The sequence below is a fragment of the Nguyenibacter vanlangensis genome, from assembly GCF_013376155.1.
GTDB lineage: Bacteria > Pseudomonadota > Alphaproteobacteria > Acetobacterales > Acetobacteraceae > Gluconacetobacter > Gluconacetobacter vanlangensis.
In genome coordinates this window covers 1-56737 of the sequence record NZ_JABXXP010000001.1, presented here as the reverse complement: position 1 = coordinate 56737, position 56737 = coordinate 1, and the positions used below count along the sequence as shown (strand labels likewise).

55 protein-coding genes and 1 pseudogene (1 of these 56 cut by a window edge) are annotated in these 56737 nt (G+C 62.5%); 32 read left to right on the top strand and 24 right to left on the bottom strand.

Features of this window, described 5'->3' with window-relative positions:
* Positions 1–115: the final stretch of a response regulator gene (locus HUK84_RS00285; protein WP_176638403.1), read on the top strand. The gene continues 233 nt to the left of window position 1, outside the view; only the last 115 of its 348 coding nucleotides appear in the window; its start codon lies off the left edge, out of view; it ends in the stop codon at positions 113–115.
* Between the two features lie 92 nt (positions 116–207).
* Here HUK84_RS00285 and HUK84_RS00280 read toward each other — a convergent pair whose 3' ends face one another.
* The gene (locus HUK84_RS00280) at positions 208–1893 is read right to left on the bottom strand and encodes a PAS domain-containing sensor histidine kinase (protein WP_176638402.1); all 1686 of its coding nucleotides are present in this window, start codon (positions 1891–1893) and stop codon (positions 208–210) included.
* A gap of 451 nt (positions 1894–2344) precedes the next feature.
* Here HUK84_RS00280 and HUK84_RS00275 point away from each other — a divergent pair, with 451 nt between their 5' ends.
* The 12 genes and pseudogenes from HUK84_RS00275 (at position 2345) to HUK84_RS00220 (ending at position 14550) form a co-directional block, all read left to right on the top strand.
* Positions 2345–2998 carry a hydrolase gene (locus tag HUK84_RS00275; RefSeq protein ID WP_176638401.1) on the top strand — a complete coding sequence of 218 codons (654 nt, stop codon included), beginning with the start codon at positions 2345–2347 and terminating at the stop codon, positions 2996–2998.
* Between the two features lie 38 nt (positions 2999–3036).
* The gene (locus HUK84_RS00270) at positions 3037–3321 is read left to right on the top strand and encodes a DUF1427 family protein (protein ID WP_176638400.1); all 285 of its coding nucleotides are present in this window, start codon (positions 3037–3039) and stop codon (positions 3319–3321) included.
* A gap of 31 nt (positions 3322–3352) precedes the next feature.
* Positions 3353–5221: an amidohydrolase gene (locus HUK84_RS00265; RefSeq protein WP_176638399.1), complete on the top strand. Its 1869-nt coding sequence runs from the start codon at positions 3353–3355 to the stop codon at positions 5219–5221.
* Positions 5222–5223: 2 nt separating this feature from the next.
* Positions 5224–5667 (top strand): DoxX family protein, encoded by a 444-nt coding sequence (locus HUK84_RS00260; protein ID WP_246285238.1) that lies wholly within the window; start codon positions 5224–5226, stop codon positions 5665–5667.
* Positions 5664–6554: a glyoxalase gene (locus HUK84_RS00255; protein ID WP_176638398.1), complete on the top strand. Its 891-nt coding sequence runs from the start codon at positions 5664–5666 to the stop codon at positions 6552–6554. The genes HUK84_RS00260 and HUK84_RS00255 overlap by 4 nt, the downstream gene beginning before the upstream one ends.
* Position 6555: 1 nt before the next feature.
* On the top strand, positions 6556–8061 hold the full coding sequence (locus tag HUK84_RS00250; RefSeq protein WP_317135184.1) for an alginate export family protein: 1506 nt from the start codon (positions 6556–6558) through the stop codon (positions 8059–8061).
* 419 nt (positions 8062–8480) lie between these two features.
* Complete coding sequence (locus HUK84_RS00245) at positions 8481–8912, top strand: DoxX family protein (RefSeq protein WP_176638397.1); 432 nt, start codon at positions 8481–8483, stop codon at positions 8910–8912.
* Positions 8913–8960: 48 nt separating this feature from the next.
* A complete protein-coding gene (locus HUK84_RS23710; RefSeq protein WP_218064098.1) occupies positions 8961–9257 on the top strand; it encodes an alpha/beta fold hydrolase in 297 nt (98 codons plus the stop codon).
* A gap of 59 nt (positions 9258–9316) precedes the next feature.
* Positions 9317–10438 carry an alkene reductase gene (locus tag HUK84_RS00235; RefSeq protein ID WP_176638396.1) on the top strand — a complete coding sequence of 374 codons (1122 nt, stop codon included), beginning with the start codon at positions 9317–9319 and terminating at the stop codon, positions 10436–10438.
* 73 nt (positions 10439–10511) lie between these two features.
* Positions 10512–11801 carry a c-type cytochrome gene (locus HUK84_RS00230; protein WP_176638395.1) on the top strand — a complete coding sequence of 430 codons (1290 nt, stop codon included), beginning with the start codon at positions 10512–10514 and terminating at the stop codon, positions 11799–11801.
* Positions 11798–12292: pseudogene (locus tag HUK84_RS00225) on the top strand ((2Fe-2S)-binding protein). Before HUK84_RS00230 ends, HUK84_RS00225 begins: the two are co-directional and overlap by 4 nt.
* Entirely contained in the window at positions 12289–14550 is a 2262-nt protein-coding gene (locus HUK84_RS00220) for a molybdopterin cofactor-binding domain-containing protein (protein ID WP_176638394.1), read from the top strand. Before HUK84_RS00225 ends, HUK84_RS00220 begins: the two are co-directional and overlap by 4 nt.
* A 71-nt stretch (positions 14551–14621) precedes the next feature.
* Here HUK84_RS00220 and HUK84_RS00215 read toward each other — a convergent pair whose 3' ends face one another.
* The 3 genes from HUK84_RS00215 to HUK84_RS00200 all read right to left on the bottom strand — a co-directional run bounded on the left by HUK84_RS00215 (position 14622) and on the right by HUK84_RS00200 (position 17367).
* Entirely contained in the window at positions 14622–15053 is a 432-nt protein-coding gene (locus HUK84_RS00215) for a hypothetical protein (RefSeq protein ID WP_176638393.1), read from the bottom strand.
* 124 nt (positions 15054–15177) lie between these two features.
* A complete protein-coding gene (locus tag HUK84_RS00205; RefSeq protein WP_176638391.1) occupies positions 15178–16572 on the bottom strand; it encodes an MFS transporter in 1395 nt (464 codons plus the stop codon).
* A gap of 135 nt (positions 16573–16707) precedes the next feature.
* Positions 16708–17367, bottom strand: a complete 660-nt coding sequence (locus tag HUK84_RS00200) for a hydrolase (protein WP_176638390.1) — start codon at positions 17365–17367, stop codon at positions 16708–16710.
* 764 nt (positions 17368–18131) lie between these two features.
* Between HUK84_RS00200 and HUK84_RS00195 the strand changes: the two genes are divergently transcribed.
* Positions 18132–18362 carry a hypothetical protein gene (locus HUK84_RS00195; RefSeq protein WP_176638389.1) on the top strand — a complete coding sequence of 77 codons (231 nt, stop codon included), beginning with the start codon at positions 18132–18134 and terminating at the stop codon, positions 18360–18362.
* Positions 18363–18460: 98 nt separating this feature from the next.
* Here the strand turns inward: HUK84_RS00195 and HUK84_RS00190 are convergent, their stop codons facing one another.
* Positions 18461–18742 (bottom strand): helix-turn-helix domain-containing protein, encoded by a 282-nt coding sequence (locus HUK84_RS00190; protein WP_176638388.1) that lies wholly within the window; start codon positions 18740–18742, stop codon positions 18461–18463.
* Positions 18743–18761: 19 nt separating this feature from the next.
* On the bottom strand, positions 18762–20168 hold the full coding sequence (locus HUK84_RS00185; RefSeq protein WP_246285236.1) for an efflux transporter outer membrane subunit: 1407 nt from the start codon (positions 20166–20168) through the stop codon (positions 18762–18764).
* Positions 20169–20385: 217 nt separating this feature from the next.
* Here HUK84_RS00185 and HUK84_RS00180 point away from each other — a divergent pair, with 217 nt between their 5' ends.
* The 4 genes from HUK84_RS00180 to HUK84_RS00165 all read left to right on the top strand — a co-directional run bounded on the left by HUK84_RS00180 (position 20386) and on the right by HUK84_RS00165 (position 25675).
* Positions 20386–20994 (top strand): TetR/AcrR family transcriptional regulator, encoded by a 609-nt coding sequence (locus tag HUK84_RS00180; RefSeq protein WP_176638386.1) that lies wholly within the window; start codon positions 20386–20388, stop codon positions 20992–20994.
* Between the two features lie 84 nt (positions 20995–21078).
* Complete coding sequence (locus HUK84_RS00175) at positions 21079–22179, top strand: efflux RND transporter periplasmic adaptor subunit (protein WP_176638385.1); 1101 nt, start codon at positions 21079–21081, stop codon at positions 22177–22179.
* Positions 22176–25286, top strand: a complete 3111-nt coding sequence (locus tag HUK84_RS00170) for an efflux RND transporter permease subunit (RefSeq protein WP_176638384.1) — start codon at positions 22176–22178, stop codon at positions 25284–25286. The genes HUK84_RS00175 and HUK84_RS00170 overlap by 4 nt, the downstream gene beginning before the upstream one ends.
* A gap of 119 nt (positions 25287–25405) precedes the next feature.
* Complete coding sequence (locus tag HUK84_RS00165; protein WP_176638383.1) at positions 25406–25675, top strand: hypothetical protein; 270 nt, start codon at positions 25406–25408, stop codon at positions 25673–25675.
* 84 nt (positions 25676–25759) lie between these two features.
* On the opposite strand, the gene HUK84_RS00160 is transcribed toward HUK84_RS00165, so the two are convergent.
* Together HUK84_RS00160 and HUK84_RS00155 are read right to left on the bottom strand one after the other, a co-directional pair.
* On the bottom strand, positions 25760–27199 hold the full coding sequence (locus HUK84_RS00160) for an MATE family efflux transporter (protein WP_176638382.1): 1440 nt from the start codon (positions 27197–27199) through the stop codon (positions 25760–25762).
* 10 nt (positions 27200–27209) lie between these two features.
* Positions 27210–27989 (bottom strand): SDR family NAD(P)-dependent oxidoreductase, encoded by a 780-nt coding sequence (locus HUK84_RS00155; RefSeq protein ID WP_176638381.1) that lies wholly within the window; start codon positions 27987–27989, stop codon positions 27210–27212.
* A gap of 99 nt (positions 27990–28088) precedes the next feature.
* Here HUK84_RS00155 and HUK84_RS00150 point away from each other — a divergent pair, with 99 nt between their 5' ends.
* On the top strand, positions 28089–28664 hold the full coding sequence (locus HUK84_RS00150; RefSeq protein WP_176638380.1) for a TetR/AcrR family transcriptional regulator: 576 nt from the start codon (positions 28089–28091) through the stop codon (positions 28662–28664).
* Positions 28665–28679: 15 nt separating this feature from the next.
* Here the strand turns inward: HUK84_RS00150 and HUK84_RS00145 are convergent, their stop codons facing one another.
* Positions 28680–29615, bottom strand: a complete 936-nt coding sequence (locus HUK84_RS00145) for a GlxA family transcriptional regulator (protein ID WP_176638379.1) — start codon at positions 29613–29615, stop codon at positions 28680–28682.
* 119 nt (positions 29616–29734) lie between these two features.
* On the opposite strand from HUK84_RS00145, the gene HUK84_RS00140 reads away from it, so the two are divergent.
* Together HUK84_RS00140 and HUK84_RS00135 are read left to right on the top strand one after the other, a co-directional pair.
* On the top strand, positions 29735–30541 hold the full coding sequence (locus tag HUK84_RS00140; RefSeq protein ID WP_176638378.1) for an SDR family NAD(P)-dependent oxidoreductase: 807 nt from the start codon (positions 29735–29737) through the stop codon (positions 30539–30541).
* 48 nt (positions 30542–30589) lie between these two features.
* A complete protein-coding gene (locus HUK84_RS00135) occupies positions 30590–31267 on the top strand; it encodes a transcriptional regulator, SarA/Rot family (protein WP_281362703.1) in 678 nt (225 codons plus the stop codon).
* Positions 31268–31356: 89 nt separating this feature from the next.
* Here the strand turns inward: HUK84_RS00135 and HUK84_RS00130 are convergent, their stop codons facing one another.
* On the bottom strand, positions 31357–32016 hold the full coding sequence (locus tag HUK84_RS00130) for an HD domain-containing protein (RefSeq protein WP_176638376.1): 660 nt from the start codon (positions 32014–32016) through the stop codon (positions 31357–31359).
* Between the two features lie 169 nt (positions 32017–32185).
* On the opposite strand from HUK84_RS00130, the gene HUK84_RS00125 reads away from it, so the two are divergent.
* From HUK84_RS00125 to HUK84_RS00115, 3 genes are all read left to right on the top strand, one after another.
* Entirely contained in the window at positions 32186–33154 is a 969-nt protein-coding gene (locus HUK84_RS00125; RefSeq protein ID WP_246285233.1) for a GlxA family transcriptional regulator, read from the top strand.
* Positions 33155–33264: 110 nt separating this feature from the next.
* Positions 33265–33486, top strand: coding sequence for a hypothetical protein (locus HUK84_RS00120; protein ID WP_176638375.1), 222 nt, complete (start codon positions 33265–33267; stop codon positions 33484–33486).
* 176 nt (positions 33487–33662) lie between these two features.
* Positions 33663–33965: a DUF6496 domain-containing protein gene (locus tag HUK84_RS00115; RefSeq protein ID WP_176638374.1), complete on the top strand. Its 303-nt coding sequence runs from the start codon at positions 33663–33665 to the stop codon at positions 33963–33965.
* Positions 33966–34183: 218 nt separating this feature from the next.
* Here HUK84_RS00115 and HUK84_RS00110 read toward each other — a convergent pair whose 3' ends face one another.
* Positions 34184–34651, bottom strand: a complete 468-nt coding sequence (locus tag HUK84_RS00110; protein ID WP_246285231.1) for a con-10 family general stress protein — start codon at positions 34649–34651, stop codon at positions 34184–34186.
* 120 nt (positions 34652–34771) lie between these two features.
* On the opposite strand from HUK84_RS00110, the gene HUK84_RS00105 reads away from it, so the two are divergent.
* The gene (locus HUK84_RS00105; protein ID WP_218064097.1) at positions 34772–35335 is read left to right on the top strand and encodes a hypothetical protein; all 564 of its coding nucleotides are present in this window, start codon (positions 34772–34774) and stop codon (positions 35333–35335) included.
* Positions 35336–35456: 121 nt separating this feature from the next.
* Here HUK84_RS00105 and HUK84_RS00100 read toward each other — a convergent pair whose 3' ends face one another.
* Positions 35457–35834, bottom strand: coding sequence for a PRC-barrel domain-containing protein (locus HUK84_RS00100; protein WP_176638372.1), 378 nt, complete (start codon positions 35832–35834; stop codon positions 35457–35459).
* 212 nt (positions 35835–36046) lie between these two features.
* On the opposite strand from HUK84_RS00100, the gene HUK84_RS00095 reads away from it, so the two are divergent.
* Positions 36047–36748 carry an extensin-like domain-containing protein gene (locus HUK84_RS00095; protein WP_176638371.1) on the top strand — a complete coding sequence of 234 codons (702 nt, stop codon included), beginning with the start codon at positions 36047–36049 and terminating at the stop codon, positions 36746–36748.
* 64 nt (positions 36749–36812) lie between these two features.
* Here the strand turns inward: HUK84_RS00095 and HUK84_RS00090 are convergent, their stop codons facing one another.
* Together HUK84_RS00090 and HUK84_RS00085 are read right to left on the bottom strand one after the other, a co-directional pair.
* Entirely contained in the window at positions 36813–37406 is a 594-nt protein-coding gene (locus HUK84_RS00090) for a hypothetical protein (RefSeq protein ID WP_176638370.1), read from the bottom strand.
* Positions 37407–37498: 92 nt separating this feature from the next.
* A complete protein-coding gene (locus HUK84_RS00085) occupies positions 37499–38416 on the bottom strand; it encodes a DUF6328 family protein (RefSeq protein WP_246285229.1) in 918 nt (305 codons plus the stop codon).
* 325 nt (positions 38417–38741) lie between these two features.
* Between HUK84_RS00085 and HUK84_RS00080 the strand changes: the two genes are divergently transcribed.
* Positions 38742–38990, top strand: coding sequence for a hypothetical protein (locus tag HUK84_RS00080; protein ID WP_176638369.1), 249 nt, complete (start codon positions 38742–38744; stop codon positions 38988–38990).
* Positions 38991–39093: 103 nt separating this feature from the next.
* On the top strand, positions 39094–40302 hold the full coding sequence (locus tag HUK84_RS00075; RefSeq protein ID WP_176638368.1) for an MFS transporter: 1209 nt from the start codon (positions 39094–39096) through the stop codon (positions 40300–40302).
* A 209-nt stretch (positions 40303–40511) separates the two neighbouring features.
* On the opposite strand, the gene HUK84_RS00070 is transcribed toward HUK84_RS00075, so the two are convergent.
* On the bottom strand, positions 40512–41093 hold the full coding sequence (locus tag HUK84_RS00070) for a TetR/AcrR family transcriptional regulator (RefSeq protein ID WP_176638367.1): 582 nt from the start codon (positions 41091–41093) through the stop codon (positions 40512–40514).
* A gap of 121 nt (positions 41094–41214) precedes the next feature.
* Here HUK84_RS00070 and HUK84_RS00065 point away from each other — a divergent pair, with 121 nt between their 5' ends.
* Positions 41215–42195 (top strand): SDR family NAD(P)-dependent oxidoreductase, encoded by a 981-nt coding sequence (locus HUK84_RS00065; protein WP_176638366.1) that lies wholly within the window; start codon positions 41215–41217, stop codon positions 42193–42195.
* Between the two features lie 112 nt (positions 42196–42307).
* Positions 42308–43423: a metallophosphoesterase gene (locus HUK84_RS00060; RefSeq protein WP_176638365.1), complete on the top strand. Its 1116-nt coding sequence runs from the start codon at positions 42308–42310 to the stop codon at positions 43421–43423.
* Between the two features lie 69 nt (positions 43424–43492).
* On the opposite strand, the gene HUK84_RS00055 is transcribed toward HUK84_RS00060, so the two are convergent.
* Positions 43493–44650, bottom strand: a complete 1158-nt coding sequence (locus HUK84_RS00055) for an NAD(P)/FAD-dependent oxidoreductase (RefSeq protein WP_176638364.1) — start codon at positions 44648–44650, stop codon at positions 43493–43495.
* Positions 44651–45125: 475 nt separating this feature from the next.
* Here HUK84_RS00055 and HUK84_RS00050 point away from each other — a divergent pair, with 475 nt between their 5' ends.
* Positions 45126–47618 (top strand): TonB-dependent receptor plug domain-containing protein, encoded by a 2493-nt coding sequence (locus tag HUK84_RS00050; protein ID WP_176638363.1) that lies wholly within the window; start codon positions 45126–45128, stop codon positions 47616–47618.
* Between the two features lie 20 nt (positions 47619–47638).
* The gene (locus tag HUK84_RS00045) at positions 47639–48763 is read left to right on the top strand and encodes an AbrB family transcriptional regulator (RefSeq protein WP_176638362.1); all 1125 of its coding nucleotides are present in this window, start codon (positions 47639–47641) and stop codon (positions 48761–48763) included.
* A gap of 133 nt (positions 48764–48896) precedes the next feature.
* Here the strand turns inward: HUK84_RS00045 and HUK84_RS00040 are convergent, their stop codons facing one another.
* The 8 genes from HUK84_RS00040 to HUK84_RS00005 all read right to left on the bottom strand — a co-directional run.
* A complete protein-coding gene (locus tag HUK84_RS00040; protein WP_176638361.1) occupies positions 48897–49859 on the bottom strand; it encodes a LysR substrate-binding domain-containing protein in 963 nt (320 codons plus the stop codon).
* On the bottom strand, positions 49838–51235 hold the full coding sequence (locus tag HUK84_RS00035) for an MFS transporter (RefSeq protein ID WP_176638360.1): 1398 nt from the start codon (positions 51233–51235) through the stop codon (positions 49838–49840). The genes HUK84_RS00040 and HUK84_RS00035 overlap by 22 nt, the downstream gene beginning before the upstream one ends.
* A gap of 7 nt (positions 51236–51242) precedes the next feature.
* Positions 51243–52529: an NAD(P)/FAD-dependent oxidoreductase gene (locus HUK84_RS00030; RefSeq protein ID WP_176638359.1), complete on the bottom strand. Its 1287-nt coding sequence runs from the start codon at positions 52527–52529 to the stop codon at positions 51243–51245.
* Positions 52530–52537: 8 nt separating this feature from the next.
* Positions 52538–53311 (bottom strand): amino acid ABC transporter ATP-binding protein, encoded by a 774-nt coding sequence (locus HUK84_RS00025; protein WP_281362702.1) that lies wholly within the window; start codon positions 53309–53311, stop codon positions 52538–52540.
* On the bottom strand, positions 53304–53963 hold the full coding sequence (locus tag HUK84_RS00020) for an amino acid ABC transporter permease (protein WP_176638357.1): 660 nt from the start codon (positions 53961–53963) through the stop codon (positions 53304–53306). Before HUK84_RS00020 ends, HUK84_RS00025 begins: the two co-directional genes overlap by 8 nt.
* A gap of 19 nt (positions 53964–53982) precedes the next feature.
* Positions 53983–54828, bottom strand: coding sequence for a transporter substrate-binding domain-containing protein (locus HUK84_RS00015; protein WP_176638356.1), 846 nt, complete (start codon positions 54826–54828; stop codon positions 53983–53985).
* 101 nt (positions 54829–54929) lie between these two features.
* Entirely contained in the window at positions 54930–55901 is a 972-nt protein-coding gene (locus tag HUK84_RS00010; protein ID WP_176638355.1) for a D-2-hydroxyacid dehydrogenase, read from the bottom strand.
* A gap of 154 nt (positions 55902–56055) precedes the next feature.
* Positions 56056–56737 (bottom strand): SDR family oxidoreductase (locus HUK84_RS00005; protein WP_176638354.1); only part of this gene is annotated, 682 nt, incomplete at its 5' end.

Below are 56737 nucleotides of genomic sequence, written 5' to 3'. Positions count from 1 at the left end.
CAGCCTCATGAAACAGGCCGCGGCAGCCGGTGCGGCATTCTTTGTCGAGAAGCCACTAAGTCCTGGCATATTGCTGGATATTCTTTCGACGCTATCCATCAAAAAAGGCGCCTGATCGCTTTTCGTGAAGAAAGCGCCTGCATCGCGGTTGCGTCACCGCGTTGATGGCAATGAAAGCATGCAGGTCACCGTTCGCCTATTCCTCCTTCAGATGATCCCAGTGGCGAACGCTCTGGGGAGAGCGATCGTAATCACCGCACCGCCGGATTTATCGTCGTTGGCTATTTCGATTGTACCGTTATGTGCTTCTATAATTGATCGACAAATTGACAAGCCCAATCCCATGCCTTGCGCTCGCGTCGTATAGAACGTCTGGAATGCTTTTTCGAAACCGTCGGGCGAAAAACCCCCACCGGTGTCGCTCATTGTCAGCACGACTCGCTCGTGATTTGCCGACATTGTAAGTGTAATCCGCCTGAATGCCGGGTCGAAGGCATCGATCGCCTGTATTGCGTTACCCAACAGATTGACAATGACCTGTTGCAGAAGAATTCGGTCTCCCAGAACGAGGCTTCCCGGCACCTGCAATTCCTGAACGATGGTAATCCCGTGTGCTTCGGCATCGCCCTGCGCGAGCAGGACAGCCGTGCTGATCACTTGATCTACTGGGATTGGGGCATGTTCGGGTTTCGCTTTACCCAACAACGTATGCACACGCCGAACAACGGCGGCCGCATTTTGAGCAGCTTCGATGACGTCCGTCAGTGCCGCCCCGGCCTCTAACAGATTCGGTACCGGCGCACAGATCCAGCATTGAGCTGCCTGCGCGAAATTGACCACCGCGGCAAGCGGCTGGTTGACCTCATGGGCGATCGTCGCAGAAAGTTCGCCCAGGCTAGCGACACGCAGGGCCTGTTCCAGTTCGGCGCGCGTCGCCGCGATCATTGCCTCCATTTTCCGCTGTTCCCTGATATCGAGAATACATCCTGTCACCCGGTCGTATCCGGCTCCGGACGGGAAGCTCAACGCGACAATTGCCGTTACGTTCTCGCCGGTGGCTAATCGGAAATCCGATTCACAGACGAATTTTGTCTCGTCTCCATCAATCGCCAAGATGCAATGTTCGAATGTACTGTCGTCTTCTATAAGAAAATCACTGAGGTTTTTGAAGAAATCCGTTCGACTTGCGATATTGAACAGTTTCAGGGCCGCGTCGTTGGGATTCGATATCGTCACCGTCCGGCGCATGCGCGCCACGAAGTCTTTATTTTCTTTAATGTATTTCCGAATGTCGACGATGCCTTCGGCATGGAGCCGATTGAGCTCATGCTTCACCGCCCGGAAATCGTGTTCCCAGATACCGACCGCCAGCGTATCGAAGATCGTGCGATAGCGTTCCTCGCTCAAGCGTCCGAAGATGGCCGCCGTATCGCCCGTCAGATCGATATTGGCTTCGACGACCAGATCCGGGCGACCACCGGACCCGCGCACCGATTCCCATTGCACCAGCGCCGTAATGCTATGTCCGGACATGTCCTTTTGTTCCACATGCCCGGCCCAACGACCGTCCGACTCGAGCGTGGCCACGACATCGGCCAGGTCCATACTGAATGTCGTCTCCAATGTGGAACAGGCATTCATTCCGATGATCTTGTCGCGAGGCCATCCGTAAAGTCTTTCCGCCGCCCGGTTCCAGGCTCTGACCGTACCGTGCCGCTCGCGAACCGCCAATGCGACTGGCGCGTGGTCAAATGCCGATGTCTCATATGTCGGCCGTATCGCGTCTTCCCGCTGCTTTCGTCGCCACCTCAGGATCCGCACGGTTACGGCGAACACATTTCCGATTATCGAGAGGCTGAATCCTCCCAGAATGACGGCGTCGCGAATGGACATCCATGAGTGCCCAATTGATCTGTTCATATTATATTGAACACCACACCTCTACAGGCAGCGTCTTGTCGGATATTCTGGATTTTTGTCGAAAAGTGCCATATCCGGCCATTCGCCATTACTCCGGTACCACAGGTCGGCGTATGCAATATATCCTTTGGTATAGTTTTTTAGACCAAGGGCATAATATTGTCATTGATCCGGCGCGGGGGCAGTATCCCAAAGCGAATGGGACATCGTCTCGAAATAACGTAAAAACGCGATAATTCGAAATGTCGTCCATTCGTTTGTTTTATTGTTGCATGAAATGTCAATGATGAAGCAGGGTCAGGCATTGAATCAAAAACAACGGAAGAAGCGGGCAATTTTTTGCTGTTCGCAAAGTCGCGTTTGATTTGATCTGTATTGACAAGCCTTCCTGCTTCTCGCTCGTATTCTTCAGAAGGATGAATCCATGTCTATCCAGGCGACGCCTATCCCCGGAAAACTGCTTTTAACCCCCGTCGATCATCTCCTGATCATGATCGATTTCCAGTCTCAGATGTCGTTCGCGACCAAATCGATCGATGCCATCACGCTGCGTAATAATGCCGCGCTGGTGTCCGCGGCGGCGGCCGAATTCCATGTGTCGACCATCCTGACCACGGTGGCGGCCAAATCCTTTTCGGGACCGATGTTTGAAGAAATTACTTCGGCCTTTCCCGGGCAGGCGCTGTTCGACCGTACATCGATGAATACGTGGGAGGACGCCGCAGTCATCGCCGACGTCAACCGCATTGGAAAGACGCGCATCGTCCTGGCCGGTCTCTGGACATCCGTGTGCATCGTCGGTCCCGCCCTCTCGGCGATTGACCAGGGGTTCGAGGTGTATGTAATCGCCGACGCGTGTGGTGACGTTTCGACAGAGGCGCATGAACGTGCGATCGAACGCATTGTGCAGGCCGGCGGCCGTCCCATGACCTCGCTGCAATATCTGCTCGAACTGCAACGCGACTGGGCCCGGACGGACACATATGAGGCGACGACTGGTGTGGCCAAGAAATACGGCGGCGCCTATGGCCTTGGCGTGACTTACGCCAAGACGATGTTCGGCGCGCACGAAGGCTGAGCGCGTCGCGTTATTGGTTCCAGGTCGGGAGATCCCGCGTGAAACCCTATCTCGTATCCTTGCTTGCCGGCACGATCGTGGGGCTTCTCTACGGCCTCGTGAATGTCCGCTCACCAGCGCCACCGATCGTGGCGCTGGTTGGGCTTCTGGGCATCCTCATTGGGGAACAGATCGTGCCGGTCACAAAGCATTTCTGGCTGGGCCAGAACGTCGCGACCGCATCGCGCGTATCGGCCCCCGATACCGTATCGATGCAGCCAGGCTCCCTGCAGTTCGGTGCCAAGCCTCGCCCGGAGGCAGATCGCGACCGGACGACCATCTGAGCCTCCCAGCTTATATTAGGCGGAGACCGTCATGACCGCACCCGACTTGATCTTGTATAACGGCAAGATTACCACCCTCGACAGGGGCAATCCTGCCCCGGAGGCGATCGCCATTACCGAAGGTCGATTCAGCGCCGTCGGTGCCGAGCGCGATATCATGCCGAGCGCCGGCCCGACCACCCGAATGCTCGATCTTGGTGGCCGCCGCCTGATCCCCGGTTTGATCGACAATCATCTGCACATCATCCGGGCCGGTCTCAATTTCAATATGGAATTGCGCTGGGACGGGGTAAGATCTCTGGCCGACGCCATGAGCATGCTTAAGCGCCAGGTCGCCATCACGCCGCCACCGCAATGGGTGCGTGTCGTCGGGGGTTTCACTGAACATCAATTCGTGGAAAAGCGTCTTCCAACGCTCGATGAGATCAACGCGGTCGCGCCGGACACCCCGGTCTTCATTCTGCACCTTTATGACCGTGCCCTGCTGAACGCGGCCGCCCTGCGGGTTGTCGGCTACACGCGCGATACCCAAGATCCCCCCGGAGGGGAGATCCAGCGTGACTCATCGGGGACGCCGACCGGCCTGCTGCTGGCCAAACCCAATGCCGGCATCCTGTATGCGACATTGGCCAAGGGGCCGAAGCTTCCCTTCGATTACCAACTCAATTCCACCCGGCACCTGATGCGGGACCTCAACCGGCTTGGCGTGACCGGCGCGATCGATGCGGGCGGCGGCTTCCAGAATTACCCGGATGATTACGAGGTTATCGAAAAGCTCGCGGCCGACGACCAGCTTACGGTGCGTATTGCCTACAATCTGTTTACCCAGAAGCCGAAAGAGGAAAAAGAGGATTTCCTGCGCTGGACCAGTTCGGCGACATATCAGCAGGGTACAGACTATTTTCGTCTCAACGGCGCCGGCGAAATGCTCGTCTTTTCCGCCGCCGATTTCGAGGATTTCCGCGTGGCCAGGCCGGATATGCCGACGGAGATGGAAGACGACCTGGAAGGCGTGGTCCGCATTCTCGCCCAGAACCGCTGGCCCTGGCGCATGCATGCGACATATGATGAGACGATCGTCCGGGCGCTGGACGTTTTCGAAAAGGTCAACGCTGAAATTCCCTTCTCCGGCCTACATTGGTTCTTCGACCATGCGGAGACGGTGAGCGAGCGGTCGCTGGAGAGAATCGCTGCCCTCGGCGGCGGGGTCGCGATTCAGCATCGCATGGCGTTTCAGGGCGAGTATTTCGTCGAACGCTACGGAAACAAGGCAGCGGAAGCGACACCCCCGGTTGTCAGGATGCTTGAAATGGGCGTCAAGACCTCCGGCGGCACCGACGCGACTCGTGTAGCGTCGTACAACCCCTGGGTCTCACTCTATTGGCTGGTAACGGGCAAGACCCTCGGCGGCCTGCAACTCACTCCGACTCACAAGACGCTCGATCGCGAGACCGCCCTGCGCCTGTGGACCGAGAACACGACGTGGTTCTCCAACGAGGAGGGCAAGAAAGGCCGGATCGCGCCTGGACAACTCGCGGATCTCGTCGTTCTTGACCGGGACTATTTCGACGTGCCGGGCGATGAGATCCAGGATCTTTTCTCGGTGATGACGATGGTCGGCGGCAAGGTTGTTCATGGCAGCGACGTGTTTTCGTCCCTGGCCCCGCCGCTGCCGCCGGCCATGCCCGACTGGTCGCCCGTACGCACGTTCGGAGGGTATCAGTCCCGCTTCCAGGCTACGGACGCGGATGCCGGGTCAGTCGCCAGTCTGACGCGGTGCTGTGACAGCGCCTGCGGGATTCACGCCCACGATCACGCCCGCGCCTGGAACAGCCAGGGTCCGGTGGGTAACGATAAGTCCTTCTGGGGCGCGCTCGGCTGCTCTTGCTGGGCGTTCTAGAGATGATGTCAGCTTCATCACATGACGAACACCGGAAACTGTGCCTCGCCTTGGCATGGTTTGGATACCTAGCGCTCTGTTCGGCATATATCCTGGGGGGTGTCGACAAGATTCTTGATTTCCCGGGTGCCGTCGTCGAGACGCGGCACCTTGGTGTGCCCTTTCCGCTCCTGGCCACGATCGCCACCATCATCGTCGAGCTCCTCGGCTCTGCGTTGATCCTGTCCGGATGCTGGCGATGGTGCGGCGCGCTCCTGCTCGCAGGGTTCACCGTCGTCGCGAATATGCTGGCGAACGCGTTCTGGCGTCTGCCGGACGAGGCAGCCCGTACGCTCTCCGCCAATGCCTTCTTCGAACATTGGGGTTTGATCGGAGGCTTTCTCCTGATTGCGCTCCGATCAAGCTCCGGCTTCTCCCGTCCATTCTTGCCATGGAAAATTCAATGATGCGTCGTCTCTTCCTGGGCGTTACCCTGGCGACCGGTTTCGCCCTGGCCAGCGTGGCGCAGGCCCGCGTGTCCCAGCCCGACCTGGCCGTCGGTCCGCAATACGACACCACCCATGTGTATGTCGCGGCGTCGGATGTCGATCGGTTCGTCAGCAGCTTCCTGGGGACATTCGGCGGGTCCAGCACCAAGCAGGTCGTGGTCACGGTCACGCCGACGCCCAGCACGACAAGCTCGCAGCTGCTGCTGACGCCGGTCGGCACGCTTTCGGTATTCGGCTTCCGTACGCCGGTGCCTTTTCCATTCGGCTCCGAGCGGGATGGCTATTTCGTCACGGACCTCGATGAAGCAGTGAAGGCGGCGCGTGCGGACGGTGCCGAGGTCTATGTGGAGACATTCCCCGATCCGATCGGTCGGGACGCGCTCGTACGCTGGCCGGGCGATGTCACCATGCAACTCTACTGGCACACGGCTGCGCCTCATTATCCGGAACTGAAGACGACTCCCGAAAATCGCGTCTATATATCCCCCGATCGTGCAGACGCTTTCGTGCGGAGCTTCACCCGGTTCTCCCACGGGACCGTTACATCGGACGATCGCGCGGCGCCCGGTGTCGAAATCGGACGTCCCGGTGGCACCTTTCGGCGCATTCGCCTGCAGTCAAAATTCGGGCGCATCCTCGTCCTGGTAACGGACGGACATCTGCCCTATCCTTACGGTCGGGAGACCACTGGCTACGAAGTCGCCGACCTTGGTGGTACGCTCGACAAGGCGCGAGCGAACGGCGCGGAAATCCTCGTACAGCCTTTTACATCGGCCGATCGCAGTTCAGCACTCGTATTGTTCCCGGGCGGCTACATCGCCGAAATTCATGCCACTCAGCCCTGACGTGACGATCCATTTTCACTGTTTCCAAAGGCACGCTTTGCCTCGCCTTTGCGTGTTGGCACTGACGGCGTTGCCATGGTCCGTTGCCGCGTGGGCGGACGATCCGGAAATGCAGACGACGGGTATTATCACACGCGACGCCGCATCTTCGGACGCCGCCCCGCCCGCCGTGGCCACCACGCCCGTCCCGGCGCGTCCGTCCCCCCTCGGCCTGACACGATGGACCGAGGACTGGTCGGCGCTGGCCGATCCCGCATTGCGTACCGCGCCGCTCGACGGCTTGAAATACATTCCGTTCTCCCGATCCGATCCGTTCCCCTATCTGTCCCTGGGCCTGACGGTCCGAGAGCGGATCGAGACCAACGACGCGCCCGCGTTCGGCACGGGGCCCGCGAAGTCCGACACATATTTACTGGATCGCGTGCAGATTCACGCCGACTTGCACCTGGACAGGCACTGGCGCAGCTTTGTCCAGTTCGAGGACGCACGGGCCGTCGGCAAGACAATGCTGACTCCCGTCGATCAGAACCAGATCGATCTGCGCCTTCTGTTTCTCGAATATACTGGCAAGGTTGCAGGCGGTACCTTCAAGGCCCGGGTGGGACGGCAGGAGTTCGCGTTCGATCTCCAGCGATTCGTTTCCGTCCGGGATGGACCGAACGTGCGGCAGGCCTATGACGCCGTCTGGGCTGACTGGGAGCTAAAGCCCTGGCGTATTCTCGGCTTTGTCAGCCAACCCACGCAATACAGGGACGTCCGGTATTTCGACGATTATTCCACCCCGCATCAACGATTCAGCACTTTGCGCGTCGAACGTCATGTGGGCGGTACGAATTCCATTTCTGCCTATTACGCGTTGCTTCAGCAGGATGGCGTCCACGACCTGGATGCGTCGGGACGCGAAAACCGGCATGTCTTCGATGTCCGCAGCGCCGGCCATTGGCACGCGTTCGATTGGGACCTGGAGGCAATGGGTCAGTTTGGAACGATGGGCGGCAAGAGGGTACGTGCATGGGCCTTCGGAAGCCGGACCGGGTATACGATCGACACGCTTCACTGGAAACCATGGTTCGGCATGCAGATCGATGGTGCGTCCGGAGATACGAAGGCCGGGGACCGTACGGTTGGGACATTCAATCCGCTGTTTCCGAATGAATATTACTTCAACCTTGGCAGCTACAACACCTATGTGAATATTTTCCACGTCAAACCTATCGTGTTGGTACGTCCAGCACCACGGCTGGCGGTCATGGCCGCCGTCGGCCTGCAATGGCGCATGACGACAGCCGATGCGATCTACACGGTGCCGAATATCCCCGTTCCAAACACGCGTGGGCGAGGGCATCTGTGGAGTGGTTTATACGGGCAGGTTCGGTTGGACTATACGTTTACAGCCAATCTTGCCGGTGCGATCGAGGCCGTCGACTACGCGGCTGGTGATACGATCCGACAGGCCGGTGGCCATGACAGCCGCTATCTCGGTACTGAATTGCGTTTCGGGTGGTAGGTCCGGCGATCGTGCTCGATTGAAGCGCGGATTCTTCGCCACGGGATCATCCATATACCACGGTATAGGCAGAAACCGCGCGGCCGGTCGCGTAAACATCTTACTTATACGAAATGTTCCGAATCACCCCTGCCAGCACGGGGCACTCATCGCAGCCCAGAGGAATATCGATACCTGCAAAGCCTGCGCTATCCGCATTGACGACGACTGCCGGTGCTCCGTGGCCGGACAACCAGAACAGCGAAAGCGCCGGTCTCCGAGCTCCGTTGCCGATGCGGGACCACCGACTGCTGGAGCCGCCGCAATGTGGGGCGTACCGCCAGAGATCGTGGACCGGAAGGTCGGCCATTTCGCGAAGGTGATGGCCAGATCGGGAAGAAGCACGGAAGGCTACAATGAAAGCAGAAGGATGCTATAATATGATCAAGCTATTTTCGCGCGACACGCTCCTGCTGATCGCCCGCCTTGCGCTGGCCATGCTGTTCCTTGTCATGGGCTGGGGCAAGCTGGTCGATTATTCCGGCACGGTTGCCTACATGGCCCAGACGCACGCCCCGCTTCCGGCGGTCGCCGCAATTGTCGCGATCGTGATGGAACTGGGCATCGGCGCGGCTCTCGTCACCGGCTTTCTGGTGACGCCGCTCGCCGGCATCCTCGCCATCTATGCGGTCATGACGGCCTTTATCGGACATCATTTCTGGACCATGGACGGCGCGCTTCGCTACGATATGACGATCCATTTCTACAAGAATATCAGCATTGCCGGGGGGCTGCTCGCTCTCGTCGCCGCTGGACCCGGCCGCTTTGTGCTGCGACTGCCGCATCGTGACTCGGGTCTTGCTATCGCCTGAGCACGATACGCGCAACCACAACACGGATCCAGAACAGGAACCGACATCATGGCGACCCTCACGACCTGCGGCGGGACCGGGCTTTATTACAAGAACTGGGGCACGGGTCAGCCCGTCCTCTTCAGCCACGGGTGGCCGCTGAGCGCGGATATGTGGGACGCCCAGATGCTGTTCCTGGCCGAACGGGGCTTTCGGGGCATCGCGTTCGACCGGCGTGGTTTTGATCGATCGAGCCTGCTCCTGCTTGGGGCTGTGAGGCCATTTTATGAAGACGTCGGACCATCCGGTCGGTCCCGAGAAGGCCGTGTTCGAGGGTATTCGACGCACCGCACGTGTTCGTGTTGACGTACAAGGATCAGCTTAACGCCGACCTTCTGACCTTTTTGCAAGCATAAGGAACCGTCATGTCAGAGCTTTTCTCCCCCGTTCGCCTTGGGGATCTTCATCTCAGCAACCGCATTGTCATGGCACCCATGACCCGAGCCCGGGCGGCGGACGATGGTATTCCGAACGCTTCCGCCGCCGAATATTACCGGCAACGTGCGGGAGCGGGTCTCATAATTACCGAGGCCATCAACGTCGGGCCACTCTCGGCGGCATTCGAGCGCGCGCCGGGATTATGGACGCCAGAACAGAGTGCCGCCTGGCAGGCGATTGTATCGAGTGCCAAAGCCGGGGGCGGCTGCATGGTTGCCCAGCTTTGGCATGCCGGCAGGGCGGGGGCTCGTGGAATTCTGGCCGGGCGGGAGCCGCTTTCCCCATCGGGGGTCAACCATGATCTCGGCGAGTTGCAGGTTTGGGGGCTTCTGCAAAACGGTGCGTATGTTCGGATCAACGCGACGCATTCTCGCGCGATGACGCATGCCGACATCACGCACGCTATCGACGAGTATCGCATCGCTGCGGCGAATGCGCGCGACGCCGGCTTCGATGGTGTCGAAATTCACGCGGGGAATGGGTATTTGCCCCATCAGTTCCTGTCTCCCGGCACCAATCGGCGAACCGACGCATATGGTGGTGACGCAACTGGCCGAGCGAGGTTTCTGCGTGAAATCCTGGCAGCCGTCGGGCAGGTCGTTCCCCTGACACGCGTCGGCATTCGGCTGTCACCCTATGCAGATTACAATAATGTCGCCGACCCGGACCCCGACGAGACCTATGCGTCCCTGGCAACGTGGCTGAATGGCGCCGGCCTTGCGTATGTGCATCTTGCCGACACGAATGCATGGACCGGCGCTCCCGATCTCGCGCGGCTCCTGGCTCTTTTCAAGCCCCGCTACACAGGGCCCCTCATCGTCAATGCGGGACTCTCCCCGGAACACGCGGCGGCGTTGGTTGCAGAGGGAAGTACGGATGCCGTCGCGTTCGGCCGTCTTTTCATCGCGAACCCCGATTTGCCGGAGCGGATGCGTCAGGGTGGCCCTTATAATGACCTCCGTCATGTCGGATTGTACGGCGGTTCGGCGGTCGGCTATACCGATTACCCGTTTCTTACGCATGACGACGGCGCCAAGGCGGCGGTGTGACCACCGATATGGTCCATGACGGTCAATCCGGCTTACCGGCGCACTCCATGGCAAAGAAAGCGGCGAACAGAGCATGCCCGTAACCTTGAAAGCCGGCTTGATCGTGGCGTTGGGCATTGGGGTGGTCATGTCGGGCGTGGCAATCGGGCTGGTCTATAAGCCGCCGATCGCGACGGCGGTCCCACCCGATCCGCGCGCTTTTCCCGTGCCTCTGATAGAGCGCGGCGCCACGCTCGCGATGATCGGAGACTGCGTCGTGTGCCACACGGCCGAACGCGGTGTGCCCTATGCGGGCGGCAGACCGCTGGCCACGCCGTTCGGGACGCTTTACGCGACGAACATAACACCGGACCAGGCAACCGGCATCGGCTCATGGTCGTTCGCGGCGTTTCGGCGGGCAATGCGCGAGGGCATATCGCGCGACGGCAGCCACCTTTATCCGGCGCTGCCTTATGAACATTTCACGCATGTGACTGATGACGACCTCATGGCGCTCTATGCATTCCTGATGACGCGAAGGGCGATACGGGCACCGGCTCCTCACAACGAGCTGGTTTTTCCGCTCGGTTTTCGTCCACTTCTTGCGGGATGGAATCTGCTTTTTCTGCATCGGGGTCCATTCGTCGTCAAACGGGGCGAAAGTGCCGAATGGAATCGAGGCGCCTATCTCGTTGAAGGGCTCGGCCATTGCGGGGGATGCCATACGCCCCGCAACCTGGCCGGCGGAGAGGAACGGCACCGCGCCTTCGCAGGCGGCGTCGCGGAAGGGTGGAACGCCCCGGCGCTCGATCCTTCAAACCGATCTCCGCATCGCTGGACCGTTCAATCCCTCTACACATATCTCCGTACTGGCATCGATGCCGGACACAGCGCCGCCGCAGGTCCGATGGGACCGGTCAGTTACGATCTCTCCTCCGCTCCCGATGCCGATGTCAGAGCCATTGCTGTCTATGTCGCGTCATTGATGCGGCATGGCCACGATGATGACGGGGGGGCTGGGCCCGTGGATATGAAAAGGAAGGCAGAAGACGCGCATCCGTCCGGCGCCGCGTTGTTTGCCGGCGCATGCGGCGGTTGTCACGGGGAGGGAGCCCCCATGGTATCGCAAGGCCGCCCGTCCCTGTCGTTGGTCAGCGCAATCCAGGAAGACGATCCACGCAATATGTTGCAGGCGATTCTTCAGGGGATACACCCTCTCTCGGACACGCGCGGCCCCTATATGCCGGCCTTCTCGAGCGATCTGAACGACGGTCAGATCGTGGAAATCGCGGCTTATCTGCGCGCCAGATATAGCACGCGCACACCATGGACCCAACTTGAAGCGGCCGTCATGGCGGCGCGCGGAGCGGGGGCGAAGCAATGATCCTGACAGTGAATATCAATGGCGTCGACCACGCTCTCGATGTCGATCCATCTACGCCGTTGTTGTATGTGCTTCGCGACGATCTGCAGCTGAATGGCGCGAAATATGGATGCGGCCTGGGACAGTGCGGCGCCTGCACTGTGCAGGTCGACGGCAGGGCCGTATTTTCATGCCTGATGCCCATTGCCGCGTTGGACGGAAGGCGGGTCCGGACGGTCGAAGGGTTGGGATCGATCGACAATCCCGGTCCAGTGTAGCGGGCCTTCGAGGCTGAACAGGCCGCACAGTGCGGGTATTGCATCGCCGGAATGATCATGCGCGCCTAGGCATTGCTCGATCGCACGCCTTCGCCGACCGATGCGCAGATCCGCGCGCATATGCAGACCAATTTATGCCGCTGCGGCACCCATATGCGCATCCTGCGCGCGGCCAGACGCGCGGCGGACAGCGCGGAAGCTGCCACGGCCACGCGTCGGGGGCCATTGGAATGAGCATTTTGAATGCTGCTCCGCCCCTGTCGCGCCGCTCTTTCCTCGGTGGTGGCGCACTTGTCGTCTCCTTCGCGATAACGCCGCGTGCGTTCGCGCAACTCGCTGGTGGGGGGGAAGGGGGTGCCGGCCCCCGCATCGTCGCGCCGAACCTGCCGGGAAGCCTGAAATCCACGCCATGGCTGGACGCATGGATCCGCATCGATGCGGACGGGCATATCACCGCCTTCACCGGCAAAGCCGAACTGGGACAAGGCATCCGGACCGCATTGCTGCAGGTCGCCGCCGAGGAACTGGATGTGGCGCCTGGGCAGATCGAACTGGTGACCGTCGACACGGAGAGAACGCCTGATGAAGGCCTGACGGCCGGGAGTCACTCGATGCAGGATAGCGGCAGCGCGCTTCGCAATGCCGCCGCGAATGTCCGCATGCTGTTGATTCAGGAGGCCGCGCGTGCCTGGGACGTGGCGCCGGACACCATCGGCACAAGCGGTGACGGTCGACTGCATAGTGCAACCGGCCGCACGGCGCGCTATGGCGAGCTTGCGGCCTCGCTCTCGCTGCATGTCGAAGCGCTTCCCAATGTGCCCCTGCGCGATCCGAAGCTGTTTCGTACGATGGGCACGGCACTGGCGCGTGTCGACATCCCGGCAAAACTGACGGGTGGGGCCGCGTATGTGCAGGATATGCGCGTGCCGGGAATGTTGCATGCACGTGTCGTGCGCGGCCCGAGTGTCGGCACGCGCCTCGATCCACTGAATGTCGCGGCCGTCGAGGGCCTCGCCGGCGTGGTCAAAATCGTGCAGGTCGGGTCGTTCGTCGCCGTGGTCGCCGACCGCGAATGGACCGTGATCACGGCGCTGCGACGGCTTCAGGAGACGGGCTTCGTCCGGATGGTGCCGCCGATCCCTCAGGGCGACGTCGTCGCGACGCTCAGGAGCTTGCCGCCCGAAGAGATTGTCGTTCTCGACACCCACGATGTGACCGAGCCTTCCGCTCGCACCGTCAGGGCACGCTATACGCGACCGTGGCTCAGCCACGGATCCATCGGTCCGTCTTGTGCGGTCGCGATGTTCCGGGACGGCAGGATGACCATATGGACGCACAGCCAGGGCACATACGACGTTCGTCGCGTCGCGGCCGAGCTTCTTGATCTGCCGCCTGCGAACGTGCATGCGATCCATGTCGAAGGGGCCGGGTGTTACGGCCAGAATGGCGCCGATGACGTTGCTGCGGAAGCCGCCATGATCGCAAAGGCCGTGCCTGGGCGGCCAATTCGGTTGCAATGGATGCGCGAGCAGGAGTTCGGTTGGGAGCCGCTGGGGCCAGCCATGGTGACCGAGGTCGAGGCGTCGCTCGATGCTCAAAACCGTATTGTCGCCTGGAACTATGATGTCTGGAGCAATCCCCATAACAACCGGCCGGTCGGCGCCGGCGGCGTGCTGGTCGGCGGCGAGGTGGTGCCGCCGTTCCCCGCGCCGGAGGGCAAACCCATACCGATGCCCGAGGGCGACGGAGATCGCAATGCGAACCCGCTCTACACGCTGCCCAACATGCATGTCCTCTATCATTTCCTGAAGGATATGCCGATCCGCGTCTCGGCACTCCGCTCGCTTGGCGCGCATCTCAATGTTTTCTCGATCGAATCCATGTTTGACGAATTGGCGAAAGCCAGCGGCGTCGATCCCCTGGTTCTGCGGTTGGCGCACATGAAGGACGAGCGCGCGCGTGCGGTCATGCAGACGGCGGCCGAGCGGTTCGGCTGGGTGAACGGAGTCCGGGGCGATGGCCGGCGAGGCCGCGGCATGGGATTTGCCCGCTACAAGAATGTGGGTGCGTATTGTGCCGTCATGCTCGACATCGAAGTCGAGCGCGAGACTGGCCGCATCGCGGTATTGCGTGCCGTTGCTGCCGTGGATAGCGGTCAACCGGTCAATCCGGACGGCATCCGCAACCAGGTCGAAGGCGGCATTATCCAGTCACTGAGTTGGACAACCCATGAGTCCGTAACGTTCGATGCCAACCGGCGGACGAGCTTTGATTGGGGCATGTACCCCATCCTGCGCTTCGCCGACGCGCCGCATTCGGTCGAGGTTCATGTGATCGACAGCGTCGGCATGCCCTTTCTCGGGACCGCGGAATGCGCGCAAGGCCCCACGTCGGCCGCTTTGGCAAATGCGCTCGCCGACGCCGTCGGAGTTCGCCTGCGCGAGATGCCGCTCAGCCCTGCGCGCGTCAAAGCGGCGATCGGAGTCATTTGATCGCTGCCTGAACCCGTCTTGCCCGACGACGAAGCGGATTGGCGGCTGGAACGAGAGCGCAGGCCGTGCGCTCAGGGCAGCGGCTTTCCATCATCGCCGAGGCGCTCGACCTTCGTCTTGCCGTCTGGCGTCACGGTCATGCCGATGCGGCGTTTGCCGGCCGCGTCGATCAATACCATGCCCGACCCGCCGGCATTATTGAGAAACAGGTAACTCGACGCGCCGCCCGGTCGGTCGAACTTCACATGCGCGCCTTTGTCGTCGATTGCCAGTGCAGCGCTCGGCCACGTGGGGTCAGGGTTGCTGAGCGTCACCGCCGGCCGGCCGGCTGCATCCAGCGCGACCATCGCGCGTGGCGCACCATCGCTGCCGATCAGTAAGATGGTCGGTGTGCCATCCTTGGCCGACAGCAGGATGCGCGTATGCCCTTGCGCATCGACGATACGGACCTCCTGTGTCACGACGGGAGGGGGTGGCAGATGTGCCATGACCGTTTCCTTCATGCTTCTTCCGTGGGCTCGGGGTCGCCGAGGTTGATCGCCCGGATGCTGATGGCGAGCAACGCGGCGGCGAGCGCGATCATCGCCATCGCCCCGAATACCCAGCGAAAGGCTTCACGGATCGCATTTAATGGAAATGCCGCAGCCGCGATGCCGCTGGTGGGCACATCGAGCGCTGCCTGGACCTGCGCCACGGCCCCGGTGCCTGCCACTCCATTGCCAGGAGCAGGATCGCCGAAGTCGCCGCCGTGCCCATCACCCCTCCAATCGAACGCGCGAAGGACAATGTCGCAGTCGCGGTGCCCAGATGCGCCTTGCCGCCCGCCCATTGCACCATCGTCTGGGCCGCTGGCATCGTGGTTCCAAGGCCAAGCCCGAACAGGGCCGAGGCACCTGCGATCATCCAGGCGCCCTGGTCGATTGTCGCGGCAAGCAGCGCGAAACCAGTTGAGGCAACTCCCAGTCCCCAAACCAGTGGCCCGCGGGGCAGGCCGGTGTTCGAGATGCGCAAACCCGTACAAGTCGAGATGATCACCTGCGCAAGTGTCAGCGGGATCAGCAAGAGACCGGATATACTTGGACTCAGGCCCAGCACTAGTTCCAACAAGAGCGGTACCTGGATCACCGCCGCGAAAAGCGCCGCGGCAAACAGCGTGGTGCATAAAGTCACCCGCCAGACGATCGCGTTCTGCAATAGCGCCGGCGAAATCAATGGCGCGGCAACCCGACGCTCGATCGGTAGCAGCAGAGCGAAGCCGAGAATTCCAGCACCGCCCAGAGCGAGCACTGTCGTCGAAGTCCAGCCCCAGTCTGGTCCTTGCGTCAGCACCAGCAGCAAGGCGAGCGTCGCGCCGACGAACACCGACGTACCGGGCACGTCGAGCGTGAAAGGCCCTTGACCCTTCTCAGCCGCTAACGGCCAGGCGGCGACCGCCGCCCCGAGGCCGAGAGGTATGTTGGTCCAGAAAATCCAGCGCCACCCGACATGTTCGGACAAGAGGCCTCCAGCGATGGGCCCTAACGTGCTGGCGAGCGCAAATACCGCGCCGAACCAGCCCTGAAAGCGGCCGCGATCCTTCGGATTCACGGCCTCGCCAATCAGCGACTGCGACAGGGTCATTAGACCGCCGCCGCCCAGCCCCTGCATGGCGCGGGCGACCTCCAGCGTGGTAAGGTCAGGCGCCAACCCACAGCCGAGCGAACCCGCCATGAACAGTGCCAACGCCCCCAGCAGCGCAGGCTTGCGCCCCACTGCGTCGCCGATCCGCCCATAGATCGGTGCCGCGACCGTCGCTGACAGTAGATAGGCGGTGACAATCCAGGCGATCTGCGTGAAGCCATGCAGCGATGTGGCGATCGCCGGCAACGCAGTCGCAACGATCGTCTGGTCGAGCGAACCAAGGAACATCGCGGGTGCCACGCTCAGGAAGACCGTGACGAAGCGCTTGTTTTCTGTGGGCGAGGAAGGAAGCGCACCTTTCGTGAGAGGGCTGGCATCAGCGGACTGCGCGCGCGAGGTCATGCGCTCCACCCGTCGGCGGTGAGCTCGTCAAGAAAGGCATGGCAGGTGGAGGGCAGGGAAGCGAGCATCAGGCTGCCGCGATCCCAACGGACAGGAAAACGGTGCTCGATATCGCGAAGATCGCCTACCATCGAATTATGCGGGCTTGATCATGTCACGGGCATAGTCCAGACCGATGCCATAGCCCCCGCCATGATCGACGACGATCGATCGCGCGGCTTCATAGGTTTCATGGCGTGTCCAGTCACGCTGGAACTCCAGCAGCAGTTGAAGCCAAGACGTCATCACCGCCCCGGCCTGCTCCATTCGCCGAAGGGCAGCGTCATGGCTCGCCGCGGTGAGGCCACCGCAGACATCGGCAACGACATGGACTTTGTAGCCTTCGGCAAGGGCTGATAGCACGGGGAAGCTGACGCAGGCCTCCGTCAATAGTCCTGCAACCACCAGTATCTTGCGACCTGTCGCGATCACCGCGGCCTTCGCTGCTCCGTCCTCCCACAGATTCATGCTGCGTCGTTCGATCGGTGTTACGTCGGGCAGGACGGCGCGGAGCGGCGGCATCAGCGGGCCGCTATAAACCTTCGATGCGGAGGTGCTGACGACCACCGGCACACCGAAGGTTGTCGCGGTACGGGCAAGCGCGATTGCGTTGCTGCGCAGGACTTGGCGATCGGCCGATCCGGTGGCAAAGGCAAGGCCTGCCTGCTCGTCGACCAGAACCAGCGCGCAATCGCTGGCGTCAAGAAGAGGAGTGCCGCCAATCGCCGGCCCATCATGTGTCGCGATGGTGTTCATGCTGTCCCTTCTATAATTATTGTCATTCTGACATGGCGCCATACGCAATGGCATAAGCAGAGAAAAACCCACCCGTCGCCACTGCGCCGTTGATGAAGCGACAGCTTCTAAAAACAAAAATGTAAAAGAGTCTCTGCCACATGGATTGTTTAATGTGATGGTGCTTTGACCGATTGTGCTGTCTTCGTCACGAGGCTGTCCCTGAGGGCACGCCAAATGAATTACACCGCCAAGGGCTTTTCAGGCGGCACGCGTCATGACTGCCGGAAACGCTCGCGACATGAGTGCTGGTGTTCGGGTCGTGGAGCATGCTTTCAAAACCACCGATATGGATGAGATGAAAAATATTTAGGGCCCGTTAGACCTTGATCCAATCTGCGGCTAAATGAGGCGGCGGTCTTTTCATATCGGGTTGTGACGGCACACCATTCCTTCAGGCGAACCCCAAGATTTTCCACCAGATGGCGGTTGCGATAAGCTCATTTGCGGGTAGGAAACGGCGGCGTCCCGGCGCTTTGGCGGGATCGCTGGCCGGGCCTCCATAGCCCTGAAGTGGTCCCCTCATGAGGACCACGGGCGGTCGAATTTCATGCGGGTGACAGCCAGTTCTATGCGCGCAACGTCGTAGCATCCTGCTCGACAATATAACCCATATGGAAAACGGGACGCCTTTGCGAAACAGGGTTGTGTAAAACATGGCGTATCACACTATCTGCTGTCCGTTTTCAAATATCGTCCTGTTTTCCGAAGGGTGAATCGGGTCCATGAATGCACGAAAAAATGAAGAAGGGGTTGTTCTTCGAACCGTCGGGGCGCCATATCGGCGCCTGGTGCCATCCTCCGAAGCACATCCCCAGGCCAGCGTCAGCACCGAAAACCTGACGCATATCGCGCAGGTCGCCGAACGGGGGCTGATGGACTTCGTCTTTATCGCGGACACGAACAATGTCTGGGAAGAGAATATTTTCTTTTCTAAACGGATAATGCAAGCTTGAACCTCCCGTCGGCTGGAGGTGGCAGGCTGTCGATCCGAGCAACTCCCCGGCGGTCCGCCCCAAGTGTCCTGCCCAAGGTTTTGACCTCATTGAGACCATCAAGAAAAAAAGAAACTCTCTAAATTGTCACGTTCCCGGCTGCCGTCAAACGAATGCCGGTGTGGTTTCGCTTCGGGAGGTGACGCCAACTCATCTTCGAGCCTGTCGGTGGCACGGGCGAAGGTAGAAAGTCTCATGCCATGAATCATGGCTGCCCTTGTCAGACTGCCGGCCTCCACGGCAAGCTTGAAATATTCAAAATCTGCGCTTTGCATGACGCGAGCGCGTGTGCAAGCAGGACGATCATCATGCAAAAGAGCAAAGAGTCTATCTTCTGCCACGTCTGCCGGATCAACTCCGTCAGGTGGGCCAGCCTCCGCCCAACGCTCTGAATGAACTTACGGCTGCGCGTGCCGCGTTTGCCCGGTTTAGGGCAAGTTGGTCCTGCGAGTCCAGAAGCTGCCGATCTGCGTCGAGCACGTCCGTCAAAGGAATGACGCCCGCCTGGAAGGATTGCTGGGAAAGATCGCGCGCGCGCGTCAGCGAGGCGACTTCAGTCTGCAAGTCGCCTGTGCGCTGCTCCGTCTGTACCAGGGTCGTGAAAGCATTTTCTACATCTTCGGCCGCATGCAGGACCGTCAGCCGGTAATGCGCCAGGGCCTCGGCATTGGCGCCACGGGCCTGCTGCACCTCGGCGTCGATCTTGCCGAAATCGAAGATCCGCCAGCGAATTGCTCCGGAGCCCGTCGCCTGGAAACCGGGTGCTGTGAAAAGCCTGTTGGGACTGAGACTTTGAAAGCCCAGAATTCCGGTGAGTGACAATTTGGGATAGTAATCGCCCAGCGCCTCGCCGATCCGTGCGTTCGATGCCGCCAGACGGCGCTCCGCAGCCAGAATGTCCGGTCGGCGACGTAACATGTCCGTGGGCTTGTCGCTGGCGCCGATGGCCGGAATGGCTGGAATGTCGGACGGCGTTCCCAACTCGGCGGCATAGGTGCCGGGCTGAGCGCCCATCAGCACGTCAAGACGATTAGTTTGGGCTTCGAGGGCGATGCGGATCAACGGCACGGTCTGGCGCGCGGATTGCAGCAAAGCCTCCGCCTGGGCGAGTTCCCGCTCGTTCGAAATGCCCCGTGTGCGTCGCTGGCGGACCAGATCCAGCAGATGGGTGTCCACGGTAATCTGCCTTTCCGCGACGGCGAGCCGTGCTTGGTCTCCCCGGATCTGGAAATAAGCGTCGGCGGCGTCGGCCGCCACGGTGATGCGCTCACCCACGCGTTCCACCTGCGCGGCCTCTTCCTCGTCCCGCGCGGCTTCCTGCCCGCGCCTGAGGCCGCCGAACAGATCGATTTCCCAGCTTGCCACGCCGCTGACGTCATAGGTGCGATAGTCACGGTGGAAACCGGGGACGGTCCGTACGACATGGCCGATCAGCCCCTCCTGGGACAACCGGTTCGCGGAGGCCTGCGGGGCGAAATCCAGCGTCGGCAACAGGCGTGCGGTAGCTGCTTCCGCGGCGCCCCGCGCCTGGCGGACGCGGCCTATGGCGGCCGCGAGGTCCAGGTTCTGGGTCAGCACACGCTGTTCGATACGTACCAGTTCGGGGTCGTGAAATCCCTCCCACCACGTGTCGAGCGGCGGTGCCGCCGTGGCGTGGCGGGCGTCGATGGCTGCTGCGCTGTGGAAAGGACGGAGACGTGCATCCGGCGCCCTGTAATCCGGGCCGACCGCGCAGGCGGACGTCATCATGGCCAGGGAGAGTGTCATGGCCGGCTTCAGCAATCCGGTCGTTGCCCGGCGGCGCGGGGGTGCCGTGTTCCGCCTTGTTGCAGGAAGTGTGGAATTCATGGCGTTCGACCTTCGATAAGCCTCGGACACGCGTTGCCCGGCTGTAGTCGAGTGACTGATATACATATCCGTCACTCGTTGTCAATTCACCGCCCGTGTCTTATCTAAGAGGCCAAATTCAGCCAGGGGAAACAGGATGCGCGCGCCTCACACTGGACAACGTGGCCCGGTCGATCACGAGCGCCGGGATCAGATCATGACGGCGGCCATCGAGCATTTCGGGCATTACGGGTACAAGAAGACCACGATGGCCGATCTGGCCGACGCCATCGGTCTGTCGAAGGCCTATATCTATAAATTCTTCGAGTCGAAGAAGGCGATCGGCGAGGCGATCTGCGCGCTCCAGCATGGCAAGATGCGCGCGGATATCCAGGCGATCGTCGACGACGACAAGCCGGCTTCCGACAGAATGCGCAGGGTTTTCCTCGCTTTGGCGCGCAATACGGTCACGCTGTTTTCGCACGAGCGTAAACTGCACGACATCGTCTATTCGGCGGTGGAGGAGGAATGGGCGTCTGCCCGGAGTTTCGCCGATGCGTTGCGCGGCATGGTCGAGCACCTGATCCGCGAAGGCCGCGAGGGCGGCGAGTTCGAGCGCAAGACGCCCGTTGACGAGACCTGTCACGCCATCATGCTGGTCCTGCAGTCGATCTATCACCCCCTTCTGCTCGAACAGCACATGGACACGTTGGACGATGACGCGGCGACGCTGGCCAGTCTCGTCTTGAGAAGCCTCGCACCGTGAATTTGGTGCGAGGTTTATGTGACCAATTGACAATACGGTCACTCGTGTACAATTTGGGCTTCCAAACCCGCTGGGAGCCCGAACATGGCTGGAACACGCCTATCCTTTCTTGCAGCGGCCGGCATCTGCACCGTTTTCGGGCTGTCGGCCTGCAAGCCCAAAGACGATCCTGATCCGCGCACGGCCGACCGTATCGTGGAGACGGTGCGGATCGAACCCGCAGCGACTGCCGAGCATGTCTACACGGGGGTCGTAGCGGCCCGCGTCCAAAGCGATCTCGGCTTTCGCGTGTCCGGCAAGATCGTCGAACGCTTGGTCGACACGGGACAGACTGTCTCAAAGGGGCAGGTGCTGATGCGCCTCGACCCGACGGATTACCTGCATGCCGTGACGACCCAGGTCGGCAGCGTGGCATCGTTGCGCGCCCGCTGGGTCCAGGCCGCGGCGGATGAGCGTCGCTATCGCGGTCTTGTCGCGACCGGTGCCGTGGCGGCCTCGGCCTACGATCAGGTAAAGGCCGAAGCGGACAGCGCCCGCGCGCAACTGGATGCGGCGATCGCGCAGGAGAAGATTGCCCGCAACCAGGATGATTATTCCCTGCTGCGGGCGGATGAAGACGGTGTCGTCGTCCAAACCCTGGCGGAACCGGGGCATGTCGTCGCGGCCGGCCAGACCGTGATCGTGCTGGCACATGCCGGCCCGCGCGAGGCCGCGATCGACCTGCCGGAAGGGGTGCGTCCGATGCTGCATTCCGCGGCGGAAGCCGAACTGTATGACGAGGGTTCCCGCGTGTCCGCGCACCTGCGGCAATTGTCCGACGCCGCCGACCCGCGTACCCGCACGTTCGAGGCCCGTTACGTCATGGACGGGCCAGGTGCGGACGCGCCGCTGGGGGCGACGGTGCGTGTCCATCTGCCTGAAGCCAGCGACGATCCGCCCGCGCTCGTCGTGCCGTTGGGCGCCGTCGATGACGAGGGCAAGGGGCCCGGCGTCTGGAGCGTGGATGGCCCGGCTTCGACAGTCAGCTTTCATCCGGTACAGATCGCACATATCGGCGAGGATACGGCGACGGTCGTCCCCGGTGCGGATCTTCGCCCGGGCATGCTGATTGCGGCGGCCGGCGGCCACTCTCTGCATGTCGGCGAGCATGTCCAGATCGCCTCGACAAAGGTCGCGATGCAATGAGCGGGTTCAACCTGTCCGCCCTCGCGGTGCGCGAGCGCGGGATCACATTGTTCCTGATCGTGGCGCTGGCATTGTCGGGCGCCTATGCGTTCTTCAGTCTCGGCCGTGCCGAGGACCCCGCCTTCACCGTCAAAACCCTGACGGCGACCGCTGTCTGGCCGGGCGCCACGGCGCAGGAAATGCAGGACCTGGTGGCCGATCCCCTGGAAAAGCGGGTGCAGGAACTGCAATGGTACGACCGGGTGGAAACATTGACCCGGCCGGGCCTGGCGCTGATGATGGTCACGCTCAAGGACAACACGCCGCCTGCCGCCGTTCCCGAGCAATTCTACCAGACGCGCAAGAAGCTGTACGACACCATGCCTCTTCTGCCGCAGGGCGTGCAGGGACCGTTCGTCAATGACGAATATTCCGATGTCGATTTCGCCGTCTACGCTCTGGACGGCCATGGGCTGCCCGAACGCCTGCTGGTCCGCCAGGCCGAAACGGTGCGGCAGCGCCTGCTGCATGTGCCGGGCGTGCGCAAGGTCGATATTGTCGGCGAGCGACCGGAACGGATCTTCGTCAATTTTTCCAATGCCAGACTGGTCACGCTCGGGATCAGCACGCAGGACGTGTTCGCGGCGCTCGAACGTCAGAATGCGGTGACGGCCGCGGGTTCGATCGATACGCGCGGCCCGCAGGTCTTCGTGCGGTTGGATGGCGCGCTGGACGACCTGCAGAAAATTCGTGACATCCCCATCGCGGCGGGCGGCCGGACTCTCAAGATCTCGGACATCGCGACGGTGGAGCGGGGGTACGAGGACCCACCGACCTATCTTGTCCGGCATGCCGGAGCCCAGACTCTGGTGCTGAACGTCGTGATGCAGGATCACTGGAACGGGTTGAAGCTCGGCCAGTCCCTGGCCGCGGCGGAGAAGACGCTGGGGGAGGGGCTGCCCGTCGGGGTCACGCTGACGAAAATCGTGGACCAGGCCGGCATCATTCATGCCGCCGTCGGCGAGTTCATGCTGAAATTCTTCGTGGCGCTCGGCGTCGTGATGGTCGTCAGCCTGGTCAGCCTGGGCTGGCGGGTCGGCATCGTCGTCGCGGCAGCCGTGCCGCTGACGCTGTCGATCGTCATGGTCATCATGCTGGTGACCGGCCGGGCGCTGGACCGCATCACGCTGGGCGCGTTGATCATCTCGCTGGGCCTTCTGGTCGACGACGCGATCATCGCGATCGAGATGATGGTGGTGAAGCTGGAGGAAGGGTACGAACGCACGAAGGCCGCCGCCTATGCCTGGAGCCACACGGCGGCCCCGATGCTGGCCGGCACGCTGGTCACGATCATCGGTTTCACCCCGGTCGGCTTCGCGCGCTCCACCGCCGGCGAGTACGCCGGCAACATTTTCTGGATCGTCGGCTATGCGCTGCTGACCTCCTGGTTCGTGGCCGTGGTGTTCACGCCCTATCTCGGCGTCAAGCTGCTGCCGGACATCAAGCGGATCGAGGGCGCCTATGAGCATATCTACGCCACGCCCAATTACCGCCGCTTCCGTCGTCTCGTCATATGGGTCGTGCGGCACAAATTCATGGTCGCGGGGGCGGTGCTGGCATTGTTCCTGCTGGCCTTCGTCGGGATGGGCTCTGTCCGGCAGCAATTCTTCCCCAGTTCGGACCGCCCGGAACTGCTGGCCGAGGTGCAGATGCCGGAGGGCACCAGCATCGAAGCCACAACGCGGGTCACGGCCCGTGTGGAAGCATGGCTGAAGACGCAGCCCGAGGCAAAGATCGTCACCAGCTATGTGGGTGCCGGCGCGCCGCGTTTCTTCCTGGCGTACAACCCGGAATTGCCTGATCCGTCCTTTGCCAAAATCGTCGTCCTGACTCCCAGCGCCCGGGACCGCGACCGCTTGCGCGATCGTATGCGCCAGGCCGTGGCTCAGGGGATGGCGCCTGATGCCCGGATCCGTGTGACGCAGTTCGTCTTCGGCCCCTACACGCATTTCCCGGTTATGTTCCGCATCATGGGACCGGATGCGGATCGGGTGCGCGATATCGCGGCCCAGGTCGGCACGATCATGCGGAACAATCCGCATACGCGGCAGGTCAATGCCGATTGGGGCGAGCGCGTGCAGACGGCGCATTTCGTGCTGGACCAGGCGCGGCTGCAACTGATCGGCCTGTCCCCCCAGGAAGCGTCCGAACAGATCCAGTTCCTGCTGCTGGGCGTGCCCGTGACCCAGATCCGCGAGGACATCCGGACCGTCGATCTGGTGGTCCGCAGCGCGGGGCAGGATCGTCTGGATCCGGCGAAGCTGGGCAACATGACCATCAGCAACCGCACGGGCCAATTGATTCCGCTCAGCCAGATCGGTCACGTCGAGATCCGTGCCGAAGACCCTATCCTGCGTCGGCGTGACCGGATTCCGACGATCACGCTTCAGAGCGATATCGACGAAAACCTGCAGCCGCCGCAGGTCACGACGGAGATCGATCAGGCTCTGGCGTCCGTCCGCGCGACGCTGCCCCCTGGCTATCGCATCGAAGCCGGCGGCAACGCGGAAGAATCCGGAAAGGCCAACAAGGCCCTGGTGCCGATCTTTCCGGTGATGATCCTGCTGACCCTGGTCGTCCTGGTGTTCGAGACCCGGTCCATCTCCGGCATGTTCATGGTGTTCCTGACGGCTCCGCTGGGGCTGATCGGGACCGTCCCGACCCTGTTGATCTTCCATCAGCCGTTCGGTTTCAATGCGATCCTGGGATTGATCGGCCTGTCGGGCATCCTGATGCGCAACACGCTGATCCTGATCGGACAGATCAAGGTCAATCAGGCGGCGGGGCTCGATCCGTTCCATTCGGTGGTCGAGGCGACCGTGCAGCGTGCCCGCCCGGTCATCCTGACGGCCCTGGCGGCCGTGCTGGCCTTCATCCCGCTGACGGAATCGGTGTTCTGGGGCTCGCTGGCCTATACGCTGATCGGCGGCACGGCGGCCGGTACCGGGTTGATCCTGATGTTCCTGCCGGCGCTTTATGCGATCTGGTATCGCATAAAGCCGACGAACGAGCCTGACGGCGGCGAGCCGGAGGTGGCGAAGGATTTCACGGGGGCTTCCAAAGAGTAAGGCGTGCCTGCGGCATTCCCTACGTCCCGAAAACAAAGATAAGGACGCTTCGAAGAGGTAGCTCGGGCCGTGCCGCCACCGTAGCGGCCGGCCTGGCGCATGAATTTCGGGCCGGAGATGTGCTGGAGCTGTGCCAGACCGACGGGGGCTGCGACGATATCTCAGCCCCTTCGGCGGCCTTCAAGGCGCTGGCGATCAGATCGGACGCACAGATCGTCGCGTTTTTCGGGGCGTTCGCGGGATTGCTGGAAGATGACGCGGCCTGGTCCGGAATCACCGAGGCGAACGCGCATGATGTCGCCGATGCCCGTGCGTCCGGCCGATCGACCGGGCAGCCGGCATTAGGGTCATCGGCGGGCGACGGGATGAAGCGATGTACGACAGCATGACGGCTGGACGGTGTCCGTCAGCTGGAGGACGATATCAATCTGCGCCGCTGAGCATGGCCGGCGCTTCACGATGGCCTTCGTGTGTCAGGTGGCGTTCTGTTTCACGGAAACGCGCCACAGGCGCCGGGACAGCATCGGCACGCCGCAGATGGGGGCAAAAACGATATAGGATATCGCCACGGCGGCTGACAAAGCCGCCATTCCGGCGTGGAAGACATGCACGACGACCATCCCGCCACCCGCCGCCAGTACTGTCCGTATGGTATAGGCGAGAAAAGGCCACAGGGCATGGCCTGCGCCCTGGACGGCGAAGGCGAACACGAATCCCGCCGCCATGAAGCCGTATGTGGGGGCCACTGTCGTCAGATAGGTCGTTGCGGTTATCGTGACGGGGGCCTGGCCGGTGAACAGGCCGCTCCAGAGCGTGGGGGCCAGGGCGACGGCCAGCCCGACGATTTCCGCGAAGGCACCGCCCACGCTTGCGCCGATCAAGGCAATCCTGCGCGCGCGAGCGGCCTGTCCCGCGCCGACCGCGATCCCGACCATGGTCAGTACGGCCGAGGACAGGCCGAACAGGATCGGGATCATCACGTAATCGAGCCGGGAGGCGATGCCATATCCGGCAATGGCGTCGACGCCGAGGCCTCCAACCGCGCCGGTCATGATGATGACGGTCAGATTCGTCTGCACCGTATTCAATGCGGTGGGGATGCCCACTTTCAGGATATCCGCGAACAGGCGCCATTCGAGGCGTGCCATCCGCAGTTTCAAGCCCGACCGGCCCGAGGCCATGTAGCGTAACAGGACGATCAGCGCGCAGACGTAATAGAGCACGAACGCGAGTCCGGCGCCTCCGACGCCGAGACGCGGGATCGGCCCGAAGCCGAAGATCAGGGCCGGAGAAGCCGGAATCATGACCGCGGCCCCGACCAGGGTTACCAGTGCGGGTACCCTTACGTTCCCCGCCCCACGCAAGGCGGCCGATAGCAGATTGACGATCCAGATCGCGGCCGCGCCGCCGAAAACGGTATTCGAGTACGCCAGCGCCGCGCGCAGGGACGCGCCGTTTCCGCCCAGCGCGCCATAGAGCGCGGGACCGCCGCAGAGCAGCCCGACGGTAAAAACCGCGCCGGCGATCGCGGCCAGCACGATGGCATGCAGCACCAGAGCGTCGGCGTCGTGCTGCCGCCCGGCGCCGATCGCCCGCGCGAGCGCCGACGCCACCCCGCTGCCCAGGCCACCGTTCGACATGGTGACCATCAGCATATAGACGGGAAAGACCAGTGCTACGCCAGCCAGCGCCTCGGTCCCCAGGACACCGACATAGTAGGTTTCGGCCACCCCGACCGCCGTCTGGGCCAGGAGTACGGCGATCGTCGGCAGCGCGAGCCGCATCAATGTTCCGGCGATCGGTCCCGTCAGGATGGCGTCGCGTGTCCGCGCCTTGCGATCCGCCACGCGGGGCTCGCTGATCGGGGTGATTTCGATGAGGTCGGCGATCCTCTCATTGGCGCTCTCGGACATCGTGGTCGTCTTACGTTTCGGCGCGGAAAATCGGGGAGCCGGCAGGCGCGCCGATCGTGCCGCCATCGACGACGATCTCGGTGCCGGTGATATGCCGTGCCTCATCTGAGGCCAGGAACAGCACCGCGTTGGCGATATCCACGGCTTCGCCGAAATGGCCCAGCGGAATGGAGCGGGAATAGCCATTTTCCAGCGCTGCCAGCGCCTCGGGGGTCGTCGCGCGCGCGGCCCAGATCGGCGTGCGGGTGGCGCCCGGCACCACGCTGTTCACCCGGATGCCGCGCGGTGCGAATTCCGATGCCAGAACGCGGTTCATCGCGCCGATCCCGCCCTTGCTTGCGGCATAGGCAGACGCTCCCGGAATGCCCAGTACCTGGTGTACCGATCCGTTGAGAACGATCGATCCACCCTTCTTCAGGTGAGGGGCAGCCGCTTGCGCGGTGAAGAAGACGGCAGTCAGGTTGGTCGCGATAATGCGTTCGAAATCTGCGCGGATCGTCGTCCCGACCGGCGTATTGCCCGCGATACCGGCATTGAGGAACAGGACATCGAGTGCGCCGAATCGCTCGATTGTGGCGGCGATCGCACGCTCGGCCGCGCCGTCCTCTGTCAGGTCGGCCTGTATGGCGAGCGCGTTCGGCCCCAGCTTCGCCGCTGCCGCATCGAGCGTCTTCCGGTCGCGACCCGTGATCGCGACCCGTGCCCCTTCCTGGATGAAGCGCTCGGCCGTTGCAAGGCCGATACCGCTGTTGCCACCGGTGATCAGGGCGATCTTGTCACGTAGCCTCATTGTCTGCGTCTCCAATTGAATTACGGTCATAATGTAGAATTATGATTGTAATGCAATAGGCGCGGACCTAAATTCCGGCAGCAGGGACGAGAGGGACGGATGCGCTATCAGAAAGGTCGTCGGGAGGAAACGCGCCGGCATATCATCGACGTGGCGGGCCGGCGCTTTCGCCAGGATGGGATCGCGGCTGCCGGCATTGCCGGGCTGATGACGGATGCCGGCCTGACCAACGGCGCGTTCTACACACATTTCGAGTCGAAAGAGGATCTGGTCCGGCAGACCTTGGACACGATGCGCGAGAGTGCCGGCGGTGCCACCGTGCAGGCGATCCGTGATGGCGCGCCGCCCGAGATCTGGTTGCGCCGGTATCTCAGCCTGTCTCATCGCGACAATCCGGGTGGGGGATGTGTCGCGGCCGCATTGTCGGCCGAAATCGCTCGGCATCCGGAAGAAACGCGCGATGCCTTCCGTGCCGCGTGCGAGGAATTCGTCGGGCAGATCGCGGACAGCCTGCCTGCCGGTACGCCGGCGGCGCGGCGGGCGACCGCACAGGCGCTTTATGGGTTGATGATCGGCACGCTGCAACTGGCGCGCGTGATCGGGCCGGGGGCCGAGTCCGATGCGATCCTGGAAAACGGCGTGCGGGCCGGGTTGCTGATGATCGGCGGTGGATAAGGGCGGCGGACGGGCCTATACCTCCGCGAGGTTGCGCCTGATGTCCTGCGGCGGCACGCCATAGGCGCGCAGAAAGGCTCTGCGCATCCGGTTGCGGTCGTCGAAGCCGGTTTCGCGCGCGATGACTTCAATCGGATGGCGACCTTGTTCCAGCATCAGGCGCGCGGCTTCGATGCGCAATTGTTCGATCGCCTTGGCGGGTGATTCCCCGGTTTCGGCGTGAAAGAGGCGGCTGAACTGGCGGGGACTGAGATGCGCGGCCTCGGCCAGCTCCTCGACGGACAGACTATTCCGCAGATTGCGCCGGGCATGATCCAGGGCATTCTGAATCCGGTCCGATTTCGGTTCCAGTGCCAACAAGGTCGAATGCTGCGACTGGCCACCGGCGCGACGGTGATAGAGCACCAGCTTCTGCGCGACTGATCGCGTGATGTCCCGGCCCAGATCCTTTTCGATCATCGCCAGCGCGAGGTCGATCCCGGCACTCATGCCGGCGGAGGTCCAGATTGCGCCGTCAATCAGGAAGATCCGGTCCTCTTCCACCTTGATCGCCGGAAACCGGGTGCGCAATTCGGAGGCCATAAGCCAGTGTGTGGTCGCGCGCCGACCGTCCAGCAATCCGGCTTCCGCCAGGACGAAGGCACCCGTGCAGATCGACGCGAGGCGACGTACGCTTCTGGCGGCAATTCGAACATGCTCCACCAGCCCCAGCGAAGGATCGGGGATCCCCGTCCCGCCCAAGACGATCAGGGTGTCGAAATGCGTGTCGTCCAACGTCGCGCTGTCGACCGAAACGGCGTCTGATCCCCGGATCTTGCCGCCGCTCTCCGAGTGGACCGATACTTCGTAGACCGGCGGATCGCTGACGAGATTGGCAACCTCGAACGCCGTCGCAGCGGCGAGACCTATGATCTGGAACCCCGGGTAGACGATGAACCCGACGCGCTGCATAGCTGCGATCTCCTTTGTCTTGAATTGACGCTTATACGACATTCAAGACAAAAGCCAGCCCGCCTATGGTTCCACCCAGCGACGGCATCACGCCTTCGCATCGAAAAGGAACCAAGGTAATGGCAACGCAACATCCGGGAACGGCGCTGGTGACGGGAGCATCGTCGGGGATCGGCGCGATCTACGCGGACCGGCTGGCCCGACGCGGTTATGACCTGATCCTGGTCGCGCGCAATCGCGCACGGCTCGACGAACTGGCGGCGCGGATCAGCGACGAGACCGGTCGGTCCGTTGAGGTCGTAACCGCCGATCTGGGTCAGGACGCAGACGTCCGCCGGGTGGCAGACATCCTGAAGACTGATCACAGCATCACCACGCTGGTCAACAATGCCGGTGTCGGCGCGACGGCGCCCGCTCTCCAATCCGATATCGACGCGATGGAGGCGATGATCGGGCTGAACGTCACCGCTCTCACGCGACTCACCTATGCCGCGCTACCGGGTTTTGTGGCCCGCGGACAGGGGCTAATCGTCAATATTTCGTCGATTGGCGCCATTGCGCCTGAAGTCCTGAACGGTGTGTACGGTGGCACCAAGGCCTTCGTGTTGGCGCTGACCCAGTCATTGCACAAGGAACTGGCTGGTACCGGTGTCAACGTCCAGGCGGTTCTGCCGGGTGCCACGGCCACCGAGTTCTGGAATGCGGCGGGCACGCCGATCGAGCACCTGCCGTCCGGCATCGTCATGAAGGCAACGGACATGGTCGACGCCGCTCTGGCGGGGCTGGACCAGGGCGAATTGGTGACGATCCCCTCGCTGCCCGATGTCGCGGACTGGGAAGCCTACGAGAACGCCCGCCATGCCTTGATGCCGAACCTCTCGCGTTCGCTTCCGGCCGCTCGCTACACCAACGGCGATCTCACGTGATCGCCGCTTCGGTAAAGGGAAACAAGCGGAATAGCCCGTTGCGAAGAGTTGCTTCGGCTTGGTACCACCTATCCGCAATATCTCGTCATGAACGTGCTCTGGGAGAAGAACGGGCAATCCGTCGGAGCGGTCGCCGATCGCCTCGCACTGGAGTCGAGTACGATAACGCCTCTCGTGATGCATCTGGAAGCTGCGGAATTCGTGCGACGCCAACGCAATTCGGACGATGAGCGCCAGGTCGTCGTAACGCTGCGTTCGAAAGGCGTTGCGTTGCGCCAGGACGCAACATGCTTCGCGGCGACCCTGCTCAAGCGATTGGCGCTCCGGTATCCGATCTTGTCCGCCTCACTGAACAGGTCCGCGGCTTCAGGGACGCCCTCCTCGTTACCCCTCCGGAAGCAGGGTAACCGGCCGCGGTTTGGCTTATTCGCATCCGGCAGCGAGAACCTGTGCTGCGGCGACAGTCTCGTTTCCGAGAGATGGATGGTCGCGATACTTTCCATATTCGGGCAGGCGGCCATAGGTGAGGATAGAGTTATAAGAGGACTGCTTGAGCAGTCTGATCAGGCCATCGGGCCCGTAACGCGTCGTGATATCTTTCATCGGATTGCCGAACGTGCAGCCTCGGCCGCCTCCTCCGGCAATGACATACCCGTTGATATGAATATTGGCGCTCCTGGGGCTGAAGCGCGGTCATCTGGAGCAGGCCGAGGGGTACATTCATGAAATGTTCCCGGACTCCCTTGCGCTTCATATAGCACTGACTGGCATGCGGAAGCCTGCACGATCGAGTAACCACAGGCATGCGGTCGGGATCAGGCATTCCAGCGCGAAGTGCGGATGATTGAGCAGAAGTTTCCTTTGTGAAAATGCGGCTCTTTATCAGCGATCACATCCGCCTTTACGTTACCGAAGGTCGTGTCCGGCTTATGGCGGATGCCGTCGTAGAATGCCTGGATGATATCTTCCTTGAAATTCGGTGTCCTTGGAAAGGCGGCGACGATTGCCTCGCGGGCCGCGTCGGGATATTGGTCGTATGTAAGGCCGAGAACATCCATTTCGACGCCGGCCGTGGTGAGCGCGATCACGGGATGCATGAATTCCGGCACGCCTGGGGTCGTATGGAGGGCGATGCCCGTCCAGACCTTTTCGATATCAGATGGATCGACATCGTGACTCTTGAGGAAGTCCCGCGCGGCATTGGCGCCGTCAACTTCGAAGCGAAGAGTCTCGCTGCTGTGCGATGGCATCAATCCGATATCGTGGAACATCGCGGCAGCATAGAGGAGTTCGGGATTGAAGGTCAGTTCGCGCTGCTGCCCGGCAAGCGCGCCGAAGAAGTAGACGCGGCTTGAATGATTAAAGAGCAGTTCGCTTTCGGTATCACGAATGAACTCCGTGATCGCGCGGCCAAGAGAAGAGTCCGGCACAACGATGCCATTGATGCTCGTCCCAGAACGAAGCGTATCTATCATGACGTAAGCTCCTTTTTTGTTTCCGGCTCCGACGATCCTGACAACGGTGTCGCGACCATCCGGCGACCGCCTGCCTCATGAGGCGTGTCGTCTCATTCGGACTTTATTCTCTGTCGCCTGTGGCAGAAATGACATATATACCTCGTATTCTGCCATGAGTGGACAGACGATGATGCCGGCTCTCTCCGATACCCTTACCATCTGGTTCGTCGTGTTTCCCGGCTTCGAACTCCTCGACGTGAGTGGCCCGTTATGCGCGTTTCATCTGGCGCGCGACTTTCATCCGACGGGCTATGACATCCGGACCGTCTCGGTGTCCGGTGGGCTCGTGGCCAGTTCATCGGGAGTGACAATCGACACCGCCCAGCCATCTGTGCCCGGGCGCCTCGATACGCTTGTGATCGTGGGGGCCCCCGACACGGAGATGCTCCCCCGGCAGACTGATCTGATCGCACTCGTGCGCATGCTGGCGCCCCATGCGCGGCGCAGCGCCAGCGTCTGCACAGGAACGTTCGTTCTGGCGGCAGCCGGGCTGCTTGACGGACATCGCGTGACGACCCATTGGCGTCATACGGCTGATCTCCAGCGTCGATACCCTTTGCTCAAGGTCGAGGCCGACCGGATTTTCATTCACGACGGTGCGATCTGGACCTCGGCCGGCATTACCGCCGGCATTGACCTTGCACTGGCGATGATCGAAGATGATTTTGGGATCGAAACATCAAAGGCTGTCGCAAGAGAACTTGTGGTTTATCATCGCCGCAGTGGCGGCCAATCTCAGTTTTCGACTCTTCTCGACCTGGAGCCGCGCCCGGGGCGCATTCGCGATGCTATTGCCTATATTCATACGCACTTGCGGGAGCCATTGTCGGTTGAGCAACTGGCAGATGTCGCGAAGATCAGTCCACGCCAGTTTGCCCGACAGTTCGTCGTGGAGACGGGGGAGACGCCGGCTCGCGCTGTTGAGCGCCTGCGGTGTGACGCCGCTCTCCCACGTATCGAAAATACGAGCGAACCGCTCGACCAGATCGCCTTGCATGTCGGCTTCCGTGATCTCGAACGCATGCGTCGTGCATGCCTGCGCGTTTATGGACAGCCGCCACAGGCTCTGCGTCGGTCAAGTCGTCATAGAGCCTAAGCGTTTAGTCCCAGGCTTTGAGGGATGCATTATTGACGCGAGCCCAGCCGCCAAGCTCGCCCCCACCGCAACTGCCGCCGCCACGTCCACAGATCCGGGCCGAGAGCAGCGTGTCGCTGATCGCCCTGGTGGCGGCGGTCATGTTCGTGCCTCGGCCCGATAACGCCGGCCACAGCCCGGCAGCGGCCATCGAACGGTTCCACTCCGCGTCACAATCGGCCGGATCGGCGGCAGATCGATATGGCCGTAACGATGACGGCAGCGCTGAGGTTGCCCCGGATATCATGGATGATGTCCATCGCATCATGACCTACGCCAATCACGTCTTATAATCTGGCACTTACTTCAATTTCAGGGGGCAAGGTCATATCAAAAACACATTGGAAAAAAACCAAAGGAACTGGCAAGACACGCTTGATAATGCCGTATCCGTCTCCATCTGCGTTTCGCGGTCCGCAGTCCATGGGACGGACGTCGGCGGCAAGCTACGCACGAATGGAGTGCCATCATGGCAAAACAGTCGAGGGAACAGAAAGAGACGGTCGAACGGGTGATGCATGAGTTCAAGCATGGAGAACTCAAGACGCGCGGGCAGGATGGAAAGCCGGTGAAGAAGCCGCAGCAGGCGATCGCGATTGCGCTGCATGAGGCTGGCGCGACACGGCAGGAATCCGGAAGGAAAAATAAAGAAAATCTTAGACGTACCAAAGAGAAAGAGCGGAAAGGCGAAACATTCCAGGCCGAAGCGGAAGGTAAGGCGGCGCAGGATCGGACTCTGGAGCGTGGCCGCACACGTGGAAAAAGGGGATGAGGGTCCGCATTTCCATGTCCGTTGAATGATGCATGAGAGCGGGAAAGCCGTCGCGCGGTGCGCCACGGCTTTCCCGCTCTCTGCCAATCTGTTTTTCCCGAGGGAGATTACACCTTAGAGCATTTCCACTGAACACCGGTTCAGCGGAAATGCTCTATGTCGTTATTTTATCGAGTATCTTCACCCATTCAAACGATTCCGTCTGAATGGGATCTGCTCTAGCTGCCGTCGCCGGTGTCGTCCGAACCGTGACTTGCGCTGCCCCCTTTGCGGCCGGCCTCGGCGGCGAGTTCATGATCCTTGGAAAAGGAGCGATCCTCGGGCGCCACGCTTTGTCCGCCCTTGCGGCCGGCTTCGGCGGCGAGTTCATGATCCTTGGAGAAAGAGCGATCCTCGGGCGCCACGCTTTGTCCGCCCTTGCGGCCGGCCTCGGCGGCGAGTTCATGATCCTTGGAGAAGGAGCGATCCTCGGGTGCCACGCTTTGCCCGCCCTTGCGGCCGGCTTCGGCGGCGAGTTCATGATCCTTGGAAAAAGATCGGTTTTCAGGGGCGACGCTCTGGCCGCCCTTCGACGCGATATCCTGTTGTTTCTTTTCATCCATCGCACCGAAGCCACGTGTCTGGGCCATTATTTCCTCCTGTCGATTTAAGAGAGAAGCGTTTCGCCTTAGGCCGACGACCCGCATGCAAATAAAAGCACAAAAATATCCATAATTGTCAAAAAAATTAACACCATTATGTGAGGCAAAATTGAAAAAGCTTAAGCTCTGTCTTGAGTATCTAAAGCACTGTTATTAAATTGTTTGGTGAAATACGTGAATGAAATATTTCAAATGGGCAATTTTCTTCTTCGATCGATCCGGCGTTCGCGTAAGGGAGAGCGATCCGAAATTTTCGCCGCAACCCGGTCGTGGGGAGACCGTTGGCACGATATGCCTTCAATGGAGAGCGGGATCATGAGGATAAATAAAAAAATCAGCATGCCGATCGAAAGATTTTCAAGAAAAACATGTGATTTCCATGGATGCCGCATTCAGATGCGGAACAAGGTGTCCAAGCGAATGCCCATAATTTTGTCGGCAGCTCTTGCACTGGTGCCGTATACGATCATGGCTGCGCAACCGCCCGACATTCCGCAAGCTCCACCTTCACCGTCGGCGATGAAACCGCAATCAGGAAATAGCACCGACCAGAAGCGGAAGACTGTCCCGCCTTCCGAAAAATTGCCTGACTGGCCTCAATTGAAACGGGACCAGGTCTCTCCAACTCCGAAGCCCCCTTTGAAGATGAGGCCGGCCTCGCCCGAGGAGATAAAGCGCGCGCACAATCCGGCGCCGGGCGGCATTCCGCCCGATCAGCGGCCGCATTGACGGGTGGTCGCGTTATCCAGGGTGCCGCCACATAATGGCGGCACCCCGTATCGATTGACCTGATGTCGAGTACGGCGCAAGGACACACTGCAATGAAAGATATCGAAGGTCGATATCGTGTTCAGTGTCCCATGGTGCCTTCGTAATATTCATCGATCCGATGACTGTATACTTGATCATCCCAATTTGGCAGGGCTTCCGACGTATAGCTGGGCGCCGATTTCAGTTGTTCCGGCGTCAAGTCCACAACATAGCCCCCCAGATTCGGGTCGTAAGTCAAGGCACTCCACGGCAGGGGATGATAGCGGCTGCCCAGACCCAGGAAGCCACCAAAACTCATCACCGCGTAGGCGACATGGCCCGTGCGCTTGTCGACCATGAAATGGTTGACGGTCCCCAGTTTCTCGTTGGTGCGCGAATAGACCGCCGTGCCCTCGACCTTGTCCGAGGCGATAAGCTCATGCGTTTCGTCGATTTTGTCCGTGATCGGATCCGCCATGATGGCCTCCTCTGGTTGGATCACGAAAGATAGGTTGGCATGGCGACGTGCTTGCCAAAGGGCATGTGGATTTTTTTGCTCGCACGATATCTTGAAGTCGGCCAATCGGAATTGAAAAGAAAAATCTAAGATATAAAAAGAATGTTTCTTGATGGCGGCTGTTCGGAATCGTGCTGTGGAAAGGAGGGGGGACCTTTGCGGCATCATGTCGAATGACGGAGGCGTCCTTGCGTTTCCTGCATTTCGCGATCTTCATCGCCGGCCTTGCGATCGTCGCCATGCTCGTTTTCCACAGCAGGTGGCTTCCGCCGTCCTATGATCCTGCCTTGCCTCTGGATTTGCGCGCGCCTCGTACCGTCATGACGCCGCTGAAGCTTCGGATCACTGCCTTTTTTCCGGAATTCTGCCGCGCCGCCCTGCGGACCGCGCCCTTACGGGTTAAGCCGCAGGCCAGCGGTGGCACGGCAACGTGCCCGTTGAGCGATATCTTTACCGTCTCCGGAGGGCCTGTCGCCATGGAGCCGGAAAGCTTTCTGGCATCCTGCGACCTCGCGGTCCGCTGGGCGCTGTTCGAAACCGATGTCGCCCTTCCCGTGGCCCGGTCGGTATTCGGTACCGGACTTGCGCGCATTCGGCATGTCGGCAGCTTTGCCTGCCGCGATGTGCGCGATCGTCCGGGTATCCGGAGCAGCCATGCCACAGCCAATGCGATCGACGTATCGGCATTCGTTCTGGCGGACGGACGTGAAATCCCACTCGGCGCATGGAACGGCCAGGGTGTCGATGCGGTTTTTCTCCGCAGGATTCGCGACGAATCCTGTGGGGTCTTCGAAACCGTTCTATCGCCGGATTATGACAGGCTGCATGCCAGCCATTTCCATTTCCAGGCGACGGGGTTCGGACTGTGCCGCTGATGCCGCAGGCCAACACCAGGCCGTGCTCGATCCGCGACGGATCGGTATGGAGAAACCGGACCGGTCAATGGTCGTTGACCGGGGGCGAAAGGAGCAATGGCCGGTCGGCGTCGCCGGGCAGCAGGCACTGGCAATGTTGCGCGAAGCGCCAGGGGGTGGTTGCGGAGGCCCGGCTGAGCAGCCAGAATACGTCGAAACGCTCGCTTGGCCATGCCCAGGTTTCGGGAATTTCCGTCAGGTCGTCGGGCGCGGCGATGGCGCGTGCCAGTGCCGGCAGACCGTCATGTTGCCAGCAGACCAGATGAACCCCGGTCCGCCGGCGCAGGTCCGACGCCAGTGCCTGTTCCTGATTCAGGCTCCAGGTCAGGTCGAGGGACAGGGACAGTCGGTCGGCAAGGGGCTGGACGGTCTGTTCCGGCCGGTGGCTGCGGCCCCCGTTCTTGCGAAACGCCGAGGCCAGGATCCTGTCGGGCGTCGGTAGTGGCACCTGGACGCGTGAGTCGCGGCCGAGCAGCAGGGCAAGCGCGCCGGCGCGTTGCCAGCCGCGAGCGCTCAACGCGTGCTCATCCGGTTGACCGGCAGGGGACAGACCGATCTCGTTCCGGTCTTTGTCCGGCTTTTCGGCATGCCGCATCAGGATAATTTGGGCTTCGGGCATTCCGTGGATCCCTTGTGCCGGAGGTTTTTGGGACTAGGTCCACGGCGTGGGCGCCGCGGCCCCGGCCGGTCCGGAGTCAACGATGCGGCGGATTACGCGTTTCGGGACCGTCGCATGACCATCGGCCAGGCGAACCATAACCCATACAGCAGGCATGCGACGGCGATGGCCGTGGCGGCGCCGGTGCGCGGCCCCGCGATCCGGGCGATCACGACATAGCTGTCGCCCGCCAGGCCCAGGGCCAACGGGACCAGGGCCATGGCCGTGACGGCCCCGCCGACGCTCAGGAACCTTTCGCTGTCTTCGCCTGCCCAGACGATGCGATGCAGCGCTGCGGGCATGACCAATAGGATGACGGACAACGCCACGCACAGCAGGGCTGCCCCGTGGACCAGGCGCGATCCAGCGGGCAGGGTTTCGAATGCGGCGGCGAAGACGATGACCAATTGGAAGCCCAGAAGCGCTTGTGCGCCCGGCAGGATGACGCGTGCTTCGGTCAGCATCGCCTCGATCCTGGCATGCAGCGGGGGTAGAACGCGCCGGTTCCGTCGCATGCCGGCCGCATGCCGTTCGGCGGTGCCGATGTGGCGTTTCATCATCATGCCCGTGCCATACCAGGCGACGAGGGCAAGACCGGCGAGGCCCGCGCCAACCGCTCCGCCCGCCCGTCCGTTTCCGTCGAGAATATGTTCCGCCGCGATCGCGACGTCGAGCCCGAAGGCGATCGTGAACGGCAGCAGCGCCGATGCGGTCATATAGGTGACCATCCGGAGGAAATGCCCGGTGCTGTAGCCGTCCGCCGCAATGCGATGATAGCTTGACGGTGCGATCAGCAGGCCGGTGGTGAGCAGCATCAGGCCCAGTGCCCCGGCCGCCATCGCGCGGGCATGCGTCGGCAGGCTGTCGAACCGGTTTTGGAAGGCGGCCTGGAACTGGAAGCCGAGCAGGATCTGAGCCCCCAGAATCAGGGTACGCGTCTCGTCCAGCGCCATCTTTACCGAGTCATGCAAGGTTCGTTGCTCTCCTGCTGCGCGTCGCAGACCGGCGGCTTCGGAGCGTTCCGGGTGACGTGCCAGCCGCCGGGAGGTGGCGCGGTGGACCCGGCCGGTTCGCTGAGGCCTAGTGTTCCGATTCCGAAATTGGCAAGCGAATTTCGGAATCGAAAAGACACTAGAATCAATATTTTAGTGGCCTGCTGATCCGAGAAATTCTCATAAGAATTTCTCGGGCAGGGCACTAAAGCATCATCCGACCGGATGGACGCATCCGGTTGGATAAAGATGCGCGCCAAAACAATCAGCTAGAGCCATATCCGTGAACCGAAGGAGCGCCGCCATGTCCACGTTTGCGGCATTCGTCTCGATGCACGGCCTCGATGCACGGCGCGGCCTCGCGATAGACAGTCAGAATACGCCGCAACACGCCATGCTCGCGCATCAAGTCTTCGTTGGCGGTGACGTCGCCTTCCGTGGCGCCGGCATCACGTTTGCAGCCGGCGGGCATCGGGTCTGCTCCCCGGCAGAGCCGTGTGCCGGACGGGAACAGATGGCGACGATGCGGGTTTTATCGGCGTTCATGAACTGATCGGCCGCCGCCCTGTCTTCAGGACGGGTCCGTCTGGAACTTCCTTGGATCTTTCGGAGCGTCGCGTGTCGCCTTTTCCCACCCACGCCAGTGCCCGCGGTCGATGAGGCACTGGCTGACCCGGAATGTCGGCCTGTATCTTGTGGCGACGACGGTATCGACGCTGGGCACGTCCATGGTCAGCCTGGCATTGACGTTCGCGCTGCTGCTGCATGGCCAATCCACCATCGTCCTTGGCCTCGTCCTGGCGGCACAGGCGGCGCCCACGGTGCTGCTGACCCTGCCGGCCGGCGCGATCGCTGATCGGTGGTCACGGCGCGGCCTGATGATCGGTGCGGACCTGTTGCGCTGTGCCAGCCAGGGGCTGATCGCCGTCCTGATGTCCGGGCCCCATCCGTCGATCCCGCTGCTGATTGTGCTGGTGGCGCTGATCGGAACCGGCAACGCGTTTTACGGGCCGGCGGAATTCGGCCTGATTCCGCTTCTGGTCGAGGCGTGGCATCTGCATCGGGTGAACAGTCTTCTGAGTCTTGCCGGCTCCATCACCGCAATCCTGGGGCCCATGCTGTCCGGACTGCTGATCGCCAGCCACGGGCCGGTGCTGGCGATCGGTTTCAATGCCCTGACCTATGCCTTCAGCGCGCTCTGCCTTGCCAGGCTGGAAATCCGCGCCATGCCAGAACGTCCGCACACGTCATTTGCCGCGCGCCTGGCCACCGGCTGGGCGGTGTTTCGCCGTCTGCGCTGGCTGCAACTGATCACCATGCAGTACGGGGTCATGAACCTGGCGGTTTTCGCCCCCTTCCTCGTCCTGGGGCCGGCGTCGCTGGCGACTGCCAGCCATGGCGCCCGGTCCTGGGGCATCGTGTCGGCCGGGATCGGCGTCGGGGGTATCCTGGCCGCGCTCATTCTGCTGGTCGTCCGGGCGTCACGCCCGCTTGTGATGTACGAGGTCGCGACGGCGGTGTCGATCATCCCGCTGCTTCTGCTGCTGAACGGGGTGGGGGTGCCGTTTCTGGCCCTGGGCGGGGTCGCGTTCGGGGCCGGGATGGTGGTCCAGAACCTTGTCGCGCAGACGACGATACAGCGGAACGTTCCCGAAGAGGCCGTGTCGCGTGTCAGCGCCATTTTCAGCGTATGTGCACAGGGAATGGCGCCGGTCGCCTATGCGTCGTGCGGTCTGCTGGCGCACGCGCTCGGCACGGCGCGCTTGCTGGCGGTGGGCAGTGGAATCGCCGCTGCCAGCGTCATCATGCTTTTATTCTCGCGCTCGATTCGGATTTTGAACGACCGAATGATGGTGAGCCGGTGACGGAGACGTGGCCGGCAAGAAGCTCTGCAAAGAGGGGCGCGGTATACGAGCAGGGCCTGCCCGGTGAGCGTCTTGTGGATTTCCGATGGCGCCGTATGGTGTTCAGTCTGAAGGTGATGCAATCGCGGCTGTTGCGGCCTCATTTGCAGCATTGCGAAAAATACGAGCAGTGGGACCGCTAAGCGGACAAAGCCGTGGGACCTGCGTCGTTACGACGCTGATGACCGCGAGCCCGCGATGAGAATGTCAACGAGGCGTTTCGCGCTTTTCTCCCAGCCCGGCCCGGACGAGAAATTGGAGACGCCAGCCAGGGCGCGAAGCAGATCGAGCGGCTCGATATCCGCGTTGAGATCCCCGCTTTCCACCGCAGCAGCTACGAGCTTGTCGATCGCAGTCTGGAGGACGGCGCCGGACTGAGCATAAAGCGTGCTCGTTCCTCCGACCAGCCTATTGAGTGCCGGTGCGATGACCTGCTTGGCGGCGATGTAATCCACGAATAATCGCATCCATGCGCGAAGGGCCTCCACCGGCGGATGTTCCGCTGCAAGAACCGGCGCTGATTCGGCAAGGCGGTCCAGTTCAGCGCGATAGACCGCCTCGATAAGAGCGTCGCGACTGGGAAAGTGACGATAGAGCGTTCCGATGCCCACATCCGCGCGCCGCGCGACTTCATCCAGAGGAATGTCGACTTCGCCCGCCGTAAACGCGGCTTTGGCCACTTCCAGGAGATGTTCTCTGTTGCGTTGTCCGTCGCTGCGCGGTCGGCGGCGGGGCGTTTTCACGTTGGTCATCTGTCCCCCTCTTGTTAAACGGAGTATCGCTCCGTATATATAAAACGGAGCGATACTCCACATATGACACCGAGTGCCGTTTCGGCAAGAAATGCATGTTCCATTTCGAGGAGTTCCACCGATGACACAGATTTTTGGCGCAACCTCGACGACCGACGATGTTCTCTCCGGCGTGTCCCTGAAGGGCAGGCGCGTTCTCGTGACCGGCGTTTCCGCCGGGCTGGGCGTCGAGACGGCCCGGGCGCTGGTGGCTCATGGCGCGCATGTCGTGGGCGCGGCGCGCGATCTTGCGAAAGCGGAGCGCGCGACGGAACAGGTTCGCGCGGCTGCGGACCAGGGCGGCGGCGCGTTCGAACTGACCGCTCTGGACCTCGCGGATCTGGCGAGCGTGCGGGCCTGCGCCGACCGTCTGAACGCGCAAGGCGCGCCGTTCGATCTGGTGATCGCCAATGCAGGCGTCATGGCGACGCCGTTCGGGCATACGAAGGACGGGTTCGAGACGCAGTTCGGCACCAATCATCTGGGACATTTCGTCCTGGTCAACCGGATCGCCGGCCTGATGCGTGACGGCGCCCGGCTGGTCAATGTGTCGTCGGCCGGACATCGCTTCGCCAACGTCGATCTTGACGACCCTAATTTCGAGCATACGCCTTATGAGCCGTTCGTGGCCTATGGGCGCTCCAAGACCGCCAACATTCTCTTCGCCGTCGCATTCGATGCACGGCATCGCGCGCGGGGCGTGCGGGCGACGGCGGTGCATCCCGGTGGAATCATGACGGAACTGGCGCGGCATATGGCGCCCGGTGAGATCGAAGCCATGGTGAGCCGGATCAATGAGCAGGCCGCCGCCGAGGGCCAGAAGCCGTTCCAGTTCAAGAGCATTCCGCAGGGCGCAGCAACATCCGTATGGGCCGGCGTGGTCGCCGGGGCCGACGCGGTAGGCGGGCGCTATTGCGAGAATTGCCGCGTCAGCGATGTCGTGCCGGACGATCAGCCGATCAGTCTGGTCAATGCGGGGGTACGCGCCTACGCTCTCGATCCGGCACGCGCCGAGGCCCTGTGGACGAAAAGCGAGGACATGGTCGGGGAACGCTTCGCCTGAGGCGTTCGCGCGAACCGCACTTCGATCCGGCGTAGGGTCACGACCGCGCAACCGGACGGCGGAGGCAGTCAAGCCGCCGGCTCTTCTGCTTACCCATGAGGATCCTACACTCTTGCGCGTCATTATTTTCGGCCTGCTCCTGTCGATCGTGATCCTGAACTGGTTATGGCCGCTGCCTCTTCCCCTGGCCGTGAAAGTCCTGGTGGCCGTCTGCGTCATCGTGGCGTCGCAATACCAGTTCTGGAGCAGGCTCTCCTCGGGCTCGGTGTTCGCGCCGGAGTTCCCGAAGCCGCTCATCATCCTGTTCAACTGGGCGGTCGGGACGGTCCTGTTTCTCACGCTGCTCCAGCTCGCGCTCGATTGCGGCGTGTTGGTGATCGCGCTGGTGACATGGCAGCCGGTTCATATCGGCGCGGAAGCCCGCATTGCGGTGGGTGGAGTGGCCGCGCTGCTGGCGGCAACCGGCGTCGTCAATGCGCTGCGGGTGCCGCCCGTCAGGGACGAGATCGTCGTCATACGCGGATTGTCCCCGCTGTTCGACGGATATCGGCTGCTCCAGTTGAGTGATCTGCATATCACGCGGCTCTTCTCTGCGAAATGGGCCGCCCGTGTCGTGGCGCGGGCCAACGCGGCGGGCGCCGACCTGATCGTCGTGACCGGGGATTTCATCGACGGATCAGTGGATATGCGCCGTGCCGACATCGCGCCGCTCGCGCGGCTGCGTGCGCCGGACGGCGTTCTGGCCGCTCCGGGCAACCATGAATATTTTTTCGACTATGCGGACTGGATGCGCCATCTGTCGGCGCTGGGTTTCGATGTGCTGGAAAACCAGCACAGGATCATCACGCGCGGGACGGCGTCTCTGGTGATCGCCGGGGTGACCGATCGTTCCGCACACAGGCACGGGCATACGGTCCCGGATCTCGACGCGGCGCTGGACGGGAGCCCTCGGGATGCGCCGGTCGTGCTGCTCGATCATCAGCCCGGCGACGCCCCCGCTGCGGCAGCCCGCGGCGTGGCGCTTCAGCTCTCGGGCCATACGCATGGCGGGATGATCCTCGGCCTCGACCGACTCGTCGCGCGCGGCAATAACGGTTTCGTCTCCGGGCGATACGATGTGGCCGGCATGACGCTTTATGTCAGTAACGGGACCGGTCTCTGGCCCGGCTTCGCACTCCGTCTGGGCGTGCCGTCCGAAATGACGCGGTTTCATCTGCGGGCCGGATAGGGGGCGAGACCTGGCTCGGGGGATGCTGGGAAGGCCGTTCATGACTTCCCGCATGGAATGCGCTGACGGTCACGCGAACCGGCTGGGCCGATAATCGGAGAGCCAGTCGACGGAAACACCGTTCAGGACCTCCATCGCGATGCACTGCCCCATGATCGGCGCCTGCGTCATGCCGCTGTGCATGACGGCGGCGTAGACGTTCGGATCGCTGGCCGAAGCGCCGACGATAGGGTGCCCGTCGACCGGCAGGACCCTGTGACCGAGGGTCATGAATTCGAGCGGCATGGGGGGCAAGTGGGGGAAGAACTTTCGGACCTGCGCCAGGAATCTCGCCCCCGTGGCGGCGTTGGCCGGCGTATCGCCGCTGTCGCCGAAATTGGAGCCGGTGACAAGGCGTCCATCGGGATTCTGCTTGATGTCGCAGCCCGGCGGCATGATGACCTGTCCGAAAAGGGGGCGAAGCGGCTCGGTATGGGCCAGGACACCTCTTGATTCCTTGAGGGGGGTCTTCAATCCGGCCGTTGCCGCCATCGCCGGTGTATCATTGCCCATGCAGAGCACGACGTGATCCGCGCGGATCAGGCCCTTGCTTGTCTGCACGCCCGTTACATGCCCGCCCGTCCGGTCAAGCGCCAGCACGTTCGTGCCCATGGCCAGGCGCGCGCCCTTTCCGGCCGCGGCCGCGACCAGGGCCTTTGCCGCGGCGACCGGGTCCACCGTCCCGTCGATATCGGATTTCCAGGCAATGGCGCACGATCCGGTGCGAACGCCCGGCAACTGGGCCTCGACCTCCGCCTTGCCGGTCCTGCGGATGGGATAACCCCAGCCTTCGAGCCGGCGAATGATGTCCAGCGTTTCTTCCACGGCATTCTGCTCGTCGGCGTGCCACGCGACGCCGCCGCCCCACTGAATGGCGAGGTCGTTGCCGATCTCCTGCTGGAGGCGACGCCAGCCCAGGATGCCGAGCATGTTCAATGTATAATAGGAATAGGGTTTCTTGTTGAACGCGTTCAGCCAGGCAAAGGATTTGGCCGTGGTTTCCTGCCCCGGGCCGGCACGGTCGATAATCGTGACGTCAGCACCGTAGGAGGCAAGGTGATAGCCGACCGATGCGCCGATGATGCCGGCTCCCACGACGACCACCGATTTGCGGGGCGACGCGGCCAGGGCTGTGGGTGCCGCCGTGCCGGCAAGGCCCATCAGCAGGTGTCGTCTCTTTAAAAGCATCGGGTTTCACTCCTGTCCTGTTGGGCGCCAGCACGATGTGGCCGAGCGAATGCGTAGGGGATCAAGCCATTGCTCGACCGTTCCGATTCTACTTGGAATTTCCTCGGTTCGAGAAGGCGACATTTCTATTTTCCTCATGGGGAAGCACATCGATATCACATTATTACGAAATCGGAACTCCCAGGACCCGGCAGAGACAAAAATCCCGGTTGGCTGCTCCTTGGCGGGCGAGGTCATGCCCACGCATCTGGGGAAGGACAACATCCAATCTTTCCATGAATTCTTTTCATCTTAACCGTAAAAACAATATCGGGTCGGGACCCATATATGTTTTGTTACCTATTCGAACTGAGGTAGGCTCCTTCATGGATCGGGTTCGGGGCCTGGCGGAATGAGGTAGCCGTCCGGCCGGAATGATCCGTGGTTGGAGACTTCCGCGTCGGCGGCGCAAAAGAGGCGAAGAAGGCGGAGCAGAATGAAACGTCAGGCACTTTTCTCGACGGCTCTTGCCGTTGTACTTCCGGCCGTGATCGCGTCCAAGGGTTTTGCGGCGACCGGCACGAATACCAAGTCGGCGCGTGCGGCAAAGGGTCATGCCGCCGCTGGCTCGACGCCCGCGCCGACGGCAGCCTCTGTCCTGGCGCCAGTCAAGGCCCCTGCCGCACGCCATTATGCCTCGGGAGATGCCGAGGAGCAGGTGATCGTGACAGGAACGCGCGATCCGCACGCGAGAGCGCGCGACAGTATCAGCCCTGTGGTCGTCATCTCGGCGGCGCAGCTCAAATCCACCGGGCAGGCCGACCTGCGCGATGCGCTGACCACGCTGATTCCGTCTCTGACCCGCCAGACCGTCGGTACGGGGACGGCCAATACGATTGACTCGATCAACATGCGCGGCCTGACGTCGAACCAGACACTCATTCTGGTCGATGGCAAGCGCCGCCACACCACGTCGACGGTCTATTACGCGCCCGGTCCGCAACAGGGGACCACGCCGGTCGATATCGACATGATTCCGGTCTCGGAAATCGATCATATCGAGGTGCTGGAAGACGGTGCAGCCGCCCAGTACGGGTCGGACGCCATCGCGGGGGTCATCAACGTCATTCTGACGCACCGCAAGCATGGCATCCAGATGTCGGCCAATAATGGCGGATATTACAAGGGCGACGGTTTTACCTCGAAGGATTATATCGGGGCCGGATTCGCATTGCCGAACGACGGCTTCTTCAACCTAGGCGCGGACTTCAAGTTCCAGGATCATGCCATCCGTGGCGGATGGGACAAGCGTACGAACAGATACGATAATCCGATCATGAGCATGCCGCGCGCGGTCCAGGTCGTGCTCGGCTACAATATGGAATACAACGTCGAGAACGGCCTGACGCTTTATTCCTTCTCGACCTTCGGCCATAAGGTCGCCGACGCGCTGCAGAATTTCCGGACCGGTGTGGACGTGCCGGGGGCGACCTTCCCCACGCTCTTCCCTAACGGCTATGTCCCCATCATCCAGACCGACGAGACCGATTACGGTGTTACGGTCGGCTTCAAAGGGAAGGCGTTCCTGGGCTTCGATTTCGATCTGTCGACGACGTACGGCGGCAACCATAACGACGTGAACATCGCCAATACCGGCAGCCAGAGCTTTCTCCAGACCTACGGCTATACACCGACCGAATTCCACCAGACTGCCTATACGGCCACGCAATGGACGAACAATCTCGACTTCCGGCGCAGCTTCGATACGGGTATTCTGGCGGGCCCACTCAATTTCTCGATCGGTGCCGAATATCGGTACGAGACCTACAAGATCGGTGCCGGCGATTACGACGCCTATTATATATCGGGCGCCCAGGGCCAGCATGCGATTCCGCCGGGCCTCGCCAGCACGTCGAGCCGCGACGTGACGGCGGGGTATATCGATGTCGGGACGGAGTTCCTGAAGGGATGGAAAGCGGATTTTGCTGGACGGTTCGAACATTACACCGATGTCGGCGATACCGAGATCGGCAAGGTCTCAACCCGTTATGACCTGAACAGGTATCTTGCCGTTCGTGGCACCGTCAGCAGCGGTTTCCGCGCGCCGACCCTCGCCGAGCAGAACTTTTCCAGTCTGACGGAATCGCCGACATCGGCCTCCGGTGTCCTGGGCGTGCACTCGCCCGGCGCCAGGCTGCTGGGCGCCCGGCCGCTGAAGCCCGAACGCTCGACGAGCTTCAGCGCCGGCATCATCCTCAATCCGATCCCGAATATGCATGTCTCCCTGGATGCCTATCAGATCGACATTCGTGACCGTATCGTGATCGGTGGCGTCTATGGTGGTGCCAAGGCCATTGAGGCGATGGAACTGTCGGGTCTCTTCTTTCCCTCCACGTCGGCGACCGCCACGGCACAGTATGAGACGAACGGTGCATCGACGCGCACGCGCGGCATGGACATCACGGCCACCTATCTGACCAATCTGGGCCGATATGGAAGAATCAACTGGGACGCGGCGGTCAATTTCAACCAGACCAACGTCCGTTCCGTCGGAACCGACCTGAACGGGAACACGCTGCTGAACGCGCAGCAGAGGTCGTTCCTGACCTCGTACATGCCGCGCAACAAGCTGATCTTCGGCGGCCGCTGGACCTGGGGAAAGCTGGATTTCTCGGTGCATGAAACCCGCTACGGACGCACGACGTCGAACAATACCTATTGGAACGACGTGCCGGCTTCCATGGTCAATTCGGTCACGCAGTTCCTGCGCTGGGTCCAGACGCCGCGCTTTCAGACCGACCTTGCGATCGGCTATCAGGTGACGCCGCGCCTGCACGCCACGTTGGGCGCCAACAATGTCGGCAACGCCTATCCCCGCAAGCTTCCGTACGCGGTGCAATATCTCGGATCCGAAATCTATAACATGGATGTTCAGCAGATGGGTCTGTTCGGCGGCTATTACTACATGCAACTGGACCTCTCCCTCTGACCCGATCCGGGACATGTCCTATGTCTGACGTCGGTTCGGGCTTCATGGCCATGTGCAGGCTGCTGCCGCGCTGGGTGGTCCTGGTCGCGGGGTCGATGGTGCTGGCCGAACTGTTTCGCCGTGCCGGCCTGCCGGCGTCGGCGCTGCTGGGCCCGATGATCTGTGCCATCGTTGCCGGTGTCACGGGGCAGGAATTGCGGTTTCCCGGCCCGATCTTTCCGCTGGCCCTGGGGGTGATCGGCTGCCTGATCGCCACCAGCCTGCCCTTGTCCGTTCTGGCTAGCATCCTCGACAAGGGGCCGGTCTTTTTCGCCGGGGTCCTGGCCGTCGTGCTGGTCAGCGCCGCCGCGGGCTTCGCCCTCGCGCGGACCGGGGTCCTGCCGGGGACGACGGCGTTATGGGGGGCGTCGCCGGGTGCCGCGACTGCGATGACGATCATGTCCGCCAGTTACGGCGCCGATATGCGGCTTGTCGCCTTCATGCAATATCTGCGCGTGATCTTCGTCTCGGGAAGTGCCGCGGCGGCCACGCGGTTTTTCGCTGCGGCTCCGGCGACGCCGGGGCCGATTCCGGTGTCCGCGGCCGGCGGAGACGCCGGCGCGATCGCCGGAACGCTTCTGACCGTTGCCGTGTCGTCGTTCCTTGCCCGGAAATGGCGTATTCCCGCCGGTGCGCTGATGGTACCGCTGGTCGTCAGCGCTGCGTTGCAGGATACGGGCCTGCTGACCATCGTCCTGCCCGGATGGGTCCGCGTTCCTGCCTATGCGGCGCTGGGATGGGGGATCGGCCTGCGCTTCACGCCCGGGATCGTTCGCCATGCCCTGCGCGCGTCGCCCTGGGTCGTGCTGTCGACGTCGCTGATCATCGCGGCGTCGGGCGCGGTGGCGTGGCTGCTGGTCCTGTGCGGCCAGACGGACCCGCTCTCCGCCTGGTTGTCCTGCAGCCCGGGCGGCGAGGATACGATCGCCATCATCGCCTCCACCACGCCTGGGGTGGATATGTCTTTCGTGATGGCGATGCAGACGGTGCGTTTCGTGCTGGTCCTGTTCACCGGGCCGGGCCTTGCGCGCTGGCTCGGCCGCTGGATTCCTTCTGCCTCCGCTCCCGACAGCCGCCCGCTCTTTTCAAAAGACAATGCCGCCTGATCCTTCGGCCGGATATCGGCAATGGCGGCGTCCTGGCTGCGGTCGGCGGTGCTATGGCCGGCCACGTATACCACGCCATTCGCCACGACGGCGCGGGATCGGCGATGATTCGTATCGAGGTAGAGAATGTCGATCAATTCCTCGTTCCTTCATATCCGTTGAAATGCAGGGTCCCCGGCGCGGCCTCGCCCAGGCCGCCATAAGCGGCGCTTTCCGCGCAGATCCAGCGGATAAAGGCGGAGATGGTGGGATCGTGGGCTTTTTCGACCGGAGTCACGACGTAATAGGCCCCGCGTGAACGGATCGTCTCGTTGGAGACGACGCAGAGCGTGCCATCGGCAAGCTCGCGTTCCACGAAGATCGTGGGGACGAGCGCCACGCCGAAGCCTGCCATCGCCGCCTCGATCGTCGCGTTGAACTGGTCGAAGACATGCCCCTTGAATGATGCGGCGCCGGTGACGTTCACCTGTGCGAACCAGAAATCCCACAAGGCGGGCCGGGTGGTCAGTTGGATAAGGCTGACCCGTGCAAGATCCTCGGCCGTCTCCAGTTTCGTCGCGTCGCGAAAGGCCGGGCTGCATACCGGGACGATCGTTTCGTCGAACAGATGATGGAGCTGCCCGTCCGGCCAGACCGGCGCGCCATAATGTACCGCGATATCGCAATCGGACCCGTCGAAGCTGAACGGTTCGAAGACCGTCGTGATATTGACCTTGATCTGTGGATATTGCCTGATCAGCCGCGGCAGGCGGGGGATCAGCCACCGGGACGAAAAGGTGGAGAACATATGCAGGTTCAGCGTGTTCTCGCCGTCTCCCGCGGACAGGACGCGATAGGTCGTGCCGGCGATCTGCTCGAGGATCGAAATCACGGACGGCAGGATCGACTTGGCCTGGCGCGTCATGACCAGACGCTTGCGGCGCCTGTCGAACAGGGACACGCCCAGCGTCATTTCCATATTGCGGATCTGCTTGCTGATCGCGCCCTGAGTGAGGCTCAGTTCCTCGGCGGCGGCGCTGAAATTCTGGTGCCGGGCCGCGGCCTCGAAGGCGACGAGTTCGGGGATCGACGGCATCAGGCGGCGGGGAAGGAGCATGGCAACCTCCTTTTCATCTTGCGGCTCAGGCTCAGCAGGGCTGCCGTCCAGGCGACGGCAGCCGCGTAATCCAGGCATAACAGCGTCGGCCGGTTCGCCACCCGGGCCATGATCATGGCCACCAGCGTCGCGCCGCAGGTCTGTCCCATGATGCGCGAGAGCGCGATCATGCCGCTGGCGCTTGCGCTGCGGCCATGTGGTGCGGCCAGCAGGATCGCGCGGTTGTTGGGCGAGACGAACATGGCGAACCCCGTGCCCGCCAGCGCGAAGCGCCACATGATGTCGAAATTCCCGGCATCGGGAGGCGTCATCCTGACCATCAGGAAACCGAAGCCATTGACCGCAAGCCCCAGCGAAGACAGCGTTCCCGCCGGGATCCGATCTGCAAGCCGGGCGACGAGCGGCCCGGTCAGAACCATCGCCCCGGGCCAGGCCGTGATCAGCAGTCCCGTCGTGACCGGCGAGCGGCCGAACAGGCCGGTCAGGGAGAACGGGATCGAAATCATGAAGAAATTCGCCGCCGTATAGCCCAGGAAACAGGTCATCACGCCGATGGAAAAGGCGGGGCGCGCAAGCAGGTCGACCGGCAGCAGGGGAGCGGCGTGCCCTCTTTGGCGCGCCAGCAGCAAGGCCCCTGCCACCGCCCCCAGCAGGACGAGTATCGTCCCACCCGATGCCCACGCGTTGCGGGCCAGAAAATCGCTGCCGGTCAGGATGAGGCAGAAGGCTGCCATGTTCAGGACGACCGACAGCGGGTCGATCATGCGCCGGAGCGGCGGCGTGGCGGGCAGGCGGACCTTGCACAAGGCGAACACCAGCGCGCCGGCCGGCAGGTTGAACAGGAACAGCCAGCGCCACGAACCGGTGCAATAGAGGATCGCCGCCGCGACGGACGGGCCCAGCGCCACGCTCAGCGCCGTGGTCAGCGCGTTGAGCGCGAGACACTGGCCGAGACGGGCAGGGGGGCAGACCATCCGGATGAGCGCGGTATTGACCGCCATGATCGCGGCGCCGCCGGCCCCCTGTATGCCGCGTGCGAAAGCGAGGGTCGCGATATGGTGCGAAAGGGCGCAGAGCAGCGAGCCCGCCATGAGTACCGCCAGCCCGCTCAGACAGATTTTCTTCGCGCCGATGCGTTCGGCGAAGGCGGCAAGCGGCAGAAGCAGCATGCAGTTGACGAGCTGATAGGCATTGACGACCCAGATCGACACCGAGGCGGACGCGTGCAGATCCGTCGCGATCGTCGGAAGGGCGATATTGGCGACCGCGTAATCGAGAACCGCCAGCAGGACCGAGAGCAGGATCGCCGCCAGCGCGCCCCGCCGGATGGCGGCAGGGCTCTCGTGCGCCGGTGCTTCGGTCGCGATCACGCTCATGGTTCGCTCAGAGACGGAAGCGAAGGAACCGGGCGGGGTCGTAGGGCGCGGCCTCGGGGACGGTATCGCCGCCGATCATCCGCCCGATCAGTTCCGCGGTCCAAGGCGCGCTGACCAGTCCCAGATGCCCATGGCCCGTGGCGTAGAACACGCCCCGCGTCGAGGGCGAAGGGCCGATGACAGGCAGGCAGTCGGGTGTCGACGGCCGGTTGCCCATCCAGTGCCGGACCGTGGAGAAGCCGCCGATTTTCACGAGGGGCAGGCCGTCGCGCAGGCAATCGAGCAGGATACGGGCCCGCCGCCAGTCCGGCGGTGCCCCCGCAGGCGCGAATTCCACCTGTCCGGCGGCACGCATGCCCCCTCTCATCGGGGTGATGCCGAATTTGAGGTCCGACATCATGACGGGCAGGGGCGGTTCCTCCGCCAGGTCGGGAACCTGGACATGATAGCCGCGCTCGCTCACCAGCGGCACGGAATCTCCCAGCATCCTGCCCAGCGCGCGCGCGCCCATCCCGGCGGCGACGATGATGCTGTCGCAGGCCACGACCCGGCCCGACGAACGGACACCGCGCACCTGCCCGGCCTCCAGCACGAAGCCACCGACATGGCCGTCGGCAAAGTGCACGCCCTGCGCGCGTGCCAGCGTGGCCAGGGCCGCCACATAGCCCCCGGGATCGGCGCAATGGGCGCCATCGGGCAGTTGTGCCGCAAAGCCGTATCGGGGGCTCAGGCCCGGGCAGACCGCTTCCAGCGCCGCGCGGTCGAGCGTATTCCACCGTACGCCGTTTTCGCGCCGGAGCTGCCAGCCGAAGGCGTCGGCCTTATAGGCAGCTTCATCCGGATAGACGATCAGCAGCCCCTTGCGCTGGATCAGTTCGGGAACGCCCGCTTCCGCCGCCAGGGCGGCATGCCGGTCCGCCGCACCGGCCAGGAACGGCCGCAGCGCCGACGCGATGGCGCGGGCACGGGCACGGGTGGCGCCACAGGCGACGAAGCGCAGCAGCCACAGCCAGATATGCGGCAGGGATGACGGACGCAGGCGCAGCGGACCCTGGGCATCCAGCAGATAGCCGGGTACCTTCTTCCACATGCCGGGCATGGAAATCGGTACGACGGACCCCGGACTCAGCCACCCGGCATTGCCGTAGCTCGTCGCATTTTCCGATCCGGGCGCATCGGAGGACAGAAGGGTGACGTCATGCCCCAGGCGCCGCAGATGCAGCGCAATCGTCACGCCCACGGCCCCCGCGCCGATGACGACGAGCCGGGCACCCTGCGCCGGCGGAGAAGACATGGCAGCCATCAGGCTTTTCCCATGTGGAAATGTTTCAGGAACGTCCGGGTCCGTTCTTCCCGCGGGTCTTCGATGACCTGCCGCGCCGGGCCCGATTCCACGATGTATCCGTCCGCCATGAAGACGACGGTATCGGCCACGTCCCGCGCATAGGACATTTCATGCGTGACCACGATCTGGGTCATGCCCGCCTGCGCCAGGTCGCGCATCACGCTCAGGATCTCGGCCACCCGCTGCGGGTCGAGCGCGGATGTCGCCTCATCGAACAGCATGACCTTCGGTTCCATCGCCAGGGCGCGGGCAATCGCCACGCGCTGCTTCTGGCCGCCGGAAAGACGTTCGGGCATGGTGTCGGCGAAACTTTCCATTCCCATGCGTTCCAGCAGCGGGCGGGCGATCCGCTCGGCCGCGTCGCGCGACTGGCCCCGCACGAAACGCGGGCCGGACATCACGTTTTCCAGGACCGTCAGGTGCGGAAACAGGTTGAAGGACTGAAAAACCATTCCGGCTTCGGCACGGAACGCCGCCATGGCCCCCGTACGGTGGCGCGATGCCGTGGCGCCGAACCGCATCGTATGGCTGTCGATCGTGACCGACCCGGAATCGGGGGCTTCCAGAAGATTGACGCAACGGAGCAAGGTGGATTTTCCCGATCCGCTGGGGCCGATCAGGGCAAGCACATTGCCCTTCGGCACCCCCAGCGAGATGTCCCTGAGCACCTCGCGCCTGCCGAAGCGCTTGGACAGGTTCACGATGTCGATCATCAGCGGTTCCCTAGCCATGACGACGACGCTCCAGCAGCCGCGCGCCCTGTGTCATCGGAAACAGGATCAGGAAATAGATGATTGCGATCGTGGTGTAGACCTCGAGCGGCTTGTAGGTGGCGGAGGCGACCATCTGCCCCTGGTAGACGAGGTCGGGGACGGTCACGACCGAAATCAGCGACGTGTTCTTCAATTGCAGCACCACCTGGCTGACGAGCGGGGCGGTCATGCGCCGCAGGGCCTGCGGAAGGATGATCCGGCGCATCATCGTGAAGGGCGTCATGCCCAGCGCGGCGGCGGCATCCCACTGGCCACGGTCGATCGAATCCAGGCCCGCGCGAAAGATTTCGCTGTAGAATGCCGCGCCGTAGAGCGACAGCGCCAGCAGCGCCGCCGTGGCGGGCGCCAGGCTAAGGCCCAGCACGACCGGCAGCGCGTAGTAGCACCACACCAGTTGCACCAGGGCCGGCGTGCAGCGGAAGATTTCGACGACCGCGCCGGCGGGGATGGACAGGATCTTCCAGCCGCTGCGCCGGGCCAGCGTCAGCAGCAGGCCCGCGACCATGCCGACGATCGCGCTGGCAAGGGTGAAGCCCAACGTATATTCGAGACCGATCCTGAAAAGAGACCAGTATTGAAGGATCGGGCCGAAATCCCATTGATAGGTCATGGTGCGGGCCGCATCGCCATCAGAATTCCAGGCCGGGCGGCAGCGATGCCGGGTCGACATTGCTGGCCCGCAGCGCCTTGAACATCCAGTCCTGCACGATGCCCTCCGAACGGTTGTAGAGAAGCCAGTTATTGACGAAGGTCAGGAAACGCGGGTCGGGCGAGGCCGGCACGCCGATACAGGTCGGCTGATGCACCACGGGCTGCGGCAGGATCAGCCCGCCTACCGCCGGGTTGCGCGCATGCATCACGGCCGCGATCACCACCACCTGCACCACGCAGTCCGCGCGTCCGGCCTGAAGCGCCATGATCGCGTCGGTCGGGGATTGGACCGCCACGGGGGTGCAGTGGGGCAGCCGGCGCCGGACGAAGATGTCGTGCGACGACCCTGTGTCGAAGGCGACGCGGATTTCGGGTTTGTCCAGATCGTCCCACGTCGCGACCGACAGGCCGTTTTTCGCAATCACCGTGAATGCGTTATTGATGGCGATGTCGCTGAACTGGATCTGGAGTGCCCGCGCGGGGGTGGGGCTCAGGGCGAACATGACGTCGATCTTGCCGGTCTGGAGGTCCATGACCGACGTCCCCCACTCGGCCTCGACGATGTCGGGCGTGACCCCCAGGGAAGCGGCCATGTCCCTGACCATGTCGACGCATGCGCCGCTCCAGCCGCCCTTTAGAATATCCTTGTGAAAAAACGGTTCGGCTCCCGGAATGGCGGCGGTGCGGAGCTTGCCCGAGGCCTTGATGCGCGCGATCGTTCCCCCTTCTTCCTGCGCCCGTGCCGGACATATGCCCGCAAGGGACGTCGCGGCCGCGACGCCGCCCAGGGCCAGGACCGATGCAAAAGCTCGACGTGTCGTCACTCCAGGACCTCCCCGCCGCCATCAGGCGAACCGTTTACAACGCATATCGAGTTTAGGGGGGCGGGCGGCACCGTAAAGCCGAAATCGCCCCCTGCCTGTCGTCAGACGATCTGATTCTTCAGGGGGGTGCCGGCTTCGAGCGCGCCGATGTTCGTCAGCAGGATGTCCACGACGTTCCGTTCATAGAACTGCGTCTCGCCCGCCGCGTGCGGCGTCACGATCACGTTGTCCATCGACCAGAGGGGAGAGGAGGCGGGCAGCGGCTCCTCGACGAACGTGTCCAGCGCCGCGCCGGCGATCTGCCCGGATTGCAGCGCCTCGATCATGGCGCCCTCGTCGATGACCTTGCCGCGTGCCACATTGATCAGCACCGCGTCGGGGCGCATGGCGGCGAAGGCTTCCGCATTCACCAGTTCGAACGTCTCTTCGGTCAGCGGGCAGGTCAGGATCACCACGTCGGCCTGCGGCAGGGTGGGCAGGAAATCCCGGTTCGAGATGATTCGCACGTCCTCGGGCTGCGTTTGGGGAACCGAACGGCGCATCGCGATCACGTTCATGCCGAAGGCCCTGCAAAGCCGGGCGACGCGGGCCCCGATTCCGCCGAATCCCACGACCAGGACGGTCTTGCTGTCCAGTTCCTGCAGCCTGTCTTTCGGGTTGCTGCTGGTCAGGCGCCAATAGGCATTCCTCTGGTCGTCGCGCGCTTCGAAAAGCCGGCGCGACAGGTTCAGCAGCAGGCCCAGCGCGTGGTCCGAAACGGCGTTCGCATTCACCCCCCGGGCGCTGCACAGATGCACGCCGCGTTCGCGGAACAGGGCATGGTCATAATGATCGACGCCGGCACTGACCGACTGTACCAGCTTCAATTTCGGTGCCCAGTCGAGAATATGGTTCTTCCACAGCATGGAAACGACCAGCACCTCGGCATCGGCCGCGACCTGCTCGAGATCCGCCAGGTTGTTGACCTGGACGCAGGGGGGTGGATTGGGGCGGCGCTCCATCTCGCCCTTCAGATCGTAATGAGCATGCGCGACACAGACTTTGGGTTGTGCCCCGATCCAGGGTTTCGTCATGATTCACGTCCATCCGTTGCAGGAGAAAAGGAGGGGCCGAAACCCGCCTGCCATGATCACCTTTGTCCTGACGGTCATTATGTTATTTCTGACTCGGAATGAGAAGGCAAAACGCCTCTCGTACATATTCCTTTTCGGAATGTTTGATGCTGTTTCAGAACAGGCCGCGATAGTCGCCCCCGTCCACCAGCAGGCTCTGGGCGGTGATGAAGCCTGCCTTGTGCGAGCAGAAGAAGGCGACCGCCGCCGCGATCTCCTCGACATCGCCGAACCGTTTCGCGGGGTTGGCGGCAGCGCGCTCTGCCCAGATGCTGTCGTAGCTGCGCCCCGTCATGCGCGACAGGTCATGGACATGGGCATGCTGTGCCGCCGAATCGATGATGCCCGGCAGGATATTGTTGATCGTGACGTTCCGTGCGACCAACTGTCGCGCCAGACCCGACGAAAAGGCCACCAGCCCCGATCGCGCGGCGTTGGAAAGAGCCATCTCGGCCTGCGGATTCTTCACGCTGCGCGAGACGATGTTGACGATGCGGCCGAAACCGCGTTCGGTCATGCCGTCCACGGCAAGGCGGATCATGTCGATCGGGGCCACCATCATCATGTCCACGCCCGCGATCCAGTGCGCCCTGTCCCAGTCGCGGAAATCGCCTGGCGGCATGCCGCCGCCATTATTCACCAGAATGTCGGGTTGGGGACAGGCGGCGAAGATCCGCTGCCGGTCATCATCCCGCGTCAGGTCCGCAGCCACTGCCACCGCGTCGCGTCCGGTCTGCGCGCGCACCAGCGACACGGCGTCCTCGAGCGCCGCGGGGTCGCGCGCCACCAGCGTAACC

Bases quoted from the DNA above. Each gene is read 5' to 3' on its own strand.
- HUK84_RS00280 (WP_176638402.1), bottom strand. From the start codon at position 1,893: ATGTCCATTCGCGACGCCGTCATTCTGGGAGGATTCAGCCTCTCGATA.
- HUK84_RS00275 (WP_176638401.1), top strand. From the start codon at position 2,345: ATGTCTATCCAGGCGACGCCTATCCCCGGAAAACTGCTTTTAACCCCC.
- HUK84_RS00265 (WP_176638399.1), top strand. From the start codon at position 3,353: ATGACCGCACCCGACTTGATCTTGTATAACGGCAAGATTACCACCCTC.
- HUK84_RS00260 (WP_246285238.1), top strand. From the start codon at position 5,224: ATGATGTCAGCTTCATCACATGACGAACACCGGAAACTGTGCCTCGCC.
- HUK84_RS00255 (WP_176638398.1), top strand. From the start codon at position 5,664: ATGATGCGTCGTCTCTTCCTGGGCGTTACCCTGGCGACCGGTTTCGCC.
- HUK84_RS00245 (WP_176638397.1), top strand. From the start codon at position 8,481: ATGATCAAGCTATTTTCGCGCGACACGCTCCTGCTGATCGCCCGCCTT.
- HUK84_RS23710 (WP_218064098.1), top strand. From the start codon at position 8,961: ATGGCGACCCTCACGACCTGCGGCGGGACCGGGCTTTATTACAAGAAC.
- HUK84_RS00235 (WP_176638396.1), top strand. From the start codon at position 9,317: ATGTCAGAGCTTTTCTCCCCCGTTCGCCTTGGGGATCTTCATCTCAGC.
- HUK84_RS00230 (WP_176638395.1), top strand. From the start codon at position 10,512: ATGCCCGTAACCTTGAAAGCCGGCTTGATCGTGGCGTTGGGCATTGGG.
- HUK84_RS00220 (WP_176638394.1), top strand. From the start codon at position 12,289: ATGAGCATTTTGAATGCTGCTCCGCCCCTGTCGCGCCGCTCTTTCCTC.
- HUK84_RS00215 (WP_176638393.1), bottom strand. From the start codon at position 15,053: ATGAAGGAAACGGTCATGGCACATCTGCCACCCCCTCCCGTCGTGACA.
- HUK84_RS00205 (WP_176638391.1), bottom strand. From the start codon at position 16,572: ATGACCTCGCGCGCGCAGTCCGCTGATGCCAGCCCTCTCACGAAAGGT.
- HUK84_RS00200 (WP_176638390.1), bottom strand. From the start codon at position 17,367: ATGAACACCATCGCGACACATGATGGGCCGGCGATTGGCGGCACTCCT.
- HUK84_RS00195 (WP_176638389.1), top strand. From the start codon at position 18,132: ATGAATGCACGAAAAAATGAAGAAGGGGTTGTTCTTCGAACCGTCGGG.
- HUK84_RS00185 (WP_246285236.1), bottom strand. From the start codon at position 20,168: ATGACACTCTCCCTGGCCATGATGACGTCCGCCTGCGCGGTCGGCCCG.
- HUK84_RS00180 (WP_176638386.1), top strand. From the start codon at position 20,386: ATGCGCGCGCCTCACACTGGACAACGTGGCCCGGTCGATCACGAGCGC.
- HUK84_RS00175 (WP_176638385.1), top strand. From the start codon at position 21,079: ATGGCTGGAACACGCCTATCCTTTCTTGCAGCGGCCGGCATCTGCACC.
- HUK84_RS00170 (WP_176638384.1), top strand. From the start codon at position 22,176: ATGAGCGGGTTCAACCTGTCCGCCCTCGCGGTGCGCGAGCGCGGGATC.
- HUK84_RS00160 (WP_176638382.1), bottom strand. From the start codon at position 27,199: ATGTCCGAGAGCGCCAATGAGAGGATCGCCGACCTCATCGAAATCACC.
- HUK84_RS00155 (WP_176638381.1), bottom strand. From the start codon at position 27,989: ATGAGGCTACGTGACAAGATCGCCCTGATCACCGGTGGCAACAGCGGT.
- HUK84_RS00150 (WP_176638380.1), top strand. From the start codon at position 28,089: ATGCGCTATCAGAAAGGTCGTCGGGAGGAAACGCGCCGGCATATCATC.
- HUK84_RS00145 (WP_176638379.1), bottom strand. From the start codon at position 29,615: ATGCAGCGCGTCGGGTTCATCGTCTACCCGGGGTTCCAGATCATAGGT.
- HUK84_RS00140 (WP_176638378.1), top strand. From the start codon at position 29,735: ATGGCAACGCAACATCCGGGAACGGCGCTGGTGACGGGAGCATCGTCG.
- HUK84_RS00130 (WP_176638376.1), bottom strand. From the start codon at position 32,016: ATGATAGATACGCTTCGTTCTGGGACGAGCATCAATGGCATCGTTGTG.
- HUK84_RS00125 (WP_246285233.1), top strand. From the start codon at position 32,186: ATGATGCCGGCTCTCTCCGATACCCTTACCATCTGGTTCGTCGTGTTT.
- HUK84_RS00115 (WP_176638374.1), top strand. From the start codon at position 33,663: ATGGCAAAACAGTCGAGGGAACAGAAAGAGACGGTCGAACGGGTGATG.
- HUK84_RS00110 (WP_246285231.1), bottom strand. From the start codon at position 34,651: ATGCGGGTCGTCGGCCTAAGGCGAAACGCTTCTCTCTTAAATCGACAG.
- HUK84_RS00100 (WP_176638372.1), bottom strand. From the start codon at position 35,834: ATGGCGGATCCGATCACGGACAAAATCGACGAAACGCATGAGCTTATC.
- HUK84_RS00095 (WP_176638371.1), top strand. From the start codon at position 36,047: ATGACGGAGGCGTCCTTGCGTTTCCTGCATTTCGCGATCTTCATCGCC.
- HUK84_RS00090 (WP_176638370.1), bottom strand. From the start codon at position 37,406: ATGCCCGAAGCCCAAATTATCCTGATGCGGCATGCCGAAAAGCCGGAC.
- HUK84_RS00080 (WP_176638369.1), top strand. From the start codon at position 38,742: ATGTCCACGTTTGCGGCATTCGTCTCGATGCACGGCCTCGATGCACGG.
- HUK84_RS00075 (WP_176638368.1), top strand. From the start codon at position 39,094: ATGAGGCACTGGCTGACCCGGAATGTCGGCCTGTATCTTGTGGCGACG.
- HUK84_RS00070 (WP_176638367.1), bottom strand. From the start codon at position 41,093: ATGACCAACGTGAAAACGCCCCGCCGCCGACCGCGCAGCGACGGACAA.
- HUK84_RS00065 (WP_176638366.1), top strand. From the start codon at position 41,215: ATGACACAGATTTTTGGCGCAACCTCGACGACCGACGATGTTCTCTCC.
- HUK84_RS00055 (WP_176638364.1), bottom strand. From the start codon at position 44,650: ATGCTTTTAAAGAGACGACACCTGCTGATGGGCCTTGCCGGCACGGCG.
- HUK84_RS00050 (WP_176638363.1), top strand. From the start codon at position 45,126: ATGAAACGTCAGGCACTTTTCTCGACGGCTCTTGCCGTTGTACTTCCG.
- HUK84_RS00045 (WP_176638362.1), top strand. From the start codon at position 47,639: ATGTCTGACGTCGGTTCGGGCTTCATGGCCATGTGCAGGCTGCTGCCG.
- HUK84_RS00040 (WP_176638361.1), bottom strand. From the start codon at position 49,859: ATGCTCCTTCCCCGCCGCCTGATGCCGTCGATCCCCGAACTCGTCGCC.
- HUK84_RS00035 (WP_176638360.1), bottom strand. From the start codon at position 51,235: ATGAGCGTGATCGCGACCGAAGCACCGGCGCACGAGAGCCCTGCCGCC.
- HUK84_RS00030 (WP_176638359.1), bottom strand. From the start codon at position 52,529: ATGTCTTCTCCGCCGGCGCAGGGTGCCCGGCTCGTCGTCATCGGCGCG.
- HUK84_RS00025 (WP_281362702.1), bottom strand. From the start codon at position 53,311: ATGGCTAGGGAACCGCTGATGATCGACATCGTGAACCTGTCCAAGCGC.
- HUK84_RS00020 (WP_176638357.1), bottom strand. From the start codon at position 53,963: ATGACCTATCAATGGGATTTCGGCCCGATCCTTCAATACTGGTCTCTT.
- HUK84_RS00010 (WP_176638355.1), bottom strand. From the start codon at position 55,901: ATGACGAAACCCTGGATCGGGGCACAACCCAAAGTCTGTGTCGCGCAT.